The sequence below is a fragment of the Pseudomonas sp. BN505 genome (assembly GCF_029873175.1).
In the GTDB taxonomy this organism is placed as follows: Bacteria; Pseudomonadota; Gammaproteobacteria; order Pseudomonadales; family Pseudomonadaceae; genus Aquipseudomonas; species Aquipseudomonas putida.
The window spans coordinates 113,016-169,038 of sequence record NZ_SSOI01000050.1 but is presented as its reverse complement, the minus strand read 5'-3'; the positions used below and the strand labels follow the sequence as shown (position 1 = coordinate 169,038).

The 56,023-nt window shown below is 61.7% G+C and carries 50 protein-coding genes and 3 pseudogenes (2 of these 53 only partly in view); 25 read left to right on the top strand and 28 right to left on the bottom strand.

The features are described from left to right. On the bottom strand, positions 1-61 hold the 5' end (the start) of the coding sequence (locus tag E8E78_RS16830; RefSeq protein ID WP_241800917.1) for a porin. Its footprint begins 1,070 nt before the window's first position; only the first 61 of its 1,131 coding nucleotides appear in the window; it begins with the start codon at positions 59-61; its stop codon lies off the left edge, out of view. Positions 62-433: 372 nt separating this feature from the next. Between E8E78_RS16830 and E8E78_RS16825 the strand changes: the two genes are divergently transcribed. After that, positions 434-1,735 carry an MFS transporter gene (locus tag E8E78_RS16825; RefSeq protein WP_049277086.1) on the top strand — a complete coding sequence of 434 codons (1,302 nt, stop codon included), beginning with the start codon at positions 434-436 and terminating at the stop codon, positions 1,733-1,735. 1 nt (position 1,736) lies between these two features. After that, positions 1,737-2,936 carry a M20 aminoacylase family protein gene (locus E8E78_RS16820; protein ID WP_114942105.1) on the top strand — a complete coding sequence of 400 codons (1,200 nt, stop codon included), beginning with the start codon at positions 1,737-1,739 and terminating at the stop codon, positions 2,934-2,936. Between the two features lie 217 nt (positions 2,937-3,153). On the opposite strand, the gene E8E78_RS16815 is transcribed toward E8E78_RS16820, so the two are convergent. Next, positions 3,154-3,540 (bottom strand): cupin domain-containing protein, encoded by a 387-nt coding sequence (locus E8E78_RS16815; RefSeq protein WP_041168068.1) that lies wholly within the window; start codon positions 3,538-3,540, stop codon positions 3,154-3,156. Between the two features lie 73 nt (positions 3,541-3,613). Then, positions 3,614-4,430: pseudogene (locus E8E78_RS16810) on the bottom strand (AraC family transcriptional regulator). A gap of 648 nt (positions 4,431-5,078) precedes the next feature. On the opposite strand from E8E78_RS16810, the gene betT reads away from it, so the two are divergent. Both betT and E8E78_RS16800 read left to right on the top strand, forming a co-directional pair. Further along, positions 5,079-7,304, top strand: coding sequence for a choline BCCT transporter BetT (gene betT / locus E8E78_RS16805; protein ID WP_080983730.1), 2,226 nt, complete (start codon positions 5,079-5,081; stop codon positions 7,302-7,304). Positions 7,305-7,537: 233 nt separating this feature from the next. After that, positions 7,538-8,455 carry a LysR substrate-binding domain-containing protein gene (locus E8E78_RS16800; RefSeq protein WP_016500154.1) on the top strand — a complete coding sequence of 306 codons (918 nt, stop codon included), beginning with the start codon at positions 7,538-7,540 and terminating at the stop codon, positions 8,453-8,455. Between the two features lie 70 nt (positions 8,456-8,525). Here E8E78_RS16800 and E8E78_RS16795 read toward each other — a convergent pair whose 3' ends face one another. Continuing rightward, entirely contained in the window at positions 8,526-9,014 is a 489-nt protein-coding gene (locus tag E8E78_RS16795; protein ID WP_049277083.1) for a cupin domain-containing protein, read from the bottom strand. Positions 9,015-9,283: 269 nt separating this feature from the next. On the opposite strand from E8E78_RS16795, the gene E8E78_RS16790 reads away from it, so the two are divergent. Genes E8E78_RS16790 through E8E78_RS16780 form a run of 3 tightly spaced genes read left to right on the top strand, consistent with a single transcriptional unit; the run spans position 9,284 to position 12,913 of the window. Continuing rightward, positions 9,284-10,048 carry a glucose 1-dehydrogenase gene (locus E8E78_RS16790; protein WP_049277081.1) on the top strand — a complete coding sequence of 255 codons (765 nt, stop codon included), beginning with the start codon at positions 9,284-9,286 and terminating at the stop codon, positions 10,046-10,048. A 48-nt stretch (positions 10,049-10,096) separates the two neighbouring features. Continuing rightward, a complete protein-coding gene (locus E8E78_RS16785) occupies positions 10,097-12,469 on the top strand; it encodes a membrane-bound PQQ-dependent dehydrogenase, glucose/quinate/shikimate family (protein WP_239669880.1) in 2,373 nt (790 codons plus the stop codon). Between the two features lie 24 nt (positions 12,470-12,493). Then, on the top strand, positions 12,494-12,913 hold the full coding sequence (locus tag E8E78_RS16780) for a cupin domain-containing protein (RefSeq protein WP_049277079.1): 420 nt from the start codon (positions 12,494-12,496) through the stop codon (positions 12,911-12,913). Between the two features lie 102 nt (positions 12,914-13,015). Here E8E78_RS16780 and E8E78_RS16775 read toward each other — a convergent pair whose 3' ends face one another. Beyond that, positions 13,016-14,509, bottom strand: coding sequence for a DUF1254 domain-containing protein (locus tag E8E78_RS16775; protein ID WP_049277077.1), 1,494 nt, complete (start codon positions 14,507-14,509; stop codon positions 13,016-13,018). 47 nt (positions 14,510-14,556) lie between these two features. Continuing rightward, positions 14,557-15,846 (bottom strand): annotated as a pseudogene (locus E8E78_RS16770) (DUF1214 domain-containing protein); the annotation flags it as partial. On the opposite strand from E8E78_RS16770, the pseudogene E8E78_RS16765 reads away from it, so the two are divergent. The 3 genes and pseudogenes from E8E78_RS16765 to E8E78_RS16755 all read left to right on the top strand — a co-directional run. After that, positions 15,846-16,676 (top strand): annotated as a pseudogene (locus tag E8E78_RS16765) (transporter); the annotation flags it as partial. The pseudogenes E8E78_RS16770 and E8E78_RS16765 sit on opposite strands and share 1 nt — an antisense overlap. A gap of 60 nt (positions 16,677-16,736) precedes the next feature. Beyond that, positions 16,737-17,774 carry a sensor domain-containing diguanylate cyclase gene (locus E8E78_RS16760; protein ID WP_049277074.1) on the top strand — a complete coding sequence of 346 codons (1,038 nt, stop codon included), beginning with the start codon at positions 16,737-16,739 and terminating at the stop codon, positions 17,772-17,774. A 166-nt stretch (positions 17,775-17,940) separates the two neighbouring features. Continuing rightward, complete coding sequence (locus tag E8E78_RS16755) at positions 17,941-18,501, top strand: hypothetical protein (protein WP_049277072.1); 561 nt, start codon at positions 17,941-17,943, stop codon at positions 18,499-18,501. Between the two features lie 526 nt (positions 18,502-19,027). Here E8E78_RS16755 and E8E78_RS16750 read toward each other — a convergent pair. The 3 genes from E8E78_RS16750 to E8E78_RS16740 all read right to left on the bottom strand — a co-directional run bounded on the left by E8E78_RS16750 (position 19,028) and on the right by E8E78_RS16740 (position 22,162). Continuing rightward, positions 19,028-19,621: a TetR family transcriptional regulator gene (locus E8E78_RS16750; RefSeq protein WP_049277070.1), complete on the bottom strand. Its 594-nt coding sequence runs from the start codon at positions 19,619-19,621 to the stop codon at positions 19,028-19,030. 150 nt (positions 19,622-19,771) lie between these two features. Then, positions 19,772-20,980, bottom strand: coding sequence for an MFS transporter (locus E8E78_RS16745; RefSeq protein ID WP_059396073.1), 1,209 nt, complete (start codon positions 20,978-20,980; stop codon positions 19,772-19,774). A gap of 141 nt (positions 20,981-21,121) precedes the next feature. After that, positions 21,122-22,162, bottom strand: coding sequence for an LLM class oxidoreductase (locus E8E78_RS16740; RefSeq protein ID WP_049277067.1), 1,041 nt, complete (start codon positions 22,160-22,162; stop codon positions 21,122-21,124). A 124-nt stretch (positions 22,163-22,286) separates the two neighbouring features. Here E8E78_RS16740 and E8E78_RS16735 point away from each other — a divergent pair, with 124 nt between their 5' ends. Next, complete coding sequence (locus E8E78_RS16735) at positions 22,287-23,231, top strand: LysR substrate-binding domain-containing protein (RefSeq protein ID WP_049277066.1); 945 nt, start codon at positions 22,287-22,289, stop codon at positions 23,229-23,231. 76 nt (positions 23,232-23,307) lie between these two features. Here the strand turns inward: E8E78_RS16735 and E8E78_RS16730 are convergent, their stop codons facing one another. Continuing rightward, the gene (locus tag E8E78_RS16730; protein WP_049277064.1) at positions 23,308-23,817 is read right to left on the bottom strand and encodes a ProQ/FinO family protein; all 510 of its coding nucleotides are present in this window, start codon (positions 23,815-23,817) and stop codon (positions 23,308-23,310) included. A gap of 284 nt (positions 23,818-24,101) precedes the next feature. Between E8E78_RS16730 and E8E78_RS16725 the strand changes: the two genes are divergently transcribed. Beyond that, positions 24,102-24,419 (top strand): hypothetical protein, encoded by a 318-nt coding sequence (locus E8E78_RS16725; protein WP_084966135.1) that lies wholly within the window; start codon positions 24,102-24,104, stop codon positions 24,417-24,419. A 62-nt stretch (positions 24,420-24,481) separates the two neighbouring features. Here the strand turns inward: E8E78_RS16725 and arsH are convergent, their stop codons facing one another. The 3 genes from arsH to E8E78_RS16710 all read right to left on the bottom strand — a co-directional run bounded on the left by arsH (position 24,482) and on the right by E8E78_RS16710 (position 26,081). Next, entirely contained in the window at positions 24,482-25,183 is a 702-nt protein-coding gene (gene arsH / locus E8E78_RS16720; protein ID WP_084966136.1) for an arsenical resistance protein ArsH, read from the bottom strand. Between the two features lie 13 nt (positions 25,184-25,196). Continuing rightward, positions 25,197-25,667, bottom strand: a complete 471-nt coding sequence (locus E8E78_RS16715; protein WP_049277062.1) for an arsenate reductase ArsC — start codon at positions 25,665-25,667, stop codon at positions 25,197-25,199. A 66-nt stretch (positions 25,668-25,733) separates the two neighbouring features. Continuing rightward, positions 25,734-26,081, bottom strand: a complete 348-nt coding sequence (locus E8E78_RS16710) for a metalloregulator ArsR/SmtB family transcription factor (RefSeq protein WP_049277060.1) — start codon at positions 26,079-26,081, stop codon at positions 25,734-25,736. 201 nt (positions 26,082-26,282) lie between these two features. On the opposite strand from E8E78_RS16710, the gene E8E78_RS16705 reads away from it, so the two are divergent. From E8E78_RS16705 to E8E78_RS16695, 3 genes are all read left to right on the top strand, one after another. Beyond that, the gene (locus E8E78_RS16705) at positions 26,283-26,789 is read left to right on the top strand and encodes a sigma-70 family RNA polymerase sigma factor (RefSeq protein WP_049277058.1); all 507 of its coding nucleotides are present in this window, start codon (positions 26,283-26,285) and stop codon (positions 26,787-26,789) included. Further along, positions 26,759-27,784 carry a FecR domain-containing protein gene (locus E8E78_RS16700; protein ID WP_080889279.1) on the top strand — a complete coding sequence of 342 codons (1,026 nt, stop codon included), beginning with the start codon at positions 26,759-26,761 and terminating at the stop codon, positions 27,782-27,784. Before E8E78_RS16705 ends, E8E78_RS16700 begins: the two co-directional genes overlap by 31 nt. Positions 27,785-27,865: 81 nt before the next feature. Beyond that, positions 27,866-30,274, top strand: a complete 2,409-nt coding sequence (locus E8E78_RS16695; RefSeq protein ID WP_280311679.1) for a TonB-dependent siderophore receptor — start codon at positions 27,866-27,868, stop codon at positions 30,272-30,274. A 94-nt stretch (positions 30,275-30,368) separates the two neighbouring features. Here E8E78_RS16695 and E8E78_RS16690 read toward each other — a convergent pair whose 3' ends face one another. After that, positions 30,369-31,034, bottom strand: coding sequence for a tellurite resistance TerB family protein (locus E8E78_RS16690; RefSeq protein ID WP_280311678.1), 666 nt, complete (start codon positions 31,032-31,034; stop codon positions 30,369-30,371). 202 nt (positions 31,035-31,236) lie between these two features. On the opposite strand from E8E78_RS16690, the gene E8E78_RS16685 reads away from it, so the two are divergent. From E8E78_RS16685 to E8E78_RS16665, 5 genes are all read left to right on the top strand, one after another. Beyond that, positions 31,237-32,817 (top strand): mechanosensitive ion channel domain-containing protein, encoded by a 1,581-nt coding sequence (locus E8E78_RS16685; protein ID WP_230676158.1) that lies wholly within the window; start codon positions 31,237-31,239, stop codon positions 32,815-32,817. 197 nt (positions 32,818-33,014) lie between these two features. Continuing rightward, positions 33,015-34,001, top strand: a complete 987-nt coding sequence (locus E8E78_RS16680; RefSeq protein ID WP_049277050.1) for a DUF1852 domain-containing protein — start codon at positions 33,015-33,017, stop codon at positions 33,999-34,001. A gap of 24 nt (positions 34,002-34,025) precedes the next feature. After that, positions 34,026-35,057, top strand: a complete 1,032-nt coding sequence (locus E8E78_RS16675) for a methionine synthase (RefSeq protein WP_049277048.1) — start codon at positions 34,026-34,028, stop codon at positions 35,055-35,057. 25 nt (positions 35,058-35,082) lie between these two features. After that, positions 35,083-35,592, top strand: a complete 510-nt coding sequence (locus E8E78_RS16670) for a flavin reductase family protein (protein WP_280311677.1) — start codon at positions 35,083-35,085, stop codon at positions 35,590-35,592. A 16-nt stretch (positions 35,593-35,608) separates the two neighbouring features. Further along, positions 35,609-36,553, top strand: a complete 945-nt coding sequence (locus E8E78_RS16665; protein ID WP_049277113.1) for a LysR family transcriptional regulator — start codon at positions 35,609-35,611, stop codon at positions 36,551-36,553. A 7-nt stretch (positions 36,554-36,560) separates the two neighbouring features. Here E8E78_RS16665 and E8E78_RS16660 read toward each other — a convergent pair whose 3' ends face one another. Both E8E78_RS16660 and E8E78_RS16655 read right to left on the bottom strand, forming a co-directional pair. Next, positions 36,561-37,568, bottom strand: coding sequence for a zinc-binding alcohol dehydrogenase family protein (locus tag E8E78_RS16660; protein WP_049277046.1), 1,008 nt, complete (start codon positions 37,566-37,568; stop codon positions 36,561-36,563). Positions 37,569-37,741: 173 nt separating this feature from the next. Continuing rightward, positions 37,742-38,539 carry an SDR family oxidoreductase gene (locus E8E78_RS16655; protein WP_049277044.1) on the bottom strand — a complete coding sequence of 266 codons (798 nt, stop codon included), beginning with the start codon at positions 38,537-38,539 and terminating at the stop codon, positions 37,742-37,744. 106 nt (positions 38,540-38,645) lie between these two features. Between E8E78_RS16655 and E8E78_RS16650 the strand changes: the two genes are divergently transcribed. Both E8E78_RS16650 and E8E78_RS16645 read left to right on the top strand, forming a co-directional pair. Then, positions 38,646-39,596 (top strand): GlxA family transcriptional regulator, encoded by a 951-nt coding sequence (locus E8E78_RS16650; protein WP_061202310.1) that lies wholly within the window; start codon positions 38,646-38,648, stop codon positions 39,594-39,596. A 142-nt stretch (positions 39,597-39,738) separates the two neighbouring features. Beyond that, positions 39,739-40,575 carry a Ku protein gene (locus E8E78_RS16645; RefSeq protein ID WP_049277041.1) on the top strand — a complete coding sequence of 279 codons (837 nt, stop codon included), beginning with the start codon at positions 39,739-39,741 and terminating at the stop codon, positions 40,573-40,575. Between the two features lie 21 nt (positions 40,576-40,596). Here the strand turns inward: E8E78_RS16645 and E8E78_RS16640 are convergent, their stop codons facing one another. The 9 genes from E8E78_RS16640 to E8E78_RS16600 all read right to left on the bottom strand — a co-directional run bounded on the left by E8E78_RS16640 (position 40,597) and on the right by E8E78_RS16600 (position 48,580). Further along, positions 40,597-41,256 (bottom strand): glycosyltransferase, encoded by a 660-nt coding sequence (locus E8E78_RS16640; protein ID WP_049277040.1) that lies wholly within the window; start codon positions 41,254-41,256, stop codon positions 40,597-40,599. Then, a complete protein-coding gene (locus tag E8E78_RS16635; protein WP_232861002.1) occupies positions 41,253-41,852 on the bottom strand; it encodes an SAM-dependent methyltransferase in 600 nt (199 codons plus the stop codon). The genes E8E78_RS16640 and E8E78_RS16635 overlap by 4 nt, the downstream gene beginning before the upstream one ends. A 10-nt stretch (positions 41,853-41,862) precedes the next feature. Then, entirely contained in the window at positions 41,863-42,618 is a 756-nt protein-coding gene (locus E8E78_RS16630; RefSeq protein WP_049277037.1) for a PIG-L family deacetylase, read from the bottom strand. Next, positions 42,615-43,640: an acyl-CoA dehydrogenase gene (locus E8E78_RS16625; protein ID WP_280311676.1), complete on the bottom strand. Its 1,026-nt coding sequence runs from the start codon at positions 43,638-43,640 to the stop codon at positions 42,615-42,617. The genes E8E78_RS16630 and E8E78_RS16625 overlap by 4 nt, the downstream gene beginning before the upstream one ends. Beyond that, entirely contained in the window at positions 43,637-46,105 is a 2,469-nt protein-coding gene (gene ligD / locus E8E78_RS16620) for a DNA ligase D (protein ID WP_280311675.1), read from the bottom strand. The genes E8E78_RS16625 and ligD overlap by 4 nt, the downstream gene beginning before the upstream one ends. Before the next feature lie 110 nt (positions 46,106-46,215). After that, positions 46,216-46,680, bottom strand: a complete 465-nt coding sequence (locus E8E78_RS16615; RefSeq protein WP_016500123.1) for a DoxX family protein — start codon at positions 46,678-46,680, stop codon at positions 46,216-46,218. A 10-nt stretch (positions 46,681-46,690) separates the two neighbouring features. After that, the gene (locus E8E78_RS16610; protein WP_049273110.1) at positions 46,691-47,446 is read right to left on the bottom strand and encodes a DNA-binding domain-containing protein; all 756 of its coding nucleotides are present in this window, start codon (positions 47,444-47,446) and stop codon (positions 46,691-46,693) included. Further along, the gene (locus E8E78_RS16605; protein WP_061202315.1) at positions 47,443-48,276 is read right to left on the bottom strand and encodes a DUF692 domain-containing protein; all 834 of its coding nucleotides are present in this window, start codon (positions 48,274-48,276) and stop codon (positions 47,443-47,445) included. The genes E8E78_RS16610 and E8E78_RS16605 overlap by 4 nt, the downstream gene beginning before the upstream one ends. 16 nt (positions 48,277-48,292) lie before the next feature. After that, positions 48,293-48,580: a DUF2282 domain-containing protein gene (locus E8E78_RS16600; protein WP_016500120.1), complete on the bottom strand. Its 288-nt coding sequence runs from the start codon at positions 48,578-48,580 to the stop codon at positions 48,293-48,295. A 182-nt stretch (positions 48,581-48,762) separates the two neighbouring features. Between E8E78_RS16600 and E8E78_RS16595 the strand changes: the two genes are divergently transcribed. Further along, a complete protein-coding gene (locus E8E78_RS16595; protein ID WP_280311674.1) occupies positions 48,763-49,350 on the top strand; it encodes a sigma-70 family RNA polymerase sigma factor in 588 nt (195 codons plus the stop codon). Beyond that, positions 49,337-49,978: a DUF1109 domain-containing protein gene (locus E8E78_RS16590; protein ID WP_197862678.1), complete on the top strand. Its 642-nt coding sequence runs from the start codon at positions 49,337-49,339 to the stop codon at positions 49,976-49,978. Before E8E78_RS16595 ends, E8E78_RS16590 begins: the two co-directional genes overlap by 14 nt. 23 nt (positions 49,979-50,001) lie before the next feature. On the opposite strand, the gene E8E78_RS16585 is transcribed toward E8E78_RS16590, so the two are convergent. The 3 genes from E8E78_RS16585 to E8E78_RS16575 all read right to left on the bottom strand — a co-directional run bounded on the left by E8E78_RS16585 (position 50,002) and on the right by E8E78_RS16575 (position 53,441). Continuing rightward, on the bottom strand, positions 50,002-51,021 hold the full coding sequence (locus E8E78_RS16585) for an AraC family transcriptional regulator (protein WP_280311673.1): 1,020 nt from the start codon (positions 51,019-51,021) through the stop codon (positions 50,002-50,004). Next, the gene (locus tag E8E78_RS16580; protein ID WP_280311672.1) at positions 51,018-51,947 is read right to left on the bottom strand and encodes a GGDEF domain-containing protein; all 930 of its coding nucleotides are present in this window, start codon (positions 51,945-51,947) and stop codon (positions 51,018-51,020) included. Before E8E78_RS16580 ends, E8E78_RS16585 begins: the two co-directional genes overlap by 4 nt. Positions 51,948-52,040: 93 nt before the next feature. Then, positions 52,041-53,441 (bottom strand): metallophosphoesterase family protein, encoded by a 1,401-nt coding sequence (locus tag E8E78_RS16575; RefSeq protein ID WP_280311671.1) that lies wholly within the window; start codon positions 53,439-53,441, stop codon positions 52,041-52,043. Between the two features lie 370 nt (positions 53,442-53,811). Here E8E78_RS16575 and E8E78_RS16570 point away from each other — a divergent pair, with 370 nt between their 5' ends. Continuing rightward, positions 53,812-56,023, top strand: the 5' portion of a protein-coding gene (locus E8E78_RS16570; protein ID WP_061202318.1) for a TonB-dependent receptor. 254 nt of this gene lie beyond the right edge of the window; only the first 2,212 of its 2,466 coding nucleotides appear in the window; its start codon is at positions 53,812-53,814; the stop codon falls past the right edge of the window.

The following is a 56,023-nucleotide window of genomic DNA, read 5'->3' as shown; positions in this document are numbered from 1 at the left end:
CCTGCGCGGCAAGGCATGCCCCTTGGATCATCAACAGCAACGACGTAATGCGAGTGTTCATTCACGACTCCAGGCCAGCACAGTGATGTGGTGGCTGTAGCGTCGATGAACAGCACGTTGCAGCGTGATTGCTTATTCGGCCATGTCATGCCGTTTGGTTAATCAAGGCACTGCGGGGCGTTACGGTTGGCGAGAAGGTCTGCGCTAGACAGGCTTGGAACACGCGCGAGGCCGCGCTTGCTGCCCGCTTGAGTGAGCACTAACGGGGCAGCGCGCAGAGGCAAGGCAATCTGTGCGCCAGTTCAGGGCAAATTGGTCAGCGAGCGGTCCGGTCAATTAACCAATGGTTAGCCACATGCCTAAACTGCAAGTGTGTTGGGTGCCCGATTGGCCGATATTCGCTGCACGCCGCGAATTGCCATCGGAGATAACAATGACTACACCGCTACCCGCACCGCCCCTCATGCAGACGGGCGCGCATTCAGCCGCGCAGGCATCTTCCTCACGTAAAACCTTGATTGCCTGCTCGCTGGGCAATGCACTGGAAATGTACGACTTCACGATCTACAGCTTTTTTGCTGTGCTGATCGGCAAGCATTTCTTCCCCTCCGAGTCGGCGATGGCTTCGTTGCTGATGTCGCTGGCCACCTTCGGTGTCGGTTTCCTCATGCGCCCGGTGGGGGCGATGGTCATCGGTCGCTATGCCGACCGGCGCGGGCGCAAGGCGGCATTGAGCCTGACCATCGGGCTGATGACCTTGGGTACTGCGCTGATCGCATTTGCGCCCACCTATTCGCAGATCGGCATTTTCGCAACCCTGTTGCTGGTGGCTGGCCGGCTCATCCAGGGCATGTCGGCCGGCGGGGAGGTGGGTACTGCCTCGGTGTTCCTGATGGAGTCCAGTGCGGTTGGCAACCGTTGCCAGAACGTCAGCTGGCAGGCCGCCAGCCAGGGATACGCCGCATTGCTGGGGGCCGGCTTTGGCTTTGCCCTCAGCCAGTTGCTCGACCCCGCGGCCCTGGAAAGCTGGGGGTGGCGGGTCCCGTTCATGTTCGGCCTGCTGATCGGCCCGGTCGGTTGGTACATTCGCACGCGTTTGCCAGAAACCCATGAGGCCGCCCCGGCGCACAAGGCCGACCAGGTGCTGGACGCCGAGCTGCTCAAACGTATCGCCCAGGGTATCGGCCTGATGGCCAGCTCGACCATCGGCATGTACCTGTTCGTGTTCTACATGCCCACCTACCTGACCACGGCCTTGCATTACCCGGCCGGCAGCGCTATGGCGATTGCCTGTATCAGCAGCGGCTGCATGGCGGTCATCTGCCCGTTGGCGGGCAAGTTTGCCGACAAGTACCAGCTGCGCAAGCGCCTGCTGGGGTGGACGGTTGCCATGCCGGTGGTGCTGACCCTGCCGGTGTTCTACCTGCTTGGGCAGGTGCAGCATATGGGCCTGGCCATGATGTGCGTGGCGGTCCTGATCCTGCCGACCTGCATCGGTGCCGGTGCGTTCTTTGCGCTGATGATGGAGGGTTTCCCGAAAGCGCGGCGCTCGTTCGGCACCTCGGTCAGCTACAGCCTGGGCGTGACGATTTTCGGCGGCTTCTCGCCGCTGGTGGCGACCTGGCTGATTGCTGCGCTCGGCACCCCGATGGCGCCGGCCTACTTCCTGTTGGCCGGCGGCGTTGTCAGCCTGGCCTGCCTCAAATACTTCCCCGAAAACAAAGGATGCGAGTGACATGGGCACTTTGAACATGACTACTTTCCCGAGCAACCAAACTCAGGCCCCGGTGGCTGAACTGGATGAGTTCGTCGTGATTCGCCGGCAGATTCATGCCGCGCCGGAGCTTGGCGGCGACACCCCGGACACGGCGGCGTTGGTGGCCGACAAGTTGCAGGCCTGGGGTTATGAAGTGCATCGCAACATAGGCGGGCATGGGGTGGTCGGCATATTGAAAGCAGGGGACAGCCGGCGCAGCATCGGCCTGCGGGCAGACATGGACGCATTGCCCATGAGCGAGAAAAACCCCTTCGCGCATGCCAGCAAGATCCCCGGCCGCATGCATGCCTGTGGCCATGACGGGCATACCGCGATCCTGCTGGCAGCCGCTGCGCAACTGGCAGCCACGCGCAGCTTCAACGGCACGTTGAACGTGATCTTCCAGCCGGACGAAGAGGGCCTGGCCGGGGCCAAGGCGATGATCGACGACGGCTTGTTCGAGCGCTTCCCGTGTGACTCGGTGTATGCGCTGCACAACATGCCCGGCATGCCGGTGGGCACCTGTGTGGTACAGGCCGGGCCGACCATGGCGTCCTCCGAACGGGTCAGCATTCGTATCACCGGTAAAGGCGGGCACGGGGCGATGCCGGAACTGTCGGTAGACCCGGTGATGGCGTTGAACAGCCTGATCAGTGGCATCCAGACCATCAAGTCGCGCAACCTGAGCGTCGAGGACTATGCCGTTATCAGTATCGGCATGATCCAGGCCGGTACCGTCTACAACATCATTCCTGACGAGGCCAGCATGCTACTGAGCGTGCGCACCGACACGGCCGAGACCCAGCAGAAGATCAACAGCCGCATTGACGCCCTGGCCAGGGGGCACGCCGAAAGCTTTGGCGTGGAGATCGAGGTGCAAATCACCCAACTGGCGCCAGCGTTGTGCAACAGCGATCACGAAAGCGCGTTGCTGCGGGAAAGCCTGCGGCCGTTGTTCGCCGACGGGGCGATGCTGGACAAGATGCCCAAGAAAGTCATGGGCACCGAAGACTTCGCCTACATGCTGCAGGCACGGCCAGGCTGTTACTTCATGCTGGGCAACGGTACGGGCGAGTTCCATGGTTGCTCGGTGCACAACCCTCATTACGACTTCAACGACGCGTTGGTGAAGATAGGCGCCGATTGTTGGGTGAAGTGGGTGCAGGACTACCTGCGTTGACGCCTGTGCATGGCAGGCCGGCAGCTTTGGCCCCTTGGCCCCGGGGCCATTGACTCTCCCTCCAGGGGCAGGCTTTACCCTGAAGGCTTCTTGTCCAGGATGAAGTGACGTCCAGGCAAGGTCCGGAACTGACAAACCCTGGGGCATGAAGTGGCCGCCTCTCGACAGGTGTCCGCTTCACGCCCTGATGAGGCTAGCCACTGCTGGCGATGTCGACTCAGATCCAGACGTCATTCAGCGCTGTTCGCTCCCCGCCTTCATGACCGGTGTTCAACACGCCTTGCGGCTCAATCATCATAAGTGTTGTTTCCGTCTCTGCCGCTGTTCTGTGCTCTACCCCACGTGGTACGACATACAGTTCGCCCGGCTTCACATGAACGCAACCCTCGGGGAGATCGATGCGCAAGAGCCCTTCGAGCACCAGAAAAGCTTCATCAGTTTCCGGGTGTGAATGCCAGATGAATTCACCTTCGATGCGTACCACCTTGAACTGGTAGTCGTTCATTTCGGCGACAACCCTTGGGCTCCATTGCTGCTCGATCAGAGAAGCTTTTTGAGTCAGGTTCACAGGCTGTGATGCCAATTGCTGCTGCTTGCTGGACATAGCTGATCCTCTGTTGATTGGAGTGACCAGCCTATCGAACGGAACGCGCACTGTTCTTGTACGATCCTGCAACTCAGCGGACCGTGCGTAAGCGTTCCAGCCAACGCAGAGGCGGCACGCCGTAGGTGCGAGTGAAGTGCCGGGTCATGTGGCTCTGATCATGAAAGCCTGAGGCAAGGGCAGCATCGACCAGTGTGAAGCCATCCAGAATCAGCCTGCGGAAAGCGTCCAGGCGCCTTAGCGTGACAAAACGGTATGGGCTGGTGCCGTAGAGGGCGCGAAAGTCTCGCGACAAGCTCCATTGCTCACGCCCACTCGCCTGTTTGAGCATTTCCAGGGTGATGCCCACGTGAAGGTGCTCCATGATGAATGCCCTGGCACGCTCGGCAGAGCGGTAATCCAGACGCTTGCGGCCACGCGGCTTGCCGCCGACTGCGCGAAGCGCCATTGCCAAGTCATAAACGGCGTCCTGTTCCTCCAGGGTTTCCAGAGGATGATCCAGTGCCTGCACGAAAGCCTCGCTGGCGTGGTACAAGCGCGGGTCGCAGGATAGTCCGCCAGCAATGAAAGGCAACGGTTCCCCTCCGAGAACGTTCTGTATCAGCGACGGGTCGATGTAGGCCATCCGGTAGCGAAAACCCACATCCGTGCCCGCCATGCCGTCATGCACCTCGTCGGGATGCAGCACTAGTGTGTTGCCGGGCACACCGTGGCACAGCGCTCCCTTGTAGTGAAAGCTCTGAACGCCGGCAAGGGTGCGGCCAATCGAATAGGTATCGTGACGATGCGGGTCGTAGCCATGGCCGCCAAACCACGCTTCGATGCGCTCCAGGTGTAGTGCTGCGTATGACCCAATCAGAGGTGGCTGAGGGGATTACTTTTCGCTCCATGGATATGCTCACTGCGAGTGCGCCATCTTGAATGTGAATAGTCCATGCTATTTCAGGATTACGCGAGCACCCAATCCATTTGCGCTCAATGCCCGTTTCACGCCCTGAGGGAGCCAGTCAATCCAGATCGACTGGCCACATCGTTTTCCGCCGCTTCTGACCGATAGCTGTGGGTGAGCCTTCTATTTGACTGCCTGTATCGTTACAATTCGCGGGTTCCACCAGAACATTCCCCATACGTCGTCCGGCAACAGCGACGACGCCAACCCTGGCGATGCTCCGTGCCCAGGGCTTCCACCCTCAATTGAGCCAAGGCTCAGTTGAAACGCTTGATTGACACTGCGGGCCTGAACTGCGGTGTACCCAGCCGACATGCGTGACACTCTTGTGCTGTCTGCCTTGCGCCCGGCCAACGGAGCCTGGTCCAGAACCGGCAATCCTGCCCCGCACGATCAATGTGGTCGTCATCATCAGGCCCTTTCACGCACTTGCGCTGGCGCCGGGCGAGCCTGCCTTGGGGACTGCTGCCCAAACGCGCATACGCGCGCGTGCAATCGCATGAAACAACCGAATGGATGGAATTCGCTCCTACTGTGAGGCAGGCCTGATCAGGCGGAGTTGAATGAAGTACGCAACAGGAGAAAGCTCATGCCCTTCGTACCTCCCAAGGATCATCACTGCAACGGTAACGATCCGACCACTTCAACGACTGCTGGCCCCTGCGTGAAGTCGATGCCAGCACTCGAGCGCAGCAAATTCGGCGGCACGGCACGCCGCCCTGGCCGACCAGGCGACGCTGACGATCCTCCCGTATCTCGCAGTGACCTCAGCAAAGGTCACGGCCAATTGGTCGTAAATCAGGAGGCGCGCATCAACTGGCGCGTCCTGCTGATCTCGTCAATGGTGATCCTGGTGTTTTCCATTACCACGATCCTCATGCCCGATGCAGCACGCTCGGCGATGAAGCGGACAACCGACTGGATTGCGACGAACCTGGGTTGGTACTACGTGCTGACGATGACCCTGGTCGTCGGCTTCGTGCTGTGGGTGGCGTTATCCAGGGAAGGGGACGTGCGCATCGGCCCAGACCACTCGCGGCCGCAGTACAAGCTGGTGACCTGGGTTGCCATGCTGTTCGCCGCAGGGGTCGGCATAGACATGCTGTTCTATTCGGTCACCGGCCCGGTCGTACAGTACTTGCACCCGCCCAGCGGCGAAGGCGGTACTGCCCAGGCCATGCAGGACGCGGTCATCTGGACCATGTTTCACTATGGCATCGCAGGGTGGGCGATGTATGCCCTGCTGGGAATGGCCATGGGTTATTTCGCCTATCGGTGGGACATGCCGCTGTCGATTCGCGCCGCGCTTTACCCGCTGTTTGGCAAACGCGTACGCGGCCCCTTGGGCGATGGCATCAGTATCATTGCGCTGGTCGGCACCGTGTTCGGAGTCGCCACGTCGATGGGTATAGGTGTGGTACTGCTGAGTGTTGGTTTTTCGCTGATATTCGCCCTGGAACAGGGCCTCTCATTACAGATCGCATTGGTGATGGGTGCTGTGGCGCTTACCATTGCGGCCACCACCTCCGGGGTTGACCGAGGCATCCGCTGGATCGCCGAGTTGAACCTTTGGAGCGCCGTGGCGATGATGCTGTACATCCTGATAACAGGGCAGACGGCGTTCTTGTTGAATGCACTGGTGTCGAACATCGGTCAGTTTCTCGTCACCTTTCCTGCGCGTACATTCCAGACGTTTGCCTACGAGCCCGAAGGGGCCGGCTGGATGGGGGGGTGGACGTTGTTTTTCTGGGCCTTCTGGCTGGCCTGGGGGCCATTCGTCGGCGTGTTCCTGGCGCGAATCTCGCGGGGCCGCACCTTGCGTGAATTCGTCCTGGCGGCAGTCACAGCGCCGGTACTGTGCGATTTCATCATTGTCTCGCTGTTCGGCAACAGCGCACTTTTTCAGGTGCTCCAGGGCAACACCGAGTTTGCCACGCTGGCGATGGACAGCCCCGAGCGGGGTTGGTATGCACTGCTTCAGATGTTCCCGGGGTCGATGTTTCTGATTGGACTGGCAACGCTGTCAGGCTTGCTGTTCTACCTCACCAGCGCCAACTCCGGGGCGATGGTGATGTCGAACTTTTCTGCAACGATTCCCGACCCTTCCCAGGACGGCCCGAGCTGGTTGCGGATTTTCTGGGCCTTGCTCACGGCCATGCTCACTGTGGCGATGCTGGTCGCAGGTGGGGTCACGACCATGGAGTATGCAACGCTGATCTTTGCGCTACCGGTGACGGTCATTGCTTATCTGGTGATGGCATCCTTCTACAAGGTATTGCGCATGGAACGTGCTGAACGTGAAGGGCGCGTGCTGCGCCGTCCCTCGATGGCGGCGAGCGGGGGGCATGTACCGGAGCGCTCCTGGAAGCAACGGCTCGAGCACCTGCGGGCGTACCCATCGCTGCACCAGGTCACCCAGTTCCTGGACCGGACAGTCGGGCCAGCGCTGGGCGAAGTCGTCGCTGAATTCCGCCATCAGGGCTATCACGTCACCCGGGAAAACCTGGTCAATACCAGCGGTATCGAGGAACCGTTGTTGCGGGTATCGATGGACGAATTCCGTGACTTCCATTACCACGTCGCTATTGTCGAGGCGCCTGTGCCCATGTTCAGTGGCCGCATGACGCGCGAGATCGATGTCTATTACCGTTTGGAGGTGTTAACCCAGACGGGGTCTGGCGGTTATGACTTGATGGGCCTGACCAAACAGCAGGTCATAGATGATGTGCTCAATCGCTATGAGGCCCACTTGGCGTTCCTTGTTTTCTCCAGCGAGAACGCTACCGCCTCTGTGTTGACACCCAGGCAGTCGTAATGCTGTCCGTGACATTTTTGGCGTGCGCAGCGACCTTCCGTGGGTGACGCACCCAGTGTTCTGGTTCAAACGGGCTTTGCCTGGCTGTTTGGCACAGGTGGCGCTGTGATTGCCCCCAGCGCCTGGCCAGGCCGGCGCTGAGAAATGAGCTTCGAATGAGGGGCCTGTTAACGAAAGCTGCTAATGCTGGTATAGAGACATCCGCGAACCGTCTTTGTCAGCAGGAGCCGCCCATGCAACTCAGCCGTGCCAACCTGGCCGACTTCGTTTACTTTCTGGCTATTGTCCGCCACCAGAGTTTTAACCGGGCAGGCCTTGATGTGGGTATCAGCGCGTCGGCGCTCAGCCATGCAATCAAAGGTCTGGAGACTCGCCTTGGTGTTCGGCTGCTGAATCGAACCACCCGCAGTGTGACGCTGACCGCCGCCGGCGAAGAGTTGCATTCCCTGATCAGTGGGCCTATCGATGAAATCGGCCAGGCGATGGAGGTGCTCAATCGCTACCGCGATGAGCCCACTGGACGCATTCGTTTAAACACCTTGAGCGATGGCGCGGATTTTCTCCTTGGCCCCGTATTACCCCTTTTCAATGACCGTTACCCCGACATCGAAATCGACCTGACGGTCACCAACCGTTTGGTGGATGTGATTGGTGGCGGGCATGACGCAGGCATTCGTTATGGCGGTACGGTGCCGGAAGACATGATCGCCCAGCGCCTGTCGCCGGACATTCGCTGGGTGGTGGCAGGCTCTGCCAACTACCTCCATCGCTTTGGCGAGCCGAAGCATCCGCTCGATTTGCTCAAGCACCGCTGCTTACGGATTCGTCTGGGCAATGACCGGATGTACGACTGGGAGTTCGAGAAGGATGGCGAACAGTTGGCCATCGCTGTTCCGGGGGCGATCACCATTGATGAGACGCGCATTGGCGTGTCATTGGTTCGGCACGGCGCTGGCTTGATGTACGCGCCTGAGCCGGTGATCACGCCGCTGGTGGCCTCCGGCGATTTGCTCAGGGTGCTGGATGACTGGTCCAGCGTCGCGCCGGGTTTTCACATGTATTACTCAAGCCACCGGCAACTGCCGGTGGGCTTGCGGTTGTTGATTGACCTGATTCGCGAGGTTCAGCCGTTGGGGCCGATCAGCCCCTGATCAGGCCAGTTCGTGTTTGCTGAAATCAGACACCTCGCGGTTTGGCACTCAGCTTTTGTGCTTCCACACTTCATTCGGCGGCCTCGTATTGCGCTTGGCTGACGGGTTCCAGCCATTCAACGTTCTTGCCGTCGAGAGACTCTTGAATGGCCATATGGGTCATGCCGGTGGTGGCCGTTGCGCCGTGCCAGTGTTTGACACCTGGGGGCGTCCAGATCACATCCACTGGTTTGATCAACTGCTTCTTACCACCCGCTTGCTGAACCCAGCCTGTGCCGGCGGTCACCACCAAAGCCTGCCCCAGCGGGTGGGTGTGCCACATCGAACGGCCGCCCGGTTGGAAGTTGACGTAACCCGCCGACACCCGAGACGGCGCTCGGGTGGGGAATAGCGGATCAATCCGCGCGCTACCGACAAAACCGCTCGCCGGCCCCTCGATGGAGGGCTGCTCATCATTCTTCACAATCAGCATGGGTTGATCGGGGGCAGGGTGGGCTGCAATGGCCGCATTCGAGATCAGTGCAGTAGCAAGGGCTAACCCGGCGGTGATTTTTGGCATCAGTAAGCTCCTGAGGCGAAGATCATTTCAGTGGGCAACTTAATGCAGCACAAGCGTAGCGACTACTGACGCGAATCGGCATGAAGTTGTGAGTAACGCTCATCAATGACCCAGATCTTGTGCCCCTATTCATGAGCCTTACTCACTGGAGCATCCTGTTTTCCCTGACTAGTTCTCAGAAGCTTTCCTGATTAGCCTGCCAACCATAAGAGATGCCGCGGGTCCGGCCTCGCAGTTTTTCGGTGAATTGTGCTAGCGGAGATTTATCCTTGAGCTTTTCCTTTCAAAACCAAGTCGCACTGGTCACCGGTGCAGCATCTGGCATTGGCCTGGCTACCGCCAAGGCATTCGCTGATGCCGGCGCTGCCGTTGCTCTGGCCGACATCAACGGCGCAGCCGCCCAATCGGCGGCTGAAGCGCTGGTCAGCAAGGGCCACAGAGCCATCGGTTTGGGTTGCGATGTCAGCGACCTGGATCAGGTTGAAGCGATGGTTAAAGCCACCGTTGCCGCCTTTGGCCGCTTGGACGCCGCGTTCAACAATGCCGGCATCCAGAACCAGTTAGCCGAAACTGCTGATGCCTCCAGGGAGGATTACGACCGGGTCATGTCGGTGAACTTGCGGGGTGTGTGGGCCTGCATGAAATACCAGTTGCAGCACATGCGTGAGCAAGGCAGCGGCGCCATCGTCAACTGTTCCTCGCTGGGTGGCCTGGTGGGCGGCGCACAACGGGCCAACTACCACGCTGCCAAGCATGGTGTGATCGGCCTGACCAAAAGCGCCGCTCTGGAATACGCCGCCCGGAACATTCGTGTAAACGCCGTGTGTCCCGGCCTGATATGGACCCCCATGGCCGATCAGATGGTGGCCTCGGGGCAGAAAGACGCGCTCGACGGCATGTTGCAACTCATCCCTATGGCCCGCCACGGCCGCCCCGAAGAAATTGCCGATGCCGTGTTGTGGCTGTGCAGTAACTCCTCCAGCTACGTGACAGGGCAGTCCATTTCTGTCGATGGCGGCTTTGTGATGCGATAAGCCACGTCCACTGAACGCCTATTCAAATGGATTCGGAGCCGTAAGCATATGCCACCTGCCGTCACCGCTACTTTACGCTCAGCGATGCTGGTCATCCTTGGCTTGTTCATCCTGTTGGCCGGGCTTGGCATGGCCGTTGGCGGCGCCTACCTGATCAGTTTGGGAGGCTCCTGGTACTTTGCCTTGGTAGGGCTGGGGCTGCTGGTGGCGGGGGTATTGATTGCCCGGCAGCGTTGGCTGGGTGTGGTGCTGTATTTGCTGGTGCTGGCGGGCACGGTGGTGTGGTCGTTGTGGGAAGTCGGTCTTGGGTTCTGGCCGTTGTTTTCCCGCTTGGTACTCTTTGCGGTGTTGGCGGTATTGCTGTTGTTATGTGCTCCGACTAGCCCCAAGGCCAAACGCCCCAGTCTCTGTCTGGCCGCTGTGCTGATTGTCGCCCTGGGCGCAACGTTTTACACGGCACTGCAACCACAGCCGATTCAAACCGCAGATGGCGCCACTGCCCCGGTGCCAGGCGTCGCGGTGGGACGAGTGGACGGCCCTGACTGGCGTTACTTCGGGCGGACGCCTTCCGGCACTCGGCACGCTGCGCTGGAACAGATAACCCCAGACACCGTTGCCGGACTCAGGGTGGCGTGGACCTACCGTACCGGCGAAATTCCCGAGGGCCGCCAAGGTCACGTGGTTACGCCCCTGCACGTCAACGGCATACTGTACGGCTGCACCCAATCCAGCAAATTGTTCGCCCTGAATGCCGATACCGGTGAAGAAATCTGGCGTTTCGACCCTAAGGCCGCAACCAACAACGTTTACCCACGTTGCCGTGGTGTGAGCTATTACGACGACGCAGCAAACACTACGGAGAGCAGCGCGCAGAACGCCTCTTCCCTGTGTATGCCTCGGATTATTGCCACCACCGTAGATGCCCGCATCATCGCAGTTGATGCCATGACCGGTGCCCCCTGCACACACTTCGGTGACGGCGGCAGCGTAAGCCTGCGGGTGGGTATGGGTGAGCAAAACCAGGAACTGTATTTCCCCACTGCAGCGCCCACCGTGGTGCTGAATCTGGTGGTGGTAGGCGGGCTGGTATGGGACAACCAGAAAGTCGGCGAGCCTTCGGGTGTGGTTCGGGCATTCGATGCACACACCGGGGCGCTTGTATGGGCCTGGGACCTGGGCAATCCCGCGATCACCCGGTTACCGCCGGAAGGTGGGACTTACTCGGCAGGCACGCCAAACGTCTGGTCGACCCCAGCATTCGATGACGCCTTGGGGCTTATCTATTTGCCAACCGGCAACGCGACGCCCGACTTTTGGGGCGGTCACCGCACGGCGGCAGACGAGCGTTATTCGTCGTCCATCGTGGCGCTGGACATTGCCACCGGGCGCGAGAAGTGGCGCTTCCAAACCGTACGGCACGACATCTGGGATTACGACGTGCCTTCGCAACCGGCGCTCTACGATGTGCCGGACGGGCAGGGTGGGACGATCCCTGCGCTGATTCAAACCACCAAACGCGGCCAGATTTTCATGCTCGACCGTCGCACAGGTACGCCGATTGCCAAGGTTGAAGACCGCGCCGTGCCTCAGGGCGGTGTGGCAGATGACTGGACGGCACCGACACAGCCGTACTCGGTCGGCATGCCTTCCATTGGTACCGAGCCGCTTAGCGAACAGCGCATGTGGGGGCTTACTCCGCTCGACCAGTTGATCTGCCGAATCGACTTTCGCCGCTCCCGTTACGAGGGTGAATTCACCCCACCGAGCGAGCAGCTGACCTTGCAGTACCCAAGTTGGCTGGGAGGCATGAACTGGGGCTCGGTAACCATTGCCGAGAACCTGGGTTACCTGGTGGTCAACGACACCCGTGTAGCGACCTGGAGCCGGATGATTCCGCGCCAGGCCTACGACAAGGGCATGAGCAACGGCGGCCATGAAGGCAACGCCCCACAGCTCGGCACCCCGTGGGGCATCGAACAAGGGCGCTTCCTGTCCCCACTCGGTGTGCCGTGCCAACAACCTCCGTATGGAACGATCAGTGCGATTGACCTGGCAACGCGTCAGTTGGTCTGGTCCATGCCGTTGGGAACGGCCGAAGAAACCGGCCCGCTTGGTATCGCCACACACCTGCCCATGCCCGTCGGCATGCCGACCCGTGGCGGGCCGATATCCACTTCCGCCGGCTTGGTGTTCATGGCTGGCACACAGGACTTTGCCATTCGTGCACTGGACGTGCGCACCGGCAAAGAGCTTTGGAAAGGCAAGGTTCCGGTCGGCGCCGAGGCCACACCAATGACATATCTGTCACCCCGTAGTGGTCGCCAGTTTGTGGTGGTCAGCGCTGGTGGCAATTCCGCCACAACTGAAAAGGGTGACTACGTGGTGGCGTTTGCGCTGCCCAAGCCCGAACAACGCGATTAACTAACTCACCACGAGGACAACCCAATGGAACTCAAGCGCGCAGGCTCACAGCCATCGATCAAAGGCCCGGAGGAATGGTTTACCGGCGCCGTTCGTATCGACCCGCTCAACTTCCCGCCTGAACCCGCTCGCGTCTCGGTCGCCAGCGTCACCTTCGAACCGGGCGCCCGCACCGCCTGGCACACCCATCCTCTGGGGCAGACCCTTATCGTCACGGCGGGCTGCGGCTGGACCCAATGCGAAGGTGAACCCATTGTCGAGATTCGTGCAGGTGACGTGATCTGGTGCCCGCCTGGCCACAAGCACTGGCATGGCGCGTCCGCGACCACCTCCATGACCCATATCGCCGTGCAGGAAGCCCTGGATGGCAAGAACGTTACTTGGCTGGAAAAAGTGACCGATGAGCAATATCAAGTTGGGCCTACCTCCGATGTAACTGCGTAGTCTCCGATGGTTCATGGGGCGCCAACGGCGTGATCTGGCACCTGGCCGATGTCGCCCAAGCGGCTGGGTATCGACACCTGCAAGGGCTGGCGCAGCCTCTTGCTACTGCTTGATCAGATCACTGGGCTTCCAACTCTGGTCGAAAAACGCTTGCTTGGGACCATATAGGCGCACGATCACCAGGAAGCCTTTGCCCGGTACGGTCCGAATCCAGTTTTTCCCTGTGCCTGGTGATTCAGGGCCAAAGTAGATGTCGGTCGAGCCGTCGCTGTTCTGCGCGGGCTTGTCCATCTGGTTGAGCGACGGGAAAGGCTGGCCGTTGTCCAGGCCCGAGGCTGTGAGGTTGTCATAGGCCGTCACCGACCAGAACAACGCCGCCGGCACATTTGCCGGAAGATTGAGCTTGTAGGTGTGGGCGCCATCGAGGAACTTGCCGTCGGCATCGCGGGTAGTCGCCGGGTACTTGGCGCCGGCACCGACCATGTTCATCACCATGCCCGGGCTGTCCGAGTAGGCAGAGGTGAAGAACGCCACTCGCTGTTCAAGATTGGTGAACGTGCCGCTGGCCTGAAACTCGGTGTTTTCCCCGGCGAACGTGTTCACATATTGGCGATCCGTGTAGTACAGCCCCCCTGGCTCTTTCATCAGCAGATGGCTGGTGACCACCTTGCTCATCTTGAACGCGGTGCGTGCCGCCTCATCCAGCAGTTTGCGTCGCTCGGCATCCGGGGCGAAGGCCTTGCCCTTTTCGATGCCGATGGTATGCAGGAAGCCGCGCATGTCCATGTCCGCCGGGTCGACCGCTTCCGCTTCTATGAAGCGCGAGAGCAGTTCGAAGTAACGGCCGTCCTCGGGGAACAGCATGTTGATCGGCGCACCGGTAGCGTCCGGGAACTGCATGGGCAGCGCCGAATCCTTCTTGCCTAACGGATAGATTTTCGTGCGCTCCACTTCGGCCACCGGCACGCTCAGGTCCTTCGGGTCCTTGAAGAAGGTGCGCCAGAACAGGAACACATTGTTGGTGCGCGAGCGGTAGACGAAGCCCTCGGTAGGCTCAGGGCCGTCATAACCTGGCGGCAGCAGTACATAGGTACCGCCCTTGCCCTTGTCGGGCCCGGCCAGGCCGACGTCACCGCGCCAGGTCTTGCCATCGATGGTCGGCCCCACAATCGGCCGCTGGAAGAAATCATCGAACATGCCCTGCACCCCGGGCGGTGCCTCGACCACCAACGGACCGTACTTTGCCAGGTCCAGGTAGCTCATGGCGTAGACCAGGTCGGAGTTCGGGGTGGTCACCAGCGTCTTGGCATTGATGCGCTTCTTCCAGGTCGGCAGGATGTTGTAGCCGGCACCGAACTGTTTCTCCGACGCCTCTTTCATCGACCAGATGTTGATTGCTGGCAACGCCCACAGGTACGACTGTACTGCACGCTGAAAGACCAGTTCGTCGATCAGGCTGCGGGCGGTGGCTTCGGTCGGGAAGCCATTTTCGAAAGGCTGGTTGGCCAGCTCTTCGTAACGCGTGGCGGCATTGGCGACGCTGCCCAGCGAGACCGCTACGGCCAGGGCGGTCAGGGTGTTGCGCAAGCTGCTCATGGGATGTCCTTATGTGGCGCAGTTTGAAAGGGTGCCTGATGCGGCTGTCAGTTGGCCTTGACCACCGCCGGCGGGGTCCACTGGCCATTCATTGCAGAGGCTTCAGGCCAGTAGGCTCGAACGTACAGCGAGAAATCGGCGCCCTTCGGCGAGGGCAGCCAGTTGCTTTCCTTGTCGACACCCGGCGATTCGCTCTGCACATACAGCGTCAGCGAGCCGTCAGCATTGTGTTTCAACGCTTTGTTCTTGGTACCCAGGGAGTACCGGCCCAAGGCGTTTTCGGCAAAGAAGTGCTGTTGGTTGTAGAGCGTGAGTGACCAGAAACCTTTTACCGGCGGCAAGGCATCCTTGGCGAACGTCACGCTGTAACGTTGGGCACCGTTGAGGCGTTGTCCGGTTTGATCCAGGTCCTGGTAGAAATACTTGGTCTCGATTTGTTTGTTGACGAAGATGTTCGACCGGGCGACCGCCGTGCGCAGGAAGTAATCGGTACCGAACGCTGCGCCGTTGGTGATCGTGCTCCAGTGATGGGGCAGTTGCTGGCCGTAGTTGCGGAACTGCAACAGCGGCTTGACCACTTCCTCATCGGTTTTTTGTGCTTCGTCAATCATCGCCTGCTTCAGCTGAGGGTCGTGCTGGGCAATCTGTGCCAGGTTTGACAATTGAGCGTAGCGGGCCTCTTCACCGGGCAAGGGTTTGGCATCTGCGAGAATGGCCGGCAGTTCATCAAAGAACTTTTCCGGGAACACCCAGCGGGTTTCTTCATCACCCGCCGCTTGCGCAGGGAATTTGGGCGACTTGCGCCAGTCACGCTGTTTGGCTTTGCCATCGAATTGCGAAAGTGGGTACATGTCGATACCCGACAGGAATGGCTGAATCGCTTCGCGGTCCTGGTCGGTGTCACCCTGGAAAACACGGGGGATGACAAAACCGGTATTGGTCTTGGCCCGGAATACCTGGGTAATCCCTTCGGGTACTTTTCCGTTCCATTCAGGCCCGACCAGCAGATAGAACCCGGGTTTGCTGCCATACATCTTGCCCAGTTCGGCGAAGCTGTCCGAGCGCAGGTCCACCACTTGGTACACCCAGAAACGGTCCTTGAAATCCGGTACTTGCAGCACCACCGGCTCAATATCCAGGGCAATGCTGCCAGCGCCGTAGACCACGTCCTGGTTGGGGCAAGCGACCAGGCGTTCGCCCGGCGAGATGTAGTCGGTGAGCATGGACAGGTGATTGATCGGCGCCACCGGCACGATGCCACCCATCAGCCCTGCTTCGGGCAGGTCCTTGAATTTCAGCCTGCGGTTGTAGATGTTGGCCATCGTCCAGCCCCAGAAACGCTCGCGACTGGCAAAACCTGCCAACCGACCTGAACATGATCTTCGGCTACTACAACCTCATCGACACCAACACGCCGATCGACACTTCATTGCCGATCGACGGGCTGTCACTGAACGCCGACCTGTACATCCTGCGCTACGCGCGATCCTTCGGCATCGACGGGCGCAACTCTGCGATACAGGTAATCCAGCCGTATGCCGATGTCAGTGCATCATTCGACGGTGCGCGGTTTTTCGACGGGACCAAGCACAATGGCGGGATGGGGGATGTGCAGCTGGTTTTCGTGCACAACCTGTTTGGCGGGCCGGCGCTGACCCAGGAAGAGTTTGCCACCTGGCAGCCCGAGACATTCCTGACCGGGGCCATGTGGGTCACGGCGCCCACCGGCGATTACGACAAGAAGCGCATCATCAACATCGGCGCCAACCGCTGGGTATTCAAACCGGAGCTGGCATTTGGCACGCCCATCGGGCCGACCTGGCTCGAGGTCAACACCTACGTGTCACTGTATGGCGACAATGAGGATTACCTGGGCGACAACAAGCTTGAGCAGAAGCCGCTGTATGCCGTCGAAGGGCACTACAGCTACAGCTTCAACCGTGCGCTGTGGGCCTCTCTCGACGCCACCTATAACAAAGGCGGGGAAACCAGAATCAATGGCGTCAACCAGGATAACCAGCAAGAGAACACACTGCTGGGTGCCAGCCTGGGCTTCATGCTATCGCCCCAGTTCGGCGGGTTGATTGCCTATTCGGATACTGTCTCCGAGCGCACAGGTTCACCGGATGTGAACACCTGGACGTTGCGATTGCAGTATGTGTGGTGAAGACTTCAATCAGCGTAGGGCCTTTTGCAGACGCTACCACCCATGGGCTGGAGAAAAGACATGCCGGCTTGCCCCATACCGACTGACGAAACGCTGCGCCAGCGTACCCTTGACGAGATGAATGTTCTGGATACACCGGCTGAGCATTACCTCGATACCCTGGTGCGCCTCACTCAAGAAGTGGCGCACGTGGATACTGTACTGATCAGCCTGATTGATCACGATCGGCAATGGTTCAAGGCCAGGATTGGGCTAGATGTAAACGAGACTCCGCGCAATGTGTCCTTCTGCGGCTACGCCATTCTGGGTGACGACACCCTGCTGGTGCCTGACGCCGAGTACGATGCGCGATTTGCCGATAATCCGCTGGTCATTGGCGCACCCTACATCCGCTTCTACGCCGGTCACCCCTTGCGTGCCGGGAACGGCAAAGCAATCGGAACGTTATGCATGTTCGACCCTCGCCCACGCCTGCTAAGTGAGGCCCAACAGGCCAACTTCAGAGACTTGGCCACGCTCGCAGAGGGTTATCTACAATTGCGCAGCTTGATACAGGCCAACCACGACTTACGGCTTGAAATGGACCGTGAGCAACGCAAGGCTTTGCTTGATCCGCTAACACAGCTATGGAACCGCGGCGCGGTGGCGGCCTTCCAGGATCGTGAACGGCGTTTGGCAAAGGAGAAAGGTCTGAAGCTGGGTGCTCTGTATGCGGACCTTGACCACTTCAAGTCGGTAAACGACAAGTATGGTCATGCTGACGGTGACCAGGTGCTCTGCGAGTGTGCGCGTCGCTTGCGAGCAGCCCTTCGCCCGGACGATTTGCTGGTACGCCAGGGCGGTGAGGAATTCGTCGCATTGCTACGGGTAAAGGACGCTGACGAGCTGGTGCGGATCGCGGAACGCGTGCGCCTGCTCGTTGGCAGCAGACCGATGCAACTCTCCAGCGGTGCGCTAAGGGTGAGCCTCAGCCTAGGATCTACTTTAGTCGCCGATAGCGAGCAGATCGATGATGCACTGCGGCGTGCCGACAGCGCACTTTACGCAGCCAAACAGGGAGGGCGAGACCGAGTTGTCTATCTCCCGCCGATCCTGTAAGAGCCTAAGCTGGGCCATGGCGGTCACACAAGCGCATCAGAGGCTCGCTTCGGTCATTCTTCAGGTGGTTCGGCCGATGGCCTTGTCCTGGAAGTTTGACCAAGGAATTGTATAGGTCAACGACGGCACGCTTTGCGAGAAACAGCGTACATCCGAGGAGGCGGCGGTGGGCAATTTCCCTATCTTGGTGACCGTGCTTTCGATGGTGCTGGGTTTGTCCATCACCAGGATTCTTTTGGGCGTCATGACCGTTTTCCGGATCCGCCGGACGGCACCACCAGATTGGGTAGCCCTTGCGTGGGCATTCACAATTTTTCTTTTCCAGCTGGAATTCTGGTGGGCCCTCAATGATCTTCCCACATTCAAGAAAGACTTTTCTTTCGTCGAGTTCCTGCTTCTGGTCAGTCTGACCCTCTCCCTGTTCAGCGCAGCGGCGTTGATCCTGCCCAGTCGCAGCGAGGACGAACTGTATGGCCTTCAGGTCTACTTTGAGCAGGATGGGCGATTTGCCTTGCTGGCGATCTGTACCTACCTTGGATTGGGTAGCGTGACCAATATCTTGTTCTTCAACGCCTCACCCTTCCAGCTATGGGCAGTGTTGGATATGGTGATGTTCACATTGCCGTTGGCAGTGTTCTTCGCACGCCCCCGCCGCCTGTATGCGCCACTTACATTGATCTACCTACCCTTGTCGGTAATCGATACAACTATTTCATTAAGTTCATAGCTAAACTGGCGATCTATCCTCGAACAAATGCTCGACACGCTCAGGCACATCGAGAACGCCAAACTGGTGGTATTCGACACCCGTGGCAATCGCGGTGGTAACAGCTTGGTCGACAGCCCGATACGTCATCGCTCGACCAGGGCCCTGTAAAGGATTCCAGTCCAGTAAGATTCAAAGGGCAGCGTGTGCTGGTGACGGACTCATTCTGTGCAAGTGCCTGTCTGGATTTTGCAGATGCGGTTCTGGCCGTTCCTGGAGCGATCCATTTCAGGTTATCAACGAGTGGCGACACGTTGTATATCGATATCGGTTCTCAGGCCTTGCCTAGTGGTGCGCAGTTCTGGTTACCGTTGAAAGTGTGGAGAGGGCGAGTGCGGGGGAATAATCAAAGTTATGACCCCCGCTATAGTTTCGATGGCGACATCAATGACACGTCAGCCGTTCAGCAGTGGGTGCTCGGTTACTTTTGAGCAGGCTTGCGGATTTGGAAGATTTATCCCAGGGGAGGAGGGCGGTTACCTGCTCATCAGGCAACCTGGCTTTTAAGCACTCCGCGCAACAGCAGATCAAGCGCCACGCTTGCCTGCGCCAAGCGCGCAGCGCCCTCTTCAGCCTCCGCGATCCACGCAGCCGCTTCTGCCAAGCTGCCATATAACAGCGAAGCCAGCGCTTGAGCGTCCGCTTCGACGATAACGCCCTGCACTATCAATTCATGTATCAGCTTGCGCATCGACTCGACACACTGTTGCTGTGCCTCCGGCGAGCCGCCACCCAGCACCGCCCTGGCGTCACGCAGCACGATCCGCTGGATCTGAGGCTCCAGCGCCATTTCCAGAAAGGCGTGGCAGCGCTGGCGAAAACCCTCCCACCCATCTTCTGCGGTGTCAGTAATGGCACGCAAGCGCTCATCCATCTCTGCGTCGAGCTGCTCGACCACTGCCGCCAGCAACCCCTTCTTGTCGCCAAAGTGATGGTACAGCGCCCCCCGCGTCAGGCCCGCCTGGGCAGTCAAGTCATCCATCGAAGTGTCCGCGTAGCCGCGTTCACTAAATACTTTGCGCGCGGTCTCCAGCAACCTGGCCCGGGTTTCTTCCATTGCGGCGCGTGTGCGTCGAACCATCCAGCTACTCCTTGTCTTCAGATGGCATGAGGTGAGCGTATGCGAGTGCCGTCATACAACCTGTATCCATTGTCTTGATCTCGACACGCACTGACAAGCGCCTGCTTTCTCCTTGCTTCGCCTTGCTCGATACATGGCGGGCGGACGGGATCAAACCGAATACGACATTTCTTCAGTGCGGTCCCGCAGGCGGTAGTAGCCCCATGAAGCAACCAGGAACACCGCCACGCCGGCGCCAAGGGCAACGTTGAATCCGGCCTTGGCACCCAATACATCGACAACCTGCCCCGATGCCGCAGCCCCGCCGGCAACCCCGACGTTGAGCCCGGCGAGCAACCAGGTCATGCCTTCGGTCAGCTTGCTTGGCGGAACAATGCGCTCTACCAGCGCCATCGCCACGATCATGGTGGGGGCGAAGAACAGACCCGCGACCAGCACTGCGCCAGCCAACCCGACGATGTTACCCGCCAGCAGCAGCGGCAAGGTGGTCGCTGCGGTGGCCAACCCACCCAGCAGGAGCAGCTTGCGCAGTGGCGTATGGAGTTTCAAGGCACCGAATACCAGCCCCGCCAGGCAGGACCCGATGGCGTAGCACGACAGCACTGCACTGGCTGCAGCCGGCATGCCCATCTGCTCGGCAAACGCCACGCTGACGATGTCGACGGTACCGACAATCACGCCCATCGCCACCAGCAGCAGGGTCAGCAGCCGCACATCGGCGAGACGCAAGACCGACACGGTGCCTTGCCCGTTGGCAGCATCGGCCTCTACCAGCGGTTCGGTACTGACCTGCACGGCCAGTGCGAGCACACCAATGGTCAGCAGCACGGCGGCGGCCAGTGGCCCTGCCTGGGGTAGCACCGCCACGCTCAAGCCAACTGAAATCGGCGGGCCGGCGATGAAGGTGACTTCATCGAGTACGGTTTCCAGCGCAAAGGCTGTCTGCAACTGGGGCTGGCCGCGGTAGACCGCAGTCCAGCGTGCACGCACCATTGCCGACATGCTTGGCATGAAGCCGGCCAGGGCTGCGCCAGCGAACAATGTCCAGTCCGCCGTCTGCCAATAGCTGCACGCCACCAGAAGCAGGATGCCCAGCACGCTGAGCCCGGCGGCTGCCGGCAATACCCGGCGCTGGCCGAAGCGGTCCACAAGGCGTGAGACCTGCGGTGACAGCAGGGCATAGATGAACACGAAGGTGGCTGCTACCGCACCCGCCAGGCCGTAACTGCCGCGAACCTGCGACAACAGGGTGATGATCCCGATACCTGTCATCGGCAACGCAAGCCTCGCCAAAAGGCCCGCCAGAGCGAAGCCCTTGGTTCCCCTTGACTGGAACAACGTGCGGTAGGTTGTGAACATGCTCGACTCTCCTTATCGACAGGTGCGCTTCCGGCTGGACCAGAAATTACATACGCCGCGTATGATTAAAACCTTATTATCATACGAACTGAATGTAAAGCCGATGCGCGCGCCGTTGACAACCAGCAGCCACCGCAATGCCTACCAGTTCTGCCCATGGGGCTCTGGCCCCGTCAGCGATGGAAACAGTGGCAGCACTTCTTCTGCCAGCTCCTGGATGATCTCCTGCGCCGGGCGTTGGGCCATCTGCATGCCCAGTGCAGCATGATTGACCCCGGCCTCGCGCCACTCATGCAACAGCTCGATCAACCCATTGCGGCCTGTGCGCAACACATAGCCACCTTGTTGCGGCGTGCGCGGGAAGTTGGCGTCTTCATCAAGATCGATCCATTCATTGGTGACATGCGGACGGAAGCCGCCGCCAGGAATGGCCGCTCGCCAAGCGCGGATCTTCTCGGCCAGGCGGCGCGGGCCAAGGATGTTATGGGTGGCTTCGGGGTAGGTAATCCAGCCGTCGGCCTGTTCGCCAAGCCACTGCATGGATTGGCGTGACGAGCCGGTCACCAGTAACGGGATGCGCCCGGTAACGGGGCAGGGGAGCAGGCGGGCGCCATCGAGCTGGCCCAATGGCGAATGGATCGGCGCAGAAGGGCCAGCCAGCAGCTGACGGAAGTAGTCCACGCTTTGCGCGAAGCGCTCCCCGCGCTTTTCATGGGGCAGGCCATAGGCGGGGAACTCCACGGGGCGGTCGCCGGAGGCAATACCCAGCACCAGCCGCCCACCTGACAGGCAGTCCAGGCTGGCCGCAGCCTTGGCCAGGTCGATGGGGTGGCGCAGGGAGAAGATCGCGCTTCCGGTTGCCAAGGCGATAGTGCGGGTATGGGCCGTCAGATAGGCCAGGTAGGTGAACGGGTCGAATACCTGGCCGGCGTCACCGAAAGCCGGGTCGTACAAGGGCACATCGCGTACCCACACGGCTGCGAAGCCCAGGCGGTCGATTTCTTTGACCAGCTGCGCCTGCCCACGAAGCACAACCATGTCACCGTCATGGAAGCGAAGCGGCAGGAAGATTCCCAGTGTCAGCTGGCCATGGGCGAACATGCGACGGTAACCAGGATGTTGGGCGAAGGCATCGGCGCTGGCGCCTTTGCTGTTGATGGGGGTAACGGGCAATCCTTGCATGCTGTTCACCTTCTAAAAACTGATTCGAGTTTGTGTGGGTCAACGCTATGCTAGGCATCAGGCAGGGGGCTTACGAACGATCCTTTCACGCCCTAACATCAGTTTTTCTAAGGTTGGTATTTGCATGGGTGCGGTCTTGCCGTTGCTCGCGTTGCGCGCTTTCACCGAAGCCACTCGGCTGGGCAGCCTGAAGGCAGCCGCCGAGCGTATGGGCGTTACCCCAGGCGCAATCAGTCAACAGATTCGGCTGCTGGAGGATCGCCTCGGCGTTATCCTGCTGACCCGGAGCCGTTATGGGGTGCAGCTCACCGAGGCTGGCGCGAGCCTTTATCCGGGGCTTTCACGCGGTTTTGGCCAGATCGAAAGCGCCTTGCTGGACCTTGAAGTGCTGACGCGCGCTAAAACACTGACGATCAGCACCCAACCCTCGTTCGCGTCCGGTTGGCTTGTGCCACGCTTGGCGGATTTCAATGCACAGCACCCGGAAATCGACGTGCGTGTGCAGTCCACGGCCGAGCTGGTCGACCTGCATCGTGATCCTGTCGATATTGCCTTGCGCCATGGCCTGGGCGATTACCCTGGGCTGGAGTCGATAGCGCTACTGGCGCCTGTGCTGCTGCCGGTAGCCAGCCCTGGCCTGCTTGCCGGCGGGCCGGCGCTGGATGAGCCGCAGGACTGCCTGCGCTACCCGCTGCTGCAGGATGCCGACCGTGCGGACTGGAGGTTGTGGTTGCAGGCGCATGGTGTCGAGCCCGATCAGCGGAGCCGCCGCGGGCCGAGTTTTGACGAAGACCTGCTGTTGTTACGCGCGGCTGCCAGTGGCCAGGGCATCGCGCTTGTACAGGCGCAGCACGCGGAAGAAGACCTGCGAAGCGGCAGGTTGGTGGTAGCGATAGACCGGCCATGGCCTTCGCGCTTTGCCTATTACCTGGTTACCCGCCAGGAGAACCTGGGCCGAGCGCACGTGCGGGCATTCATCGGCTGGATTCAAGCGCAGCTTGCATCCGAGAGCGACCTTCAGCCACACGACCCATCCAGTTCCATCCTGGACAAGTCCAGTTGTGGCTGACTGATCTTCAGCGCCAGGATGTGCTGGTTGGCGATGCGCACAAGCAGCGCCAACCCTTCGACTGTTTCGTCTGAATTCAGTCTGGAGTTTGCTCGGCTGCGGTCTCGGCAACGGGGGCCGCAGCACGTGCTTTCGACTTGGCACGATTGCGTCGGTCCTGGCCGCGATGGCGAGCAGCTTGCTGCTTCGCATGGATCGCCTGAGTGGCGGTCACAATACCGGCGACCTGGCCATTCAAGTCCAGACGCGGGGCGTTCTCGACCATGCTTGCCCAGTAACGGGTGCCCCGGCACCAGGTGGAAATACCCAGCTTGAGCTGTTCACTGGTGATGCCAAGCAGCTCCAGATGTTGCTCGGCATCCTTGAAGATGCCTTCTTTGAGCGGAACCTTGGGGGCCGGATTGACAGGGAAGGCCAGTGGAAAATGCTTCTGCAACGGCCAGATCGCCGCTACCGCCGGGTCCTGCTCACGAGGCTTCGCCTGGGGCGGAGACTTGCGCTTGGGGGGCTTCGGGCTTTCGGCCTTTTCCTGCACTTTCTCCGCCCGCAGGCGGTCACGTAGCTCAGCTAGTTGTTCAAAACCCATTGTTCAATTCACTGCTTCGAAGTTGATTGCGATGCACAAGGATAAGCCATGCAGCGCTACAGATCAGCTTAAACAGATGAATTGCCCCAATTTTTCTGGACACGGCGTGACTGTTTCCCCAGAGCTTCGTCCTGGAGCACATCGGTATTTAGCGCGGCTCAGTATCAAGTCGCTGCATTTGGTATCGCTTATCCGAAAGGCGGCGAATAAATACAGCCACGCCAGCAAAGCCGCAGTCGTACGAATACACAGGCCTTTCTGTGTCTGACTTGAGGTAAGCGATCATGGCTAATAATCAAGACAAGGGCGGCAATCAGGGCAATGCTGACACCGGTGCGGGCAGCAACACCGCGGGTACCGGGCAGCAAGGCGGTCAAGGCTCGGGCGGTGGCATGCCGAACCAGCAACAACCGGGTCATAACCAGCCAGGGCAGAAGCCCGAAGACAAGATGAACAAGGACTGGGACCGTTCCAGCGATACCGGTAGCAAAGGCGGCCGGCCTGAAGACAATGTAACCGACCAGCAGAACCAGGCGGATAAAGACCGCATGGGCGGCCAGCAATCGCAACGCGATAACCCGCAGCGTGACCAAGACCGCTGATCGTCGCTAAAGCGCACCAGGGTGGGCTAGCCATCCTGGTGCAAGCGGGCCGTGCAGCCACTTCAGATTGATCGCTGATTCACGCGCGCAGATAGCTGTTCGGCGTTTTCCTTGCGCTCCGAATAGCGGTCCACCAGGTAATCCTGACGGTCGCGTAGCAGCACGGTGAACTTTACCAACTCCTCCATCACATCCACCACGCGGTCGTAGTAAGGCGAAGGTTTCATGCGGCCAGCCTCATCGAATTCCAGGTAGGCCTTGGGTACGGAAGACTGGTTCGGCACAGTGAACATCCGCATCCAGCGGCCAAGCACCCGCAGCTGGTTGACCACGTTGAACGACTGCGAGCCACCACACACCTGCATCACCGCCAGGGTCTTGCCCTGGGTGGGGCGAACGGCGCCCATCGCCAAGGGCACCCAGTCGATCTGCGCCTTGAACACCGCAGACATCGCCCCATGGCGCTCCGGCGAGCACCAGACCTGGCCCTCCGACCATTGCACCAGCTCGCGCAATTCCTGCACCTTGGGGTGCTCCACCGGCGCATCATCAGGCAGCGGCAGGCCAGAAGGGTCGAAGGTTCTGGTCTCGGCGCCGAAGTGCTCCAGCAGGCGCGCGGCTTCCTCTACCAGCAAGCGGCTGAAAGAGCGTTCGCGGGTAGACCCATACAGCAGCAGGATGCGTGGTTTGTGCTCGCTGGCAACGGTTGCCGTTGGGGGCAGATCGAACAACGCGAGGTCGAGGTTGGGGAGATGATCGGACATTTTTTACTCCTGCTTATTGCGTGCCGATGCGATCCAGCGCGTGCTTGAGCTGATCACGGTCGAGGCTAGCGAATGGAAGGGCGAAGAAGGCTCGGCAGCGCGACTCGATGTGGGCCAGCGTGGCCTGGAAGGCCGCGTCGACTCGCGCCTCGTCACCCACCACATCCGACGGGTCTTCCAGCCCCCAGTGTGACTTCAGCGCGGGTCCGAAATACACCGGGCAGGCTTCGCCGGCGGCCCTGTCGCAGACGGTAATGACGATGTCTGGCGGGTTGCCCTCGAATGCGTCGTTGCCCTTGCTACTCAGGCCAGCAGTCGAAATACCGGCCTGCTCCAGCGTGCTCAGGCTACGGGGCAATACTTGCCCCTTGGGGAAGCTGCCTGAACTGATCGCTTCGAAACCTGCCGGGGCAAGGTGGTTGAACAGCGCTTCAGAAAGGATGCTGCGGCAGCTGTTGGCCGTGCACATGAACAGGACTCGCATGGAGGGCTCCTTTGCTTCGTGGCGGACGTCAGGGGCGCCGGCGCAGTGCCAGGGCCGAAAGGGTGATCAACAACAGGCGGCGTCGCGAACGGGGCGGTCGTCCATGCACTTGAGCCGAAGTGTGTTGTCGGCCAACCATTGCGAATTGGCCTGCAAGGTGACCTGCAGCATCTCGTGAACCCAGGCGGGCAGCGCCGGATTAAGGCGGTAATACACCCACTGGCCCTGGCGCCGGTCCAGCAACATGCCATTGCTGCGCAGCTGCGCCAGATGGCGGCTGATCTTCGGCTGGCTGTCGCCCAACGCGCACATCAGTTCGCACACACAAAGCTCTCCCAGGCTGGCGATGAGCAGGGTGGCGCGAGCGCGGGTTTCGTCAGCCAGGCATTTGAAGACATCGGGCGGAGTGATCATCGCGGCACCAATACATATGGAAAGCCGAATATACGTATTTCCATATATTCATGGCAACCCCCGCAATGCAGAAACTGGCCGCATCGGTTTCAGCCCTCATTCATCCGACCAGCCTTACGCGGCGGCCTTTTGCGTTCTTGTCGGCACCCGATTAGTCAAATATGATACTAAGTCTCATTTGCATCGTTCTTGTGGCCGCCAATGGCATCCGTCGATACCGCTCAGTTCACTGCCCTGTACGAACAGCAACACCGCTGGTTGCGCAGCTGGCTGTATCGGCAGTTGAGCTGCTCACACCGCGCTGCTGATTTGATGCAGGACACCTTCATGCGTCTGTTGGCCAGTGACGAGGTGATTGAAGTCCGCCAGCCTCGGCCTTTCCTGGCCAAGGTGGCACGCAGTGTCCTGTCCAACCACTACCGCCGCGCACGCCTGGAAAAAGCCTATCTGGATGCGCTCCAGGCGGAAGACGAAAGCGTCCTGCCGGACTTGGCGACCCAGTTGATCATCTTCGAGACGCTGGTCCGCCTCGACGAAGCACTGTGCAAACTGGACGTCGCCGTCAAAAAGGCGTTTCTCTGGTCACAACTGGACGGGCTCAGCCACGCAGAAATTGCCGAGCGGCTGGGGATTTCAATCGCTACCGTCAAACGCCATATCATCAAGGCGGGTGCGCAATGCATGCTGGTGACGGAATTGCTGCGATGACTAGCACCGGGAACGCCTTTATCCGAGAACCAACGCTATCGCCGAAAATGTGTGAGGAGGCAATGGAGTGGTGGCTCGATATGCAGGAGGCCGAGTTCGATTCATCTGCACAGGCCGCTTTCATGGCATGGCGCCGTGAAAACCCCTTGCATGAGCTGGCCTGGGAAAAAGCCTTGGCGCTGGGGACGCAACTCGACGCATTACGCACCCGAGGCGATCCAGGCCTTGCCCGACAGGCCCTGTTGCTGCCTTCCCAGGAAGGGCTGAGCAGGCGTCAGACAATAAAGGGGCTGGCCTTGCTGCTGGCTGTGGGCACCGGCGCATGGTTGAGCCGAGACAGCGAATTGGTGTCGCGGATTGGTGCCGATTACACCACGGGGGTGGGCGAGCAGCGACGAGTTGCATTGGCCTCGGATCTGTCGTTGGAACTCAATACCCATAGTGCGATAAATGCTCACGGCACTGACCGTGGTTGGCACCTTCGATTAATCAGCGGCGAGGCCTTGATTGACACCGCCTTGAGCCCGGCTCTGCTTGTCGATACCGCTCAGGTTCGCACGCAAGCGTCCTCGGCGCGTTTCACGATACGTCAGTTCGACAATGGCTCAACCCAGTTGGCAGTTTATCGCGGCGCGCTTCAGGTGATCCCGACTCAAGCCAGCACCTGGACTGCCCTGCACGCCGGGCAGGTGGCGCGTTTCGGGCCGCTTGGGATGCTCGATCTGGGCGTCATGCAAGCATCCGCTCCCGCCTGGGCCGAAGGCATGATCGTCGCCAACGGCCAACCGCTTCAGGCGTTTCTCGACGAACTTGGGCGGTATCGTCATGGCTATCTTGGCTGCGACGCCGCCTTGGCCAACCTGCGAGTATGGGGCACCTACCCGTTGGCAGACAGTGATCGAATCATCGATGCCGTCGCCCAGACGCTGAAACTGGATGTACAGCGTTTCACTCGCCTGTGGGTCAACTTGCGCCCCTCGCCAGCTAACGTTTGAAGTTTTTTCATCCTTGATGAGCCGTTTTGATTTTTGGCGAGACTCATAGGCCATACATCAAAAAACATCGGGGAACTTCACATGCATCACCGCAGTATTTCGTCGTGCTACGTAACCCCGCTTGCCAGCACCTTGGGTCGCGCTGCAGCGGTTCTGATTGCCACTTCATCGCCAGTGTGGGCAGCCGCCGATAGCACCGTGCAACACTACGAAATTCCCGCAGCGCCCCTGGGCACTGCGCTCAATCAACTGGGCCAGCAAGCCCATTTGTTGTTGTCGTTTCCCAATGACTTGATTGCGGGGCAAAACAGCCCCGGCTTGAAGGGTGATTACACGATCGACGGCGCGTTACAGGCGCTGCTTGCGGGCAGCCAACTGATTGCGGTGCGCCAGCCGGATGGGCGATACACCCTCCAGCGAGCGCCGGCCTCTACCGCGCTGGAGCTTCAAAGCATTTCGATCTCGGGCAAGGCGCCCGGGTCGACTACAGAAGGTACCGGGCTCTACACCACCTACTCATCCAGCAGTTCGACCCGCCTGAACCTGACCCCCAAGGAAACCCCGCAATCGCTGACCGTCATGACCCGCCAGCGCCTGGATGACCAGCGCCTCACCAATCTCAGCGATACCCTCGATGCCACACCGGGCATCATTGTGTTACGCGACGGGCTGGGTGCGGAATCCGATGGTTACTTCTCGCGCGGCTTCGAGATTCAGAACTTTGAAATCGATGGTGTGCCCACCGTCAAGCGCATGGACAATTACACCCAGAGCATGGCCATGTATGACCGGGTGGAGGTGGTGCGCGGTGCTACCGGCCTGATCAGCGGCCTGGGCAGCCCTTCAGCGACGATCAACCTGATCCGCAAGCGTCCGACCTTCGAGGCTCAGGCCAGCGTCACCGCAGAAGCCGGTAACTGGGACCGCTACGGAACCGGCTTTGATGTATCTGGCCCGCTGACTGAAACCGGCAACGTACGCGGTCGCCTGGTCGCCGACTTCAAGACCGAGCAATCATGGGTCGACCGCTACAAGCAGGACTCGCAGCTGATCTACGGCATTACCGAGTTCGACCTGACTGAAGACACCTTGCTGACGATGGGCTTCAGTTACCAACGTACAGACGTTGACTCGCCCATGCGCTCCGGCCTGCCGACGCGCTTTACCGACGGGTCTCGCACCCACCTCAAACGCTCGCTCAATTCGGCTCAAACGTGGTCTTACAACGACCATGAACAAACCAGCTTTTTCACCTCGATCGAGCAGCAGTTCGCCAATGGCTGGAGCGGGAAGATCGAGCTGACCCACTCCGAAAACAAGTTTGACGAGGTCTTCAACTACGTCAACGGTAGCCTCAGCCCGGACGGAAGCGGCACCACGCAGTTGCCGGTGCGCTTCTCCGGGATCCCGCGCCAGAACAACATCGATGCCTACCTGACCGGCCCGTTCGGGCTGTTGGGCCGCGAACACGAGTTGATCGCCGGTGTGACCTTGTCCAACTACTACGAGAACGTGCCCAGCTACGGCGGCTGGAAATACGACTATTCCGGCTCGCCGGCTGGCGCGATCGACAACTTGCTGAACTGGAACGGCGGCTCGGTCAAACCGGAGTTCGACGTCACGGGCAAATCCACTGCCGACGAAACCCAATACGCCGCCTACCTCGCCACGCGACTGCACGTCACCGACGATCTCAGTGTCTTGCTGGGTAGCCGCGTGATCGACTGGCACCGTGACATCGAGGATAAGCCCTACAACGCAGAAAAAACCAAGACCAAGGAATCGGAAACCGGCGTCTACATTCCCTATGCCGGCGTGGTGTATGACGTCAACGACACGTGGTCGCTGTATGCCAGCTACACGAAAATCTTCAACCCTCAGTCGTCCTGGGTTCGCGACATCAACAACAAACCCCTGGATCCCATGGAAGGCACGGGTTATGAAGTCGGGGTCAAAGGCAGCCACTTTGACGGCAAGCTGAACTCCAGCGTCGCGCTGTTCAAGATCGAGCAGAACAACCTGGCCATCTGGATCGATACCCCAGGCGGCAACACGTACAAGTCAGAACAGGGCACCACCACCAAGGGCGCTGAGTTCACCCTGGACGGTGAACTGGCCGAAGGCTGGCAGGCATCCGCAGGTTATGCCTATGCGGTCAGCACCGACGCTGACGACCAGCGCATCGTTACCACCCTGCCTCGCCACAGTCTCAAGACGTTCACCAGCTACCGGCTGCCGGGAATTCTGAACAAGGTCACCCTCGGCGGCGGTGTGAACTGGCAGAGCAAAACTGGTGCCGACCTGCACACCTTCACTCAGGGCAGCTACGCCGTCACCAACCTCTTGGCGCGCTACGACTTCAACCAGCATCTGAGTGCGTCAGTCAACCTCAACAACGTGTTCGACCGCGAATACCTCAGCTATGCCGGCGACCACGGTATGTACGGTGCTCCAAGAAACATCATGACGGGCATCAAATACAACTTCTGAGGTACGTAGGCTCCAGGCTGAGGCCGCGACTGACCGACAGCTTTTTCGCAGTCCCTCAGACGTCTGGTTTGCACTGGGTAAATTGACAGCCCGTTCAGGCACCTGCCTTGGCTTGCTGCTCCAGATGCACCTGCAATGCCGGGTCGATTTGCAGTGCGCTGGCCAGTTCGTCAAGGTAGGCCCGCTCGGCGTCCTGCTGGTCATCCACCAGCATCACGCTGGCCAGGTACATTTCTGCTGCCATGGCCGGGTCCCGTGCCGACTGGGCCACTTCGGCAACATCGAGCGGCTTGCTGACTTCTTCATCCAGCCATTGCTGTAGCTGTGGGTCGCTGGTTTGACGTTTGATTTCAGCGTAAATCAGTTGCTCTTCCTGGTGGTCGATGCGGCCGTCTGCCTTGGCTGCCGCAATCAGCGCGCGCAAGATGGCATGGCTGTGGTCCTCGGCCTCGGGGCCGGACAACTGATCGACAGTACGCACCGCCTGTTGCGGGGCTGTCGCCTGGCTGCGCTGCCAGCTTTGATAGGCCTGGAACGCCATCATGCCCAGCGACGCCAGGGCGGCGAAATTGGTGCCGCCCGCAGAGCGCCCCTGGGGCAAGCCGCCCGTGCTGCTGCCAGCACGGCCACCTAACAGGCCACCCAGCAAGCCGCCCAACCCGCCCAGGCCGTCTTGCCATGACATGCCGCCGCTGCCTTGACGCCCTTGCGAGCCTTGCCCGGCGCGCAGCAACTGTTCGAGTAGATCACTGGTGTTCATGGCTGCGCCCCTCGCTCGGTAGTCGTTGCCCAGACAAGCAACGATAGCCCTCTCAAGGCGATTCGCCATGACCGTCTGGCCCCTGGGCCCGGCCGGTGGAGGCTGTGCTATCACTACAGCAACGCTGTTCGTGCCATGGGCCAGGGAGTGCGCAATGAATCGCTTTTTGACTGTGTTGCTGGTGCTGTGCGCCTTGCTGCCGATGGTGGGGCAGGGCAAGGACGCCATCGGCAGCGCCACCGATGGTATACCGGGTGAGCCGGCAGAACTGCAAATCGCCAACCGCAGCATTATCACGTTACACGCCACACTGCTGGGCGAAACGCCTGCTGCCCGCGTGCAGCGGGCCACGTCGGTGATCGAGGAGGCACTGCGCGGCACCGACGAGCTCAAGGTGAGCATTGACCCGATCGTCAACAGCCACCTGGTGCTGCTGGGTGGGCGCCGGGCCTTCATCGTCGCGCCGCAGGACCTGGGCGTGGAGGGCGGCGACACCCGCGCGGCCGCCGAGCAGGCAGCGGCCACCCTGCGCCAGGTGGTGGACGAAACCGGCGAGGCGCGCAGCTTGCGTTTTATGCTCAAGGCGCTGGGCTTTTCCGTCATCGCCACACTGGTGTTCGTGGTGCTTATCAAGGGCGCCAACCTGGGCCGGCGCAAGCTGCGCGGGCGCCTGACACAGTTGATGCGTGAGCGCGCGCGGCAGATCAAGGTAGGCCAGCTGCCATTGTTCGACATGCAGTACGTGTACTACCTGATCGACCGTCTGCTGCGCCTGATGTATTGGGTGATCGTGCTTTTGCTCAGCTACCAGTGGCTGAGCTTCGTGCTGTCGCAGTTCCCTTACACCCGGCCGTGGGGCGAAAGCCTCAACCTGCACCTGCTCGACCTGCTGCGCTACCTGCTCGACGGCATCCTGCACGCCATCCCCGGTATTGCCGTGGCCGTCATGATTTTCTTCATCGCCCGTGGCATCAGCGGTTTCAGCCGGCGCGTGCTGGAGCGGATGGCCCGCCCGGGCACATTGAAGTGGCTGACCGAAGAAACTCTGCGGCCCACGACACGGCTCACTTCGCTGGCGATCTGGCTGTTTGCCCTGGTCATGGCTTACCCGTACCTGCCCGGCTCTGGTACCGATGCCTTCAAAGGGCTTTCGGTGCTGTTGGGCTTGATGATTTCGCTGGGTGCCACAAGCGTGGTGGGACAGGCGGCGGCAGGGCTGATCCTGACCTACTCGCGCACACTGAAGGCTGGCGAATACGTGAGGGTAGGCGACAACGAAGGCACGGTGACCGAAGTCGGCATTTTCAACACCACCATTCGCACCGGCCTTGGTGAGGTGCTGACCCTGCCCAATTCAATGATCACCGGTTCGGTGACGCGCAACTATTCGCGGGCGGTGCAAGGGCAGGGCTATATTGTCGATACCGTGGTCACCATCGGCTATGACACGCCCTGGCGCCAGGTTGAGGCGATGCTGGTGGAAGCGGCGCAGCGCACCGATGGCATTCTGCAAAACCCCAGCCCGCAGGTGTTCCAGACCGGGCTTTCGGACTTCTACCCCGAATACCGCCTGGTGGCCCAGGCAGTGCCTAGCGCGCCAAGGCCGCGTGCGGAGTTGCTGAGCCTGCTGCACGCCAACATCCAGGACGTGTTCAACGAATATGGGGTGCAGATCATGTCGCCGCATTACCTGGGGGACCCGGTGCAGGAGAAGTGGGTGCCGCGGGACAAGTGGTTTGCCGCACCGGCGCGGGAGCCTGGCGGCGATGGCAACGATGCCTGAGCGCCGTTTGGAGCGCGGCGATCATCGAGTGGTGGTAGGGCACACTTTAACCTGGCGAATCTTTCGCATTATTGCCCGCGCCCGTCATGAGCATGGCTAAAGGTTCTGTGAAATCAATTCAGTTCCCTCGGTCATGCCCCCAACCTAAAATACCGGCTAATTATAGAGAGTATGGATATTTGAGCAGGCTCCCGGTCATGACGAATAAAGACTTCAAGTTTTCCATCAAGAGCATTCGCTTCGACGAGCACTATCACCCGTCCGAAAACACCCGCATTACCACCAACTTCGCCAACCTGGCGAGGGGCGCGAGCCGGCAAGAGAACTTGCGCAGCACCTTGGGGATGATAGATAACCGCTTCAACGCCCTGGCGCATTGGGATAACCCCAAAGGCGACCGCTACGCCGTCGAGCTTGACATCATTTCCGTCGAGATGAGTATCGATGCCGAGGGCAGCGATCAGGCGCTGCCGCTGATTGAAATATTGAAAACGACTGTTATCGACCGACAAACCGGCGAGCGCATCGCGGGCATGGTAGGGAATAATTTTTCTTCCTACGTGCGCGATTACGATTTCAGCGTAGTGCTGCTGGGGCACAATGCCAACCAGCCTGTGTTCAGCACGCCAGAGCATTTCGGAGAGCTGCACGGCAAGCTGTTCAAGCACTTCGTGAACTCAAGCACGTATCAGCAGCACTTCGACAAACCTCCGGTTATCTGCCTGAGTGTTTCCAGCAGCAAGACCTACCATCGAACGGATAATCAGCATCCTGTGTTGGGCTTTGAATATCAGCAGGATGAGTACTCCTTGACGGATACTTATTTCGAGAAGATGGGTTTGAAGGTGCGTTATTTCATGCCGCCCAACAGTGTTGCGCCGTTGGCCTTCTATTTTTCAGGCGATTTGCTCAGTGACTACACCAACCTTGAGTTGATCAGCACCGTTAGCACGATGGACACATTCCAGAAAATCTATCGTCCCGAAATCTACAATGCAAATTCTGCCGCAGGGAAGTGCTATCGGCCCAGCTTGCAGCATCAGGATTACTCGCTGACCCGTATTGTTTATGACCGGGAGGAGCGTAGCCGGTTGGCCATCGAGCAGGGGCAGTTTGTCGAGGAGCACTTTATCAAACCGCACCACGCGATGCTTGAGCAGTGGTCCGCCAATTACGCCTGCTGATTAACTTATATAAGGTTTTACCTCGTGAAAAAGCTGTTACCCACCTCGACTGCCGGCAGTTTGCCTAAACCCTCCTGGCTCGCAGAACCCGAAACGCTCTGGTCACCCTGGAAATTGCAGGATGAGGCGTTGATCGAAGGCAAACAGGATGCCCTGCGCTTGTCATTGCAGGAGCAGCAAAACGCCGGCATTGATATCGTCAGTGATGGTGAGCAAACGCGCCAACATTTTGTGACGACCTTCATTGAGCACCTGAGCGGCGTTGATTTCGAGAACCGCGAAACCGTCAGGATCCGTGACCGTTATGATGCCAGCGTACCGACGGTGGTGGGTGCCGTTGCCCGGAAAAACCCGGTGTTTGTCGACGATGCCAGGTTCCTGCGCCAGCAGACCAGTCAGCCCATCAAGTGGGCGCTGCCAGGCCCCATGACCATGATCGATACGCTGTATGACAGCCATTACAAAAGCCGTGAAAAACTGGCCTGGGAATTTGCCAAAATCCTCAACCAGGAAGCCAGGGAGCTGGAGGCTGCCGGTGTTGACATCATCCAGTTCGATGAGCCCGCCTTCAATGTCTTCTTTGATGAGGTAAATGACTGGGGGGTCGCCACTTTGGAAAGGGCCATCGAAGGCCTCAAGTGTGAAACCGCTGTGCATATCTGCTATGGCTACGGCATCAAAGCCAACACGGACTGGAAAAAGACCTTGGGATCAGAGTGGCGGCAATATGAAGAAGCCTTCCCCAAGCTGCAGAAGTCCAGCATCGATATCATTTCGCTGGAATGCCACAACTCCCATGTACCCATGGACCTGCTTGAGCTGATCCGAGGCAAGAAGGTGATGGTCGGCGCGATCGACGTGGCCAGCCACACCATTGAAACCCCCGAGGAAGTGGCCAATACCCTGCGCAAGGCCCTGCAATTTGTAGAGGCAGACAAGCTCTATCCTTGCACCAACTGTGGCATGGCGCCTCTACCGCGTAGGGTCGCCAGCGGCAAGCTCAGAGCGTTGAGTGCGGGTGCAGAAATCGTCCGCAGAGAACTCTCGTCCAGTTAAAGGCACCCGAACGTCAGGACTTACCATGTCACTTTCCAGTACTGCCATCGAGCCCTTGAGCTTTCGCGAAGCGCTCGGGCACTACGCCTCGGGCATCACGGTGATCACATCGCTCATCGACGGCAATCCGATCGGTTTCACGTGCCAGTCGTTCTATAGCGTGTCAATCAGCCCACCGCTGGTGTCATTCAGCGTGATGTCCAGTTCGGCCAGTTATCCCGGTATTCGTAGCGCAGGCCGATTCGCAGTCAATATCTTTTCGGGTGAACAGGTGGGCGTATCCAACCAGTTTGCCCGAAAAGGCACTGACAAGTGGCAGGGTGTCGATTGGCAGGTGTCGCCGCTGGGTAACCCGGTCATTGCCGGTAGCCTGCATTGGCTTGACTGCGAGATTCACGCCGAACACCCTGCCGGCGATCACTTGATCGTGGTGGGGGAAGTGAAAGCGCTGAACGTACATAACGCTGTGGCGACGCAACCATTGCTGTATTTCAAAGGACAATATTGCAACCTTGCCGCGCCTGGCGTGGCCTGAGCGTTGCCTTCTGCTCATGATTGACTTGAGACACCTACGCACTCTGCATGCCTTGCGCGAAACGGACAGCGTGCCCGAGGCTGCCGAACGCCTGCACCTGACCCAGTCGGCGCTATCGCACCAGTTTCGGGAGCTGGAAACCCGCGTTGGCATGCCCGTGTTTGTGCGCAAGTCCAAACCGGTACGCTTCACCACCGCGGGGCTCAAGCTGCTGCAGCTGGCCGACCAGGTGCTGCCGCTGATCCGCACAACGGAGCGCAACCTGAGCAAGCTGGCAGGCGGCACGGCCGACCGGCTGCACATCTCCATCGAGTGCCACAGTTGCTATCAATGGCTGATGCCCTCGCTGGACGAGTTTCGCTGCACCTGGCCGGAAGTCGAACTGGACCTGGCATCGGGGTTGTCGTTCGCGCCGCTGCCGGCCCTGGAGCGGGGTGACCTCGACCTTGTGGTGACGTCCGACCCGGTGCCCCTGCCCGGTATCACGTACGTGCCGTTGTTCGGGTACGAGGCCATGCTGGCCATCGACAAACATCATCCCCTGCGCGACAAGCCGTATCTGCAACCTGACGACATTGCCAGTCAGACCCTGATCACGTACCCGATCGAGCGCAACCGCCTGGACATCTTCACCCGTTTCTTCGACCCGGCCGACATCGAACCTGCCCAGGTACGTACTGCAGAAATGACCGTGATGATGATGCAGTTGGTGGCCAGCGGCCGTGGCGTTTGCTGCCTGCCGAACTGGGCGGTGCACGAGTACACCTCCCGTGGCTATGTGCTGGCCAGGCGCCTGGGCGAAGCAGGGTTGCAGGCCACCCTGTTCGCAGCAGTACGCAGCGACATGCTCGAAGTGCCTTACATGAGTGATTTCCTGCTCACGGCGAAAGACATTTCGTTTGCGACGCTGGAGGGCGTCAATGCGGTGTCTGGCCCCGCTGCGTGGCCGTCGGGCACCTGATCGGGCTTCAGAAACCTTCCAGCACGATCTTGCCGCGTGCTCTGCCACTCTCGATCATGGCGTGGGCACGCTTGAGGTGCTCGGCGTTGATCGTGCCGTAGTGCTCGCCCAGGGTCGTCTTGAGCGTGCCATCATCGACCAGCCGCGAAACGCGCTCGAGCAGTTGGTGCTGCTTGATCATGTCTTCGGTCTGGTACAGCGAGCGCGTGAACATCAGCTCCCAGTGCAGTGAAAGCGACTTGCGCTTGAGCGGCATCACATCCAGTTGTGCGGGGTCGTCGATCAGCGCGAGCTTGCCTTGTGGCCGCAGCACTTCCACCAGTTGCGCAAGATAGGTGTCGGTATGGGTCAGGCTGATGACGTAGTCGACCGGCCCCAGCTTGAGCGCTTCCAACTGAAGTGGAATCGATGCGCAGTGGTCGATCACATGGTGGGCTCCCGCTTGCTGCACCCAGGCCTGGGTCTCGGGCCGTGAGGCGGTGCCAATGACTGTGAGCTGCGTGAGCTTGCGGGCAAGTTGAACCAGGATCGAGCCAACCCCGCCGGCAGCACCGACCACCAGAAGGCTTTGCTGCTTGCCGCCGTTTTCTTCAACGCCCAGGCGGTCGAACAGCAGCTCCCAGGCGGTAATGGAGGTGAGCGGCAAGGCCGCGGCGCTGGCGTTGTCCAGGCTGCGGGGCTTATGCCCGACAATGCGTTCATCCACCACATGAAGCTCGCTGTAGCTGCCTGGGCGGTCAATGGCACCGGCGTAGAAAACCTCGTCGCCCGGTTGGAACAACGTGACCTGTGGCCCCACCTCGCGGACGACGCCGACAGCGTCCCAGCCGAGCACTTGTGGTTGCTCACCACCACGGCTTGCACGGATCTTGGTATCAACCGGGTTGACGGCAATTGCCCGGACTTCCACAAGCAGGTCACGGGGGCCCGGTTTTGGCGTGGGCAGCTGCGCGTCATACAGCGATTGTGGGTCGTGGATCGGTAGACCGGGCTGGGTGTAAACGACTGCCTTCATTGGCGTTGCCTCTTGGGGATGCGAAAAGTGGCTTCAGACTATTCGTTTCGATTAACTCAAAAAACAGCCTGAGTGGAGTAAGACTTTCTCGCTTGCAGTGAAAATGGTGTGAAGCGCCCGTGACCTGGCCTGGCCGCCCCACACATGCTCGACTACGTTCCATTCGCTGCTGATCAGCTGGCGCTGTAGCGCTGCGCGAGCCGGTTGCTGGACAGCTGGCCGAACAAGGCTTGCCGGCTGGCCTCAAAGTGGTCGAAGGCTTGCAGGTCGTGCAGCGACGGCAGGGAGATCAGCACGCCGTTGTCGAAGTCCTGCAGGGCACCGTTTACCAGGTCCTGGGCAGACATCACGATGCCTGGGTCCAGGTTCTCGACGGGCAAACCACCGGTCTGCCAGAAATCGGTCGCGGTGGCCCCGGGCAGTACTGCCTGAACCTGGATGCCTGTACCCGCCAGTTCCTTGTTCAGCGACTGGGTGAACGCGGTGACGTAGGCCTTGCTACCACCGTACACGCCGTTGAGCAGTTCGGGTGCCAGGCTGACGACGGACGAGATATTGATGACCGCGCCTTGCTTGCGAGCGACAAAGCCGGGGACAGCTGCATAGGTAAGGCGGGTGAGGGCGGTGACGTTGAGGGTGATCATGTGCGCCATGCGCTCAACGTCGCTTTCCAGCAGCCCGGTATGGGTACCGATACCGGCGTTGTTCACCAGCAGGCTGATGCTGGCGTCTTCGCGCAGTTTGCGTTCTACGTTGGCCAGGTCATCGGCGTTGGCCAGGTCTGCCGGGAATACTTCCACGTTCTGCCGGGTTTCGGTGGTAAGCCGGCCAGCCAATGCGTTGAGGCGCTCCCGGTCGCGTGCCACCAGCACCAGGTCATAGCCGCGACGGGCCAGGTGCTCCGCGTAAATCGAACCGATACCGGATGAGGCGCCCGTAATGAGCGCGGTGCCCTTGCTTTGCTGCGTCATGCTGATGCTCCGTGGGTTGGGTGTGGGGCCATCATGCAGCAGGTGGTGTTTGTCTCAAACGACGCATATAGTGCTGTTTTAGGACATTGCACAGAGGGGATCAGCGATGCACCGAGTCGGCTACCTCATCACCGAAGGCTTCCAGATCATGTCCCTGGCGACGCAAACCGTATTCGAGCTTACGAACATCATGGCGGGCGACGCGGTTTACAGGGTCCAGAACTTTTCCATCGGTGGCGGCACGGTGTGCTCGTCACTGGGGATGCATATCGACACGCTGCCCTTGGGGGCGCCGGGCCTGGCCGACACCTGGATGGTCACCGGCACGCTGACGCCTCTGACGCCCCCCAGCGAGGAGGTGCTCGCCAGCGTGCGGGGCTTTGTCGACGGTGCGCGCCGTACTGCTGGCCTTTGCACCGGCTGTTTTGTGCTGGCGCAAGCGGGCGTACTGGATGGTCGGCGCGCGACCACTCACTGGGCTTATGCGAACAAGTTGCGAGAGCTGCACCCGAAGATCGACGTCGAGGAAGACCGGATTTACATCGTCGATGGGCCGATATGGACGTCTGCCGGCATGACTGCCGCCCTGGACATGGCGCTGGGTATGGTGGAAAAGGACTTGGGCAGCGAAATGGCCAGGTCGGTGGCGCACAAGATGGTCATGCACCAACGCCGATCTGGCGGGCAGTCGCAACACTCCGAACTGTTGACGCTCTCGCCCAAGTCGGACCGTATCCAGAGCGCGCTGGATTACGCCCGCAAGCACCTCAGCCGCCCATTGAGCGTGGAAGAGCTTGCTGAAGTGGTGCATCTGAGCCCACGGCAATTCACCCGCGTGTTCACCGCCGAGACCGGCCAGTCACCGGCCAAGGCTGTCGAGAGCCTGCGGCTGGAGGCTGCCCGGCTGATGATCGAGCAGAGCCTGCACAGCCTGGATGTGGTGGCCAGGGAAACCGGCTTCAGGGACCGCCGGCATATGCGGGAGGTGTTCATCCGTGGTTTTGGGGTCCCCCCTCAAGCCGTGCGAAGGGATGCTCGGCGGCTGGTCTCCATCTGACGGCTCGGCTGCTTGCAGTCGGGTCAATTTATCCGGCATTGCAGACCCCCGTTGGCGTCGTGCAACCAAACTAAACCTTCGCACCCGTCGTCAGTCAGTTTCAGTAAGGGCTCCGTTCGCTGCTAACCCATAGGAGGTAGACATGGCGCGGGCTATCTGGAAAGGCGCGATCAGTTTCGGGCTGGTGCACATCCCGGTTTCGCTCAACGTTGCGGTGAGCTCCGAGCGCGTGGATTTTGACTGGCTCGACAAGCGCAGCATGGAGCCGGTGGGCTACAAGCGGGTGAACAAGGTAACCGGCAAGGAGATCGACAAGGACAACATCGTCAAGGGCGTGGAGTATGAGAAGGGCCGCTACGTGGTGATCAGTGAGCAGGAAATTCGCGATGCTCGCCCTGAAGCGACCCAGACCATCGATATTTTCTCGTTCGTGCAGGCTGGCGAGATTCCGCTTCAGCACTTTGACACACCTTACTACCTGAGCCCTGACCGGCGCGGCGGCAAAGTCTATGCGCTGTTGCGCGATACGCTGGAGAGCACCGGCAAGGTAGCCCTGGCCACCGTGGTGCTGCATACCCGTCAGCACCTCGCGCTGCTGCGGCCACTGGAAGACGCCCTGGTGCTGATTACCCTGCGCTGGCCCGAGGAGGTGCGCAGCATTGAAACCCTGGAGCTGGACAAGAGCGTGACCGATGCCAAGGTCGACAAGCGTGAGCTGGGCATGGCCAAACGCCTGGTCGAAGACATGAGTGGGTCCTGGGCCCCGGACGAGTATCACGACGCATTTCGCCAGACCATTCTCGACCTGGTGGAAGAGAAAGCCAGCAAGGGCAAGATCGAGACAGTGGCCAAAGGGGAGGGCGCCAGCGCGGAGAAAGGCGCGGATATCCTCGACCTTACCGAACTGCTCAAACGCAGCCTCGGTGGCAAGGCCAAGGGCGCAAAACCGGCTAGCAAACGGCCGCGCAAGGCCTCCTGATGGTAGAGACTCGCCAGGTGGTCACACCTGGCCTTCCAGGCCACTGAGATAGTCGGCGAACCCCTGTTTTGCGCGGCTATCACGCCGGCTGCTGGTGGCCACGCTGTGTTCGGCGGTCCAGACGATCTGCGCCCCGCTGGCTTGCAGGGCCATCACCAGTTGAACATCCTCGTGGGCCGGAAGCGGCTGGAACCCGCCAACGCGTTCGTAGGCCTTGGCACACACACCGAGGTTGGCACCATGAATATGCCTGTGCCCCTCGCGGGCCTGGTAAAGGCTGCGGTACAACCGGCGCAGGGCGATGCTTTGCCAGGGTTGCCAGCGCTCGATGTGCACCGTGCCGCACACCACCTCGGCGCGCCATTGCAACTGCGATGTCAGCCAGTGCTGCGGGACGCGGCTGTCGGCGTCGGTGCATGCCAGCCATTGGGCGCCGCGGGCGATCATCCATGCCGCGCCCGCTCGCCGGGCGACGCCGACATTGCCAGCGTCCACTTCAAGGGTATGCACACCGTGGCGTCGGGCCACGAGCGCACTGGTGTCGCTGCAACGGTCTAGCACCACCAGCACCTCTACCGCCAAGCCTGCCGCCTCGGCTCGCGCACTTGCAGCCTTGACCGCCTTGAGGCAGTGCCCCAGGCGCCGGGCCTCGTTGTGGGCGGGTATGATGACGGCGATCATGGGCAGGGCTCATTCAGGTCGACCACGCTGGGCTGGCACGTCCAGTACTCGAGTAGAAAGTCGGCCTCCTCGTGACGCAATAGCGGATACAGCGGCAAGTGCCTCGCCAGCAGGGCATGAACCTCGCGGCCGTCCTGTGGGCAACCGGCAATGGGGTGGCGCCAGTGGCAGGCGAGCAGGGCGCCATCGGCCGTGAGGCTGGCCACCGACTGCTCGATCACCTGCAGCCAATCGGTGGGGTCGAGGTAGTAGCCGATTTCGCTGAGCACGATCAGGTCGAACTGCCCGCCTGGCCAGTCGCCCGGCAGATGCCCTTGCTCGACCTGGGCATGGTTCGCGGTCCCCAGGCGCTGGCGCGCCAGCCCCACGGCGGTCGGGTCGATGTCCTGGCACAGCAAGCTGACGCAACGCTCGGCCAGCAGCACGCTCAGCTCGCCGTTGGCACAGGCCGGCTCGAACACGCGCTCATAGCGCTGACGGGGCAGGCTGGCCAGCAGCAGGTCGCGCTTGCGCCGTTCGTACCAGCGGGTGCGAAACGCCCAGGGGTCCTCGCTGTCGGCGTACAGGTCGGCGAAGTATTGCGCATCGAGGCTCATGGCGACTCCATCACAGGAAAACCAGTTCAAATGGTTGCAGCAGGCACGCCTGCAAATGCGCAGGCAGCACGGGCGGGCGATCACCGTCTGGTTGCAATTGGCTGGCATGGGCAGCCAAGGCCTCGCGCTTGCGGGCCTGGCGCGTTTCGTCGACCTGCAAGCGATGCGCCCGCGACCAGGGCAGGCGTGGGTCGTCGGGTGCGGCCCAGTGCCAGGCCCACACCGGCGCTTCGGCCAGCTGTGCCCTGCGCGCCTGGGCTGCCTGGGCAGCGGCGCGGCCTGCAGCCTCGTGGTCGCAGTGGCCGTCGCCACGCCAGGTGGTCAGCAACAGGTCGTCGGGCTCCAGCAACTGTTCCAGGTGACGGACCAGGAAGGCCTCATCGCGGGGCAATGCGCCGTCCTTGAGGTTGAGCCGCCGCCAGTCCAGGCGGTTGAGGTCCAGGTCTAGCTGCTGCAGGGCATGCCGACTCTCCAAGGGGCGCTGGTGACGCAAGCGCTGCTCGGTCCAGTGTGGTGAGTGCGGATGGCTGCCCTCGCCGTTGGTGGCGGAAATCAGCACCAGGTCCTGTTCGCGCCCGCGAAAACTGGCAAGCAGCCCGCCGGCCATGAGCACCTCGTCGTCCGGGTGCGGCGCCAGCAGCACCAGGCGTCGGCCGGGTGGGCACAGCTGCTCGGGCGCAAGCCAGGTGGCGCGTGCCAGATGCGCAGAATGCTGCCAGTCACTCCACGGCGTGCCCGTGGCCGCATCAATAAGGTTCTCGCTCATAGCTGCCATGCTCCTGTCGGTGTGCTGGTCACTTGCTGACCCAGTTCGGCCAAGTCGCGTTCAGCGTGGCTTTGGCGCAGGTACACCGGCAGGTCGGCGCTAAGCCGGGCGAAATGGCTGCTGCGGCAGAAGGGGGTAGCCCCCAGGGCTCGGCCAACATGCTGAATGACCTGTTCGACCGCCTGCTCGATCTGGGCGCGGGTGCGGCGTACCTCGAAACTGGCGTCGTCCTGGGGGTGCTGGTCGATCCACGCGGCGCACTCGCGAAGGGCGGCGCGGGCACCGTACAACGCCGCATCGACCGCCCCCAGGTGGGCATCGGCATGGGGGTCGGGCCGAGGTTTGTTGCAGTGCTCGCGCAGGTAACCTGCCAACGCCTCGGCCGCGCCGTACCAGCAGGCAGCGATACCTGCGCCGCCCTGCCAGAAGCCTGGGCGGGACAGGTACTGGCCGGGTGTGCCGATGGCCAGCCCCGGTGAGTTGTCGAACTCGACGGTAACACTGGCGGTGCTGGCCATGCCTACGGCCTGCCATTGCTCGGCCTGGATGCGCTGGCTGGGGTGTGACAGTTCAATGGCCACCAGCTGTGGCTGGTCATTCTCCCAGGCGGTCAGCAGCGCTCGATCGATCTGCAGCGCGCCCGAGCACCATGCTTTTCGGCCTTGCAGCTGAACCCGTTCGCCATGGCGCGCGACGATGTGGGCCCTGGCATCCGGCGGCTCCGCGGCCCACATGCCCCAGATACCGTCGTGAGCATGCTGGGCGGCGCCGCACTCGGCGAGGACCGCCAGGGCATCGGTGTGGCCTTCATACAGCTTGGCCAGGCCGAGATCGCAACCGGCAACCCGCGCCAAGGCCCGCCAGCGCTCGAGGGTGCGCCCGTGGCCGGGCAGGGGTAGCAGGTCTAGCTGTTCGGCTCGAAGTGCCTGCAACAGTTCAGGCAGCAAGGGGTCGAGATCGATGGCCCGCGAACGGGTACCGAAGCGGTGCAGCAGGCGGTCGAGGTGAGCGAAGTCCATCATGCGATCCCCAGTTGCTTGCGCATGCGCAGGGTGATCGATTGCCGGGTCGAGCCAAGCTCGGCCCAAGGGTCGTCCACCTGCGCAAGCCGCGCCTGCAAGTTGCCGATATTCCATTGGTTGGCACTCTTGAGTTTGGGCAGCTCCTCGCGCCAGATCGGCACCGACACTGGCAGGCCTTCACGGGCGCGCAGCGAGTAGGCGGCCACGGTGGTAGCGCCCTTGCCGTTGCGCAGGTAGTCGATGAAGATGCGCCCGACCCGGTTCTTGGGCCCGGAGACCGCGCTGAGCCGGTCCGGGAACAAGTCTGCCATGTGTTTGACCAGGGCATGGCTGAAGTCCTTCACTTCCTCCCAGCCGGCACGACGGGTGAGCGGCACGACCAGGTGCATGCCTTTGCCACCGCTGGTCTTGAGAAACACCTTCAGGCCCAGCTCATCGAGCAGGGTGAGGGTCAGCTGGGTGGCCTCGAGCATGGCCTTCCATGGCAATGCCGGGTCGGGGTCGAGGTCGAGGATGAAGCGGTCAGGCCTGTCGAAATTTTTGTCGGTGGCGTTCCAGGTGTGCAGTTCAAGCATGTTCATCTGTACTGCGCCCAACAAGCTCTCGGCGCTGTTGAGCACCATTGCCGCCTGGCCGGCCTGGGCCTTGGTGTAGCTGGTCAGCTTGGGCAGGTGCAACTGCCCCGCGTGCTTCTGAAAGAACAGCTCGCCGTCCAGGCCCTCCGGTGCGCGCACCAGCGCCACGGGGCGGTGTTCGAGCTGTGGCAGCAGCCAGTCGGCGACTTGGGCGTAGTACTCCGCCACCTGTCGTTTGCTGGTGCCACTGGTCTTGTCGATCACGCGGTCGGGGTGGGTCAGGTGCAGGTTGCTCAAACCCTTGGGCTCTGCATGTGCTGCGTTCGTTACCGGCATGGCACGTTCCAGGGCAATGGCAGTGGCGGGCTTGTCGTCGCGCAACCCGTGAAAAACCGCGTGGCGCACGATCCCTGTGCGGGTCATCTGGGCGTAGGCGACCTCGGCCAGCAGTTCTGGCTTGAGCCAGTGCACGCCCCGCGCATCGGCACCGCTGGGGGGCTCAGGCAAGGGTGGCTTGGCGGTGTGCAGGGGTTTCAGGCGGGTGAGGATGCTCGTCAGCGTGGCAGCACTGAAGCCGGTGCCCACCTTGCCGGCGTAGCGCAACTGGCCGCTGTCGGTGTCGTGCAGCGCCAGCAGCAGGGCCCCAAAGCCTTGGCGGCTGCCCTTGGGCGCGGTGTAGCCGACGATCACGAACTCTTGGCGTTGCGTGCACTTGAGCTTGACCCAGTCGCTGCTGCGCCGGCCAACGTAGGGGCTGTCGGCGCGCTTGCCGATCAGGCCTTCCAGGCCTAACCGGCAGGCGCTGTCGAGCAGCGCGTCGACCGGCTGGTTGAAGTCTTCGGAAAACTTCAGGATGGCCGATGCGTTGTGCTTCAGCAGTTTGGCCAAGGTCGCCCGGCGGTCTTGCACAGGCAGTTCACGCAGGTCCTTGCCGCCGAGGTAGGGCAGGTCGAACAGGTAGTAGGTAATGTCATCGTCGTGCTCGTTGTCGAAGACGGCCTGCAAGGCCTGGAAGTCGGCCACGCCGTTTTCGTCTGTGACCACCATCTCACCGTCCAGCCATGCCGAGTCGAGCCCCAGCGCTTTCAGCGCCTGCACCTGATGGGGCAGCTTTGCGCTCCAGTCGTGGCCATTGCGGGTAAACAGGCGCACATCGTCCCCGTCGATGCGGGCCAGCATGCGGTAACCATCGAACTTGACCTCGTATCGCCAGTCACCCTCGGGGGGGGAATCGGCCAGGGTTGCCAGCTGCGGTTGGAGCATCTCCGGCAGGGCGCCAGCGCTGGCCTTGCGCTTGCGCGTGGAGGTCGCCGCCTTGGCTGGGCGGCGGGGGACCAGTGTACGGTCGCTCAATACGCTGTCCGGCAGGGCTTCGACGATGCTGTAGTCCGCTTCGCTGCGGGCCTCGCCATCGTGGGACTTGACCAGCATCCACTGCTCTTTCTTGCCAGCCAGGTGGGTACGAAACAGGTTCCAGACACCCGACAGCTTTTCACCTTGCAGGCGAAAGCGCAGCTTGCCCTTGGCATAGGCCTCGCGCGGGTCGCCTTCGGGCTCCCAGAGCCCCCGGTCCCACACGATCACGTCGCCGGCGCCGTAGTGGCCTTCAGGGATGTGCCCTTCGAAGCTGGCGTAGTCCAGCGGATGGTCTTCTACATGCACGGCCAGGCGGCGGACCTTGGGGTCGAGGGAAGGGCCCTTGGGAATCGCCCAGCTTTTAAGGGTGCCATCCAGCTCCAGGCGAAAGTCATAGTGCAGGTGGCTGGCGTCGTGCTTCTGGATGCAGTACTGCAACCCGTGAGCCGGCCGTGGGTGGGCACGCTTGCCGGCCGGCTCGGGTGTGGCGTTGAAGTCACGCTTGCGCAGGTACTCCTGCAGGGGCTTGGCCATGGCGGGCTCCGGGACAGTTTGCGGTCTCTTCATTGGGAGAGGGCGCCTGCGCATGGAGTTCAAAAAAAGCGTGGGGTCGCGGACCGACGAACCGGCCCACTGCCAGAGGCTCAACGCAGCCCCAGGGCCCGGTCCAGCGACAACCTACCGGCGCCTCGCGCGATCAACAGTAGCAATAAGGCCGCCCACGTCAGATGGGTCGGCCAGGCATCCGGGTAGACGAAAATCTCGATCACCGTGGTCATGCCCAGCAGGGCCAGCGCCGACAGCCGGGTAAACAGGCCAAGCACCAGCAACAGGGGGAACAGGTGTTCGGCATAGGTGGCCAGGTGGGCCGCAAGCCAGGGCGAAACCAGCGGCAGGGCATATTCGCTCTGGAACAGGTCATAGGTACTGGGTGTGATGCTGAGAAACCCTTCGACCTTGGTGCGCCCGGACAGGAAGAATGTCGAGGCGATGGCCATGCGCGCCACCAGGCACAGCAGGGTGTCGCTGAGCAGTAGCTGTGCACGATCGGCGAGGTGGTTCCAGCGTTGGCGCAGGCTGTCGGAGCGGGTGGCGTGGAGGGTGTCCATGGCGTTTCCTTCAGGCGAATGCAAGTGGATGGAATGCCTGGGCTGCCAGCAGCCTGCCGAGCAGGTCGGTGAAGTCCAGGTCGGGTTGGCGTGCGAGTGCAACCTGTGAGGCCTGCTCCAACGGCAGACCTTGAGCGCAGGCATCGAGAAAGGCACAGCCGCCGACCTCTAGCGCTTGCTGGGCGACACCTTCGGCGGTGCCACTGAACACAGCACCTTCGGCGACCCAGGGCTGGTCATGCGGCCACGCCTGGCCTTCGCGGCTGTGCTGCCACAGGCTGAACGCCGGGTGCCGTGCGAACCAGCGCCAACGCACACTGCGGCGGGGGGCCAGGTAACTGTTCGCCAGGTCGGTGGCCGTCATGCCGGCCAGGTCGGCAAGCGCGAGGGAGGGCTCGCGGGGGGCGCTGAACGCCTCGCACCAGGCGAAATCCAGGCGTGCGACGTCGGCCAGGTATGGCAGGCCGTGCTGGGCCTGCATCTGCTCGAGAAAGTCGGCGAAGGCCGCGCCATAGTGGATCAGCCGCGGGTCGTCGGGGGGCGTTCGTTGCGCATAGGCGCTCGCGGCGTCCTGCATCCAGGCCGGGCCTGTCAGCGCTTCGACACTGGGGAAGTTTGCCCGCAGGGCATCGACGCAGCCCGCCAGCACGCTGTTGCGGTACACCGCAAAAGCAGCGTGCCCGGTCAGCGCGGCCAGCTGCGGGGCAGGGCGGTGATACAGCGCTTCGACGAAGGCGGCCTGAAACTGGCCAAGGGAAAGCGTCATGGTCGTGCTCCTGCGCTATCGAGCAGTGCCTGGGCGGTGTCGCGTTCGGCCAGCAACTCGCTGAACGCGGGCAGGTTGCCGTCACGCTCGATGAGGGTCGGGCGCGGGCCGATGCGGGTGATCAACTGCTGGTACAAGGCCCAGACCGGCGCGGCGATGGTGGCGTCGTGGGAGTCGATCAGCAGGCTGGCCTGGGCGTCGTGGCTGTGGCCGGCCAGGTGGATTTCGCTGATGGCCTGGGCCGGGAAGCGCGCCAGGTACGCCGCTGCGTCGAACCCGAGGTTGTGGGCACTGACGTGCACGTTGTTGACGTCCAGCAACAAGCCGCACCCCGTGCGCCGCGCCAGTTCGGCTAAAAAGTCGATTTCGTCCCAGTCATGCCCTTCCATGGGCAGGTAGTGGCTGGGGTTTTCCAGCGAAATGCTGCGCCCCAGCGCATCCTGGGTGCGCTGCACGTTGTCGCTGATGCGGACCAGGGCCTCGTTGCTGCGGGGAAACGGCAGCAGGTCGGGCAGGTATTGCCCGCGCCAGCTCGACCATGCCAGGTGCTCCGATACCAGCGCCGGCTGCAGCTGGTCGATCAGCGCCCGCAGGCGGTGCAGGTGCATTTCGTCTGGCGCGATGTCCGCCGCCAACGACAGCGCGACACCGTGCAGCGACAGCGGATGGTGTTCGGCAATGCGTTGTAGCCAGGCCATGCGTGGGCCGCCGAGCATGTAGTTTTCCGGGTGCACTTCGAACCACAGCCCGCTGGCCCGGCACGTCCAGGCGTCGGCATAGTGCTCAGCCTTCAGCCCAAGGCCGGCGCCTGCAGAGTAAGTCCCGTTCATGATCGGCGGCCTGCGCTCAGGACTTGAGCGGGGTCAGCGAGCCCATGCCGTTGGGCGTCTTGATGGACGTGCAGGTACCGGCGGGCACGTTCTTCCAGTGCATGCCGTCGTAGTCCTTCTTGGCGCTACCGGCGCAGCTGGTGCCGGCGCCGGCCTTGCAGTCGTTCTTGCCAGCCATGGCGACGCCGTAGCATTTTTCCATGGCGGCGCCAGTGGTGGCTGTGTTGGTCGCGTCAGCGGCCAGGGCAACACCGGCCAGCGAAGCCAGGGCAAGTGCGGCAGTGGCGAGGGCGAGAGTTTTCATGATGCGTCTCCGGGAAGTGGGGCCGTGGTGGTTACCGGCGGCTCATGGAGTAGTTCGCAGCGTGGGTTGAACGGGTTACAGCAGCTTGAAAAATTTTTCCGGCGGTGTGCCAGTCGCCTAACGTATGAAGGCGGCACGCGTTGAATGGAAAACTTTCACGTTGGGTGTAACCAAGGTGGTCGATGCTACGAACTACTTCTCAGCAGGCGCTAAGCGCGCGCGAGGCCCAGTTGCAGGCACTGCTGCTCCAAGGCCTGGCGGGCGATGCAGCCGCCTATCGGGCGTTTCTGGCGGCGCTGGCGACGCATGTGCGAGGCTTTTTGCTGCGGCGCCTGGGGCAACGCCCCGCGGATGTCGAAGACATGCTGCAAGAGGTGTTGTTGGCGGTGCACAACGCCCGCCATACCTACCAGGCGCAGCAACCGTTGACCGCCTGGGTACAGGCCATTGCCCGCTACAAGCTGGCGGATCACTATCGCAGTTACGCTCGCCACGGCGCGTTGCACGAGGCGCTGAACGATGACAGCGACCTGTTCGCGCCCGGCGAGGAAGAAGCGGCCCAGGCGACACGCGACCTGGGCAAGCTCCTGGAGCAGTTGCCGGCGCGCCAACGGCTGCCCATCGTCCATGTCAAACTGGAGGGGTTGTCGGTGGAAGAGACCGCGCGCATGACCGGTCTTTCCAGTTCGGCGGTGAAAGTGGGCATCCACCGGGGCCTGAAGGCACTGGCCAAGCTGATTGGAGGCAAGGGCGACGATGAAGACCGATGACTTGATTGCCTTGCTGGCGGCCGGGGAAGGGCCGGTGGACCGTCACGCGCTGGGCCGGCGCATGTTGTTGGCGCTGGTGGCTGGCGGGTTGGTCGCGGTATTGCTGACGGTGGCCATCTTCGGCGTGCGTGGCGACCTGGCGCAAGTGGCGCACACCCCGCTGTTCTGGGCCAAGCTGGCCCTGCCCGGCAGCCTGGCGTTGCTAGCGCTGTGGCTGACCCAGCGGCTGGCCAGGCCGGGGGTGAAGGGGGGGCTGCTGTGGGGCCTTTTGGGGCTACCGCTGCTGCTGGTCTGGCTGGGCGCGGCGATCAGCCTGCTGGGGGCGCCGGTGGACGCCCGGGCGGACCTGCTGTTGGGGCGCACCTGGCGCACCTGCCCGCTGAACATCACCTTGCTCTCGGTTCCCACTTTCATCGCGGTGTTCTGGGCATTGCGCGGCCTGGCACCCACCCGCCTGCGGCAGGCCGGGGCGGCGGGTGGCATGCTTGCGGGGGCCACGGCCACCCTGGCTTATTGCCTGCATTGCCCGGAAATGGCCGTGCCGTTCTGGGGGCTGTGGTACGTACTGGGGTTGCTGGTGCCGACCGCTGTGGGGGCGGCGCTAGGGCCGCGTTTATTACGTTGGTAATCCCGGCACGACAATCCCGGGCATCAGCCCCACAAGGCTTCCAGTTCACTTGGCACACGCCCGGTCCAGCGCTTGAACGAACGGCGGAAGTTGGTGCTGTCGCTGAAGCCCAGGTACTGCGCAACCGCGTCGTTGCTGTAGCCCTTGACCTGGTAGAGGTACAGCGCCTGGTCGCAGCGCACCTGGTCCAGTTGCTCCTGGAAGTTGGAACCATGACGGGCCAGGCGGCGCTTGAACGAAGCGGGGCTGGTGGCGAAGGCGGCGGCTACCCGTTCCAGGTTCAGCGGCTGGCGAATCAGCCCGAGCAGGTGCTCGTAGACCAGGTCGAGAAAACTCGCCCGCCAGCCCCAGGCCGCCAGCTGTGCATCGCAGGCCTGGCGTGCCACGTGCTGGGCGGTCGACCCGGCACCCGGCCAGGCACGCAGCAGGTATTCGCGGGGCAGGCTCATCACCGTGGATGGGCAGTCGAAGGCCAGAGAATCGCCCAGGTGTACCCAGTACTGTTCGACGTAGGCCGGTTCGGCATGGCGGAACCGGAAACGCCAGGGCAGGTGCTCTTGCTGCTGGCGCCGCGCGAGGGCCACCACCGCTGTCATGCTGGCCTCCAGCAGGAAGCGGCGCTGCTCGTCGATGGCGCAGCTTTCCCGCCAGTACAGGTGCAGGTAGTGCTCATCGAGGCGCAGCACCGGGCTGAGCAACGGGGACAGCAGGGCGCGGTATTGCTCGATGCGCTCCAGGGCCTGCAGCAGGTGGTCGGCCTGCTCCAGCAACAGGCTGGCGGCACCGTGGTGCCCGGGCCACAGGCGCTGGCCGTAGAGAAAGCTGGTGTCGTCGGCATCGAGCAGCCGCTGCGCATTGCCGATCAGGCGAAGGAACTGCTGTGGGCTGATCAGCGCTTGGCCGCTGACCACGTCGTCGTAAAACAGCCCGCAGCCGCGTAGCAGGTGATGGGTGTCGATCTGCCGCGAACGCGCCAGGTCGATCAGCGCAGCGGGCAGGTGGTGGGCGGTGATGAAGCGGCTGTCGCCGTCATAGCCGTTCATGCCCGTTGTACCTGGTGCGTCTGGCGGCTCTTGGCCTGGGCCAGGGCGTAGTTGAGGCGTTTCAGCAGGTGGTCTTCGTCTTCGTCCAGCGCCATCACGCTGGCCACCGTGGCGGTCAGGTGCAGGCGTTCGCCATGCCGGCCGGTGTGATGGGCGAGGTGGGCGATGCTCTGGCGCAGCGACTCGGCCATGGCCTGGGCCTGGCGTTCGCCGGTGTTGGGCAGCGCCGCGACGAAGCGGTCGCCGGCCAGGCGGCAGAGTATGTCGTGCTGGCGCAGGTTGAGCAGCAGCAGTTGGGCGACCACTTGCAGCACCAGATCGCCTTCTTCCTGGCCATAGCGCTGGTTGATCTGGTTGAAATCGTCCAGGTCGACGACGATCAGCGACAAGGCTTGCTGTTCGCGGGCGGCTTGGGCAATGGCCTGCTGCAGGTGCTGGCGCAGGTACCGGGCACCGGACAGCGGGGTAAGCTTGTCGAACAGGCGGTGCTCGCGGAACAGTTGCTCACGCTTGCGCATCTGTGCGGTGATGGCGTGCTGTTCTTGCTGCAGGTGGTACATGCCCAGGGTCAGCAGCAGCATGCCCAGCGGCATGGGCGCAGTCTCCAGCCAGTTGTCCCAGACCGCGTCGTCGGGCAGGCGGATGAATTCGTCGAGGGTGTCCATCCACATCGAGAAGGCGATGAAGCACAGGCCCAGCGAAAGCAGGCGGGTGACCCGGCCAGCAGGGCGCCCGCGTAGCAGCATCACTAGCCAGCCGCAGAGGATCAGGCAAGTGCCGCCCTCGCCGGCGACGTCCGTCCAGTTGATCTCGGCCCACGCTTTAAGCGTGCCGGCGGCGAGGTAGACGAGCAGGCCGGCGTTGGCGGCCAGTACCAGGCCGACCAGCGTAAGGGCGTGCTGTTTGAACAGGGGGTTGAGGCGCATGGGGTGTCCTGTGAGTGTGTCATTGCCTGTGCCGGCACTGTCGCCGGCACAGGCAGAGCAGCATGCAAGGCGTTTATCTCAATACGATGACGCTCATTTGCCGCGCGCCGTGCACGGCAGCCCGTCCGGCCCTACGCTGGCCTTGCAGTAACGTTCGTTGGCCAGCGCCAGCTTGGGTTCCTGCAGGAACTTGCGCCCTTTGGCATCACGCGTGATATCGAACGCGTCGTAAAGCTGGTCGTCAGCCGAATAGGTGCGCACCTGCAGGCGGTTCTGCTCGACGGTGATGGTCTGGTACAGCTGGGTGTCTTCGGCCGTGCGGTCCGGCTGGTGGCGGGCGCGGTCGTTCAGGCCATACATCTTCGAGCCGGTCACCGAGACCATGTACACCGGGCCGATCGGCTGTCTGGCCTGCCGTGCGGCACGCGTGGCCTGGCGCCCTTCGGCGTGGGTCAGGCGGCTGTAGCAGTGGTCGTGACCTTGCAGTACCAGGTCGACCTTGTAGCGCTCAAGTAGCGGTTGCCAGGCGGCCTTGAGCGGCTCGGTATCGTCGGGGCGGGCACAGGTGTAGACCGGCTGGTGCATGACCACGATGTTCCACTGTGCCTTGCTGCTTTTCAGGGTTTGCTCCAGCCAGTCGGTCTGCGCTTGCAGGGTGCCCAGATCGAGCGCCGAGGTGCCGTCCAGCACCACGAAGCGCACATTCTGGTAATCGCTGAAGTAGCTGGTTGCCGCCACACCGGGGGCGCCGTTGCGCGGCAGGGCGAACTGCGCCGTTACATGGGGGCTGAGGCTGCGGCTTTCGCTGCCATCGGGGTTGAGGGTTTCCAGGTACTCGTGGTTGCCGAACGCGGTGAGCTGTGGGATGGCAGCGTACGACCAGCCGCCGGCCTGGTTCCATTCACCCCATTCATCGTCGTGGGCGAGATCGTCGCGCGATGCCACCAGGTCGCCAGCGTGCACCACCAGGGCAGGGTGCGCCACGCTGCGCAGCGCCTGGCGAATGGTGCGCGAGGCGATGGCGAGGATGTCGTTCTGGGTGTCGCCCAGGTAGATGAACGAGAACGGCGCGAACGTGGCCTTGGCCGTGCGGAACTGGTGCCATTCGCTCCAGCCCGCGCTGCCCTTGAGCCGGTAGACGTAGGCGGTGTCTGGTTGCAGGTGTTCCAGGCGCACCTGGTGGTAGTTGGCTGGGCCGTTGTCGCTGTCCAGGCGCTGGGTGCTGCCACTCAATGGGCTGGCCTTGGCTGCCAGCGCAGGGCCGGCGAGAGCCGGGCCGAGCTCCAGCACCGCGTCGGCCTGGGCCAGGTCGGTGCGGTAACTGATGGCCATCTGCGTGGCGGCGTTCTGGCCGGGGGTGAGCACGATACGGTCGGCCAGCTTGCCGGCGGCGTAGGGCAGGCCTGCGGAGCGAGGGATCGGAGCAGATTCATTGGCCTGGGCATGAGCCTGTGCGGCGCAGAGCAGGGCGGCCAGTAGCAGGGGGCGGTGCATGGGGTTTCCTCGATGAGCCCGGAAGGCGTGATGGGCGCAAAGGAAACAAAGGCGGATGACGGTTCTGTTACCGGGCGGGGGGTCGTTTTGGCTCAGCTGATCGTCAGGAAAAAACGCAATTTCAAGTGGCCGGTAACGGCCCAACGCCCCCAGACCGGCCCCACAGCTGCGCCACAGGTTTGCAGGGCATCGCCAGGGCCGCAGCAGGCCTCAGGTCATATCAGCTCAAATTGCGCCGAAAACGACGTGAAAGCCGCGTTTTCAAGCCGCCCAGCCCAGCGCTGTCACGCAAGTGCCACACACACTTTCTAGCTTTCGCAGCCATTCCCGGGTTCATCGGGTCACTGCAAGCGAGGGTTCCAAGGTGGCAATGCCGTTTCGTCACATCCGCAACGCCGGATTCCGGGTCAGCCTGCTGGCCGTTGCCATTACCACCGCCCCAGCCTGGGCGGAAGATGCGGTCGAGCGGGTCGAGGTGATCGGCCAGGCGGCGAGCATCGACAAGGCGCTGCGCGAGCAGAAAAGCGCCGACAGCATCAAGAGCGTGGTGCATGCCGATGGCGTTGGCCAACTGCCCGACGACAATGCCGCCGAAGCCCTGCAGCGCATCCCCGGGTTGTCGGTGGAGCGCGACCAGGGCGAGGGCCGCTTCGTCAGCGTCCGCGGTATCGCCCCGGACCTTAACAGTGTGACCATCAACGGCACCCTGGTACCGGCCCCCGAGGGCGACCGCCGCGCCGTGGCGCTGGATGTGCTGCCCGCCGAGCTGGTGCAGTCGCTGTCGGTGGTCAAGACCCTGACCCCGGACATGGACGCCAACTCCCTTGGCGGCACCATCGAAGTGGAGAGCCTGTCGGCGTTCGACCATGACGGGCTGTTCTACACCCTTACCGGCGAAGCCAGCCATGACACCAACGTCAGCCGCGACAGCCCGAAGTTTTCCGGCGCGGTCAGCGACCGCTTCAGCCTGGGAGACGGCATCAACAACTTTGGCGTGGCTGCGGCGTTTAGCTGGCAGAAGCGCAAGTTTGGCTCGGACAACGTCGAAACCGGCGGTAACTGGGATTTCGAGGACGGCGCCCGGCTGGAAGAGGTCGAGGCCCGCGACTACCAGATTACCCGTGAGCGCACCGGCCTGGGCCTGAACTTCGATTACCAGCCGGATGACTTCTCCAGCTACTACCTGCGCACCCTCTACAGCAAGTTCAAGGACACCGAGACGCGCAACGCCCAAGGCCTGGAGTTCGCCGACCCGCAGGGTTCCGGCCAGCGTGGCGAGGCCGAAGGCTGGCGCGACTTGAAATCGCGCGAGGACACCCAGGAAATCCAGTCCTACGTACTTGGCGGCGAGCGCATCCTAGACCAGTGGACCATCAGTGCCCAGGCCGGCTACAGCCAGGCCACCGAGCACGATCCGGGTGGTATTGCCGGCGCCAGGTTCGTCGGCGATTTCGACGAGGTCGGCTTCGACGGCACGCGCAAGCCACGGCTAAGCGTGGGCAACGACTTCTACGACCCGGCCCGGTTCACCCTCGACGAAGTGGAGTGGGAGAAGGTTGACGGCAAGGACCAGGAAAAGAACATCCGCCTGGACCTTGCCCGCGACTACGAATTCGCCGACGCCTCGCAGGTCAAGTTTGGCGGCAAGCTCAGCCGCCGCGACAAGACCAGCGACACCGAAACCTGGGCCTATGACGGGTTCGATGACATCAGCCTTGCCGATTATCAGGGCAGCAATGTCGACTACGCCCTGGGCAACTTCGGCAACGGCATCAGCGCCAGCGCAATCAAGGGCCTGATCGGTAACCTCGACCGTGCGGCCTACTACGATGAGGAAGCCTCGCGCATCAATGACTTCGACATGAGCGAGGACATCAACGCGGCGTACCTGATGAACACGCTGGACATCGGCGACTGGCGCCTGATTGCCGGTGTGCGTTACGAAGGTACCAGGTTCGAGGCCAAAGGTACTGGGCTGCGCGACGGTGTGTACGAGAACGTCAGCAGCAACAATCGCTATGACCACTGGTTGCCAGGCCTGCACGCGCGCTACCAGTTGTCGCCGGCCACGGCCATTCGGGCCGCCTGGACCAACACCGTGGTACGGCCAACCTTTGGCCAGCTGGCGCCGGGTTTTGTCATCGATGAGAACGATGCGTCGTTCGGCAACCCCGAACTCAAACCGCTGGAGTCGATGAACTTCGACCTGGGCATCGAGCACTACATGGGCCGCGCCGGCACCGCCTCGGCGTTCCTGTTCTACAAAGACATCGACCACTTCATCTACAGCACCGACCTGGCGGGCACTGGCGCCTGGGTGGACTTCGACGAAGCGCTCACCTTCGAGAACGGCGGGGGCGCCAAGCTGTATGGCCTGGAGCTGGCCTACTCGCAGAAGTTCGACTGGCTGCCGGCACCCTGGAACGGTTTGCTGCTGGGCGCCAACCTCACCCTCAGCAAGTCTGATGCAACCCTGCAAGGGGCCACCGGCAGGCGCAGCATCGACCTGCCCAATCAGTCCGACACAGTGGGCAACTTCATGGTCGGCTGGGAAAACGACCGCTTCAACATGCGCCTGGCCG

What these genes read in the sequence shown, in the direction of transcription:
- E8E78_RS16825 (WP_049277086.1), top strand. Translation starts at nt 434, where the DNA reads ATGACTACACCGCTACCCGCACCGCCCCTCATGCAGACGGGCGCGCAT.
- E8E78_RS16820 (WP_114942105.1), top strand. Translation starts at nt 1,737, where the DNA reads ATGGGCACTTTGAACATGACTACTTTCCCGAGCAACCAAACTCAGGCC.
- E8E78_RS16815 (WP_041168068.1), bottom strand. Translation starts at nt 3,540, where the DNA reads ATGTCCAGCAAGCAGCAGCAATTGGCATCACAGCCTGTGAACCTGACT.
- betT (WP_080983730.1), top strand. Translation starts at nt 5,079, where the DNA reads ATGCCCTTCGTACCTCCCAAGGATCATCACTGCAACGGTAACGATCCG.
- E8E78_RS16800 (WP_016500154.1), top strand. Translation starts at nt 7,538, where the DNA reads ATGCAACTCAGCCGTGCCAACCTGGCCGACTTCGTTTACTTTCTGGCT.
- E8E78_RS16795 (WP_049277083.1), bottom strand. Translation starts at nt 9,014, where the DNA reads ATGCCAAAAATCACCGCCGGGTTAGCCCTTGCTACTGCACTGATCTCG.
- E8E78_RS16785 (WP_239669880.1), top strand. Translation starts at nt 10,097, where the DNA reads ATGCCACCTGCCGTCACCGCTACTTTACGCTCAGCGATGCTGGTCATC.
- E8E78_RS16780 (WP_049277079.1), top strand. Translation starts at nt 12,494, where the DNA reads ATGGAACTCAAGCGCGCAGGCTCACAGCCATCGATCAAAGGCCCGGAG.
- E8E78_RS16775 (WP_049277077.1), bottom strand. Translation starts at nt 14,509, where the DNA reads ATGAGCAGCTTGCGCAACACCCTGACCGCCCTGGCCGTAGCGGTCTCG.
- E8E78_RS16760 (WP_049277074.1), top strand. Translation starts at nt 16,737, where the DNA reads ATGCCGGCTTGCCCCATACCGACTGACGAAACGCTGCGCCAGCGTACC.
- E8E78_RS16750 (WP_049277070.1), bottom strand. Translation starts at nt 19,621, where the DNA reads ATGGTTCGACGCACACGCGCCGCAATGGAAGAAACCCGGGCCAGGTTG.
- E8E78_RS16745 (WP_059396073.1), bottom strand. Translation starts at nt 20,980, where the DNA reads ATGTTCACAACCTACCGCACGTTGTTCCAGTCAAGGGGAACCAAGGGC.
- E8E78_RS16740 (WP_049277067.1), bottom strand. Translation starts at nt 22,162, where the DNA reads ATGCAAGGATTGCCCGTTACCCCCATCAACAGCAAAGGCGCCAGCGCC.
- E8E78_RS16735 (WP_049277066.1), top strand. Translation starts at nt 22,287, where the DNA reads ATGGGTGCGGTCTTGCCGTTGCTCGCGTTGCGCGCTTTCACCGAAGCC.
- E8E78_RS16730 (WP_049277064.1), bottom strand. Translation starts at nt 23,817, where the DNA reads ATGGGTTTTGAACAACTAGCTGAGCTACGTGACCGCCTGCGGGCGGAG.
- E8E78_RS16725 (WP_084966135.1), top strand. Translation starts at nt 24,102, where the DNA reads ATGGCTAATAATCAAGACAAGGGCGGCAATCAGGGCAATGCTGACACC.
- arsH (WP_084966136.1), bottom strand. Translation starts at nt 25,183, where the DNA reads ATGTCCGATCATCTCCCCAACCTCGACCTCGCGTTGTTCGATCTGCCC.
- E8E78_RS16715 (WP_049277062.1), bottom strand. Translation starts at nt 25,667, where the DNA reads ATGCGAGTCCTGTTCATGTGCACGGCCAACAGCTGCCGCAGCATCCTT.
- E8E78_RS16710 (WP_049277060.1), bottom strand. Translation starts at nt 26,081, where the DNA reads ATGATCACTCCGCCCGATGTCTTCAAATGCCTGGCTGACGAAACCCGC.
- E8E78_RS16705 (WP_049277058.1), top strand. Translation starts at nt 26,283, where the DNA reads ATGGCATCCGTCGATACCGCTCAGTTCACTGCCCTGTACGAACAGCAA.
- E8E78_RS16700 (WP_080889279.1), top strand. Translation starts at nt 26,759, where the DNA reads ATGCATGCTGGTGACGGAATTGCTGCGATGACTAGCACCGGGAACGCC.
- E8E78_RS16695 (WP_280311679.1), top strand. Translation starts at nt 27,866, where the DNA reads ATGCATCACCGCAGTATTTCGTCGTGCTACGTAACCCCGCTTGCCAGC.
- E8E78_RS16690 (WP_280311678.1), bottom strand. Translation starts at nt 31,034, where the DNA reads ATGAACACCAGTGATCTACTCGAACAGTTGCTGCGCGCCGGGCAAGGC.
- E8E78_RS16685 (WP_230676158.1), top strand. Translation starts at nt 31,237, where the DNA reads ATGGTGGGGCAGGGCAAGGACGCCATCGGCAGCGCCACCGATGGTATA.
- E8E78_RS16680 (WP_049277050.1), top strand. Translation starts at nt 33,015, where the DNA reads ATGACGAATAAAGACTTCAAGTTTTCCATCAAGAGCATTCGCTTCGAC.
- E8E78_RS16670 (WP_280311677.1), top strand. Translation starts at nt 35,083, where the DNA reads ATGTCACTTTCCAGTACTGCCATCGAGCCCTTGAGCTTTCGCGAAGCG.
- E8E78_RS16665 (WP_049277113.1), top strand. Translation starts at nt 35,609, where the DNA reads ATGATTGACTTGAGACACCTACGCACTCTGCATGCCTTGCGCGAAACG.
- E8E78_RS16660 (WP_049277046.1), bottom strand. Translation starts at nt 37,568, where the DNA reads ATGAAGGCAGTCGTTTACACCCAGCCCGGTCTACCGATCCACGACCCA.
- E8E78_RS16655 (WP_049277044.1), bottom strand. Translation starts at nt 38,539, where the DNA reads ATGACGCAGCAAAGCAAGGGCACCGCGCTCATTACGGGCGCCTCATCC.
- E8E78_RS16650 (WP_061202310.1), top strand. Translation starts at nt 38,646, where the DNA reads ATGCACCGAGTCGGCTACCTCATCACCGAAGGCTTCCAGATCATGTCC.
- E8E78_RS16645 (WP_049277041.1), top strand. Translation starts at nt 39,739, where the DNA reads ATGGCGCGGGCTATCTGGAAAGGCGCGATCAGTTTCGGGCTGGTGCAC.
- E8E78_RS16640 (WP_049277040.1), bottom strand. Translation starts at nt 41,256, where the DNA reads ATGATCGCCGTCATCATACCCGCCCACAACGAGGCCCGGCGCCTGGGG.
- E8E78_RS16635 (WP_232861002.1), bottom strand. Translation starts at nt 41,852, where the DNA reads ATGAGCCTCGATGCGCAATACTTCGCCGACCTGTACGCCGACAGCGAG.
- E8E78_RS16630 (WP_049277037.1), bottom strand. Translation starts at nt 42,618, where the DNA reads ATGAGCGAGAACCTTATTGATGCGGCCACGGGCACGCCGTGGAGTGAC.
- E8E78_RS16625 (WP_280311676.1), bottom strand. Translation starts at nt 43,640, where the DNA reads ATGATGGACTTCGCTCACCTCGACCGCCTGCTGCACCGCTTCGGTACC.
- ligD (WP_280311675.1), bottom strand. Translation starts at nt 46,105, where the DNA reads ATGGCCAAGCCCCTGCAGGAGTACCTGCGCAAGCGTGACTTCAACGCC.
- E8E78_RS16615 (WP_016500123.1), bottom strand. Translation starts at nt 46,680, where the DNA reads ATGGACACCCTCCACGCCACCCGCTCCGACAGCCTGCGCCAACGCTGG.
- E8E78_RS16610 (WP_049273110.1), bottom strand. Translation starts at nt 47,446, where the DNA reads ATGACGCTTTCCCTTGGCCAGTTTCAGGCCGCCTTCGTCGAAGCGCTG.
- E8E78_RS16605 (WP_061202315.1), bottom strand. Translation starts at nt 48,276, where the DNA reads ATGAACGGGACTTACTCTGCAGGCGCCGGCCTTGGGCTGAAGGCTGAG.
- E8E78_RS16600 (WP_016500120.1), bottom strand. Translation starts at nt 48,580, where the DNA reads ATGAAAACTCTCGCCCTCGCCACTGCCGCACTTGCCCTGGCTTCGCTG.
- E8E78_RS16595 (WP_280311674.1), top strand. Translation starts at nt 48,763, where the DNA reads ATGCTACGAACTACTTCTCAGCAGGCGCTAAGCGCGCGCGAGGCCCAG.
- E8E78_RS16590 (WP_197862678.1), top strand. Translation starts at nt 49,337, where the DNA reads ATGAAGACCGATGACTTGATTGCCTTGCTGGCGGCCGGGGAAGGGCCG.
- E8E78_RS16585 (WP_280311673.1), bottom strand. Translation starts at nt 51,021, where the DNA reads ATGAACGGCTATGACGGCGACAGCCGCTTCATCACCGCCCACCACCTG.
- E8E78_RS16580 (WP_280311672.1), bottom strand. Translation starts at nt 51,947, where the DNA reads ATGCGCCTCAACCCCCTGTTCAAACAGCACGCCCTTACGCTGGTCGGC.
- E8E78_RS16575 (WP_280311671.1), bottom strand. Translation starts at nt 53,441, where the DNA reads ATGCACCGCCCCCTGCTACTGGCCGCCCTGCTCTGCGCCGCACAGGCT.